Origin of the sequence: Streptomyces sp. NPDC050448 (assembly GCF_040655295.1) — a bacterium.
Classification (GTDB): Bacteria; Actinomycetota; Actinomycetes; order Streptomycetales; family Streptomycetaceae; genus Streptomyces.
In genome coordinates this window covers 57,672-106,221 of the sequence record NZ_JBFAJR010000027.1, presented here as the reverse complement: position 1 = coordinate 106,221, position 48,550 = coordinate 57,672, and the positions used below count along the sequence as shown (strand labels likewise).

Here is a 48,550-nt window from a genome sequence, read left to right as displayed (position 1 = left end):
GCGCGGGGCCCGGGGCGCAGCCCCAGGTCCGGGGTCCGGGGCGGAGCCCCAGGCCTTCCAGCCCCGCCGGCGTTTGAGGCGCGGGGCCCGGGGCGGAGCCCCTGACCGGGGTCCGGGGCGGAGCCCCGGGAAACGGAGAAAGGGCGGGGCGGGGAGAGAAGCCCGCGCAGCGACCCGGCAGGGCTACCGCAGGGCCAGCCAGGCCACCGCCCCGATCATCAGCAGCAGCCCGAATCCGAGCCCCAGCCACGCCCCGGTCTTCGACCCCGACCCCGAGTCCTGGGCCTGCCGCCGCCGAGACCCCGGCGCCGCAGGCCCCGGCCCGGCCGGCGCGGCCTCCTCGACGAACGCCCGGAACATCTGAGTGCTGCCCGCGGGGTCGTAGTTGCCCTCGGGGCCCTGTGAGTTGTGGTTCGCAGCCATGCCTCAGGACCCTAGCGGGTTTTCCGATTCCTTTACCGCCCCACCCCCCAATTCATTTGCCTGTAGCAACCAATCGATCCTATGGTTGCCCTAAGCAACAACATGAGGAGAGGGGGACCCCGATGACCACCCAGACACCGCACGCACCGCACGCACCGCACGCACCGCAAGTGCCACCCACACCGCACATGCCACCCGCACCGCAGCCGCCTCACCCCACCCGCTACGAGGAACTGGCCCGCCAGCTCACCGGCATCGGCGCGGTCAAGCGCGACCTCGCCCGCATGCTCCCCCCGGACTGCCCGCCCGGCTCCGCCGCCGTCCTCACCCTGCTCGACCGCCACGGCGAAATGCGGCTCAGCCGCCTCGCCGACCTCATGGCCATCGACATCTCGGTGACCAGCCGCCACGTCGCCCACGTCGCCGACCGCGGGTGGATCACCCGCGACATCGACCCCGGCGACGGCCGCTGCCGCATCCTGCGGCTCACCCCCGCCGGCCACGCGCTCCTCGCCGAGCTCGGCGCCCGCTACACCGGCGCGCTGGAAAAGGCCCTGGCCGACTGGTCCGCCCACGACATCGACGTACTCAACACCCTGCTGACCCGGCTCCGATCGAGCTTCTAGACAAAGGAACGACATGGCGACGACCGCACCCACCGGTGTGCAGGGAGGCAGCCGGCCGGAGACCACGTCCGACCACGCGTCCGCATCCGCACCCGCGCCCATGACCCACCCGCAGATCATGAAGGCGCTGTCCGGGCTGATGCTCGGCATGTTCGTGGCGATCCTGTCGTCCACGATCGTCTCAAACGCCCTGCCCCAGATCATCAGCGACCTCGGCGGCACCCAGTCCTCCTACACCTGGGTCGTCACCGCCGCCCTGCTGTCGATGACGGCGGCTACCCCGCTCTGGGGCAAGCTGTCCGACCTCTTCAGCAAGAAGCTGCTGGTCCAGATATCCCTGGTGATCTACGTCCTCGGCTCCGTGGTCGCGGGCTTGTCCCAGAACACCGGCATGCTCATCGCCTGCCGCGTGGTCCAGGGCATCGGCGTCGGCGGCCTGTCGGCCCTCGCCCAGATCGTGATGGCCGCGATGATCTCCCCGCGTGAGCGCGGCCGGTACAGCGGCTACCTCGGCGCGGTCTTCGCCGTCGCGACCGTCGGCGGCCCGCTGCTCGGCGGCGTCATCACCGATACCTCCTGGCTCGGCTGGCGCTGGTGCTTCTACGTCGGCGTGCCGTTCGCGGTCATCGCGCTGATCGTCCTCCAGCGGACCCTGCACCTCCCGGTCGTCCGGCGCGACGTCAAGGTCGACTGGCTCGGTGCGTTCCTGATCAGCGGCGCCGTCTCGCTGCTGCTGATCTGGGTCACGCAGGCCGGCGACTCGTACGGCTGGATCTCCTGGACGACCCTGGCGATGACCGGCGGCGCCGTCGTGCTCGGCCTGCTCTTCCTCCTCGTCGAGTCCAGGGCGAGCGACCCGATCATCCCGCTGCGCCTGTTCCGCAACAAGACCATCACCCTCGCCTCGGCCGCCTCGCTGTTCGTCGGCATCGCGATGTTCTCGGGCACCGTGTTTTTCAGCCAGTTCTTCCAGCTGGCCCGGAACGAGTCCCCCACGATGTCCGGAATCCTCACGATTCCGATGATCGGCGGTCTCTTCGTCTCGTCCACGGTTTCCGGTCAGGTGATCACCAAGACCGGTAAGTGGAAGGCCTGGCTCGTCTCCGGCGGCGTCCTCCTGACCGCCGGCCTCGGACTGCTGGGCACCCTGCGGTACGACACCCCGTACTGGCACATCGCGATCTACATGGCGCTGACCGGACTCGGTCTCGGCATGATGATGCAGAACCTCGTCCTCGCCACCCAGAACCAGGTGGCCCCCGAGGACCTGGGCGCGGCCAGCTCGGTCGTCACCTTCTTCCGCTCGCTCGGCGGCGCCATGGGCGTCTCGGCGCTCGGGGCGGTCATGGCCAACCGGGTCACCCACTACGTCAAGGACGGGCTGGCCGCACTCGGCCCCAAGGCGGCGGCGATGGGCCACGGCGGCACCGCCGGCGGCGGGATCCCCGACCTCGACAAGCTGCCCGCGCCGTTCCGCACGGTCATCGAGTCCGCGTACGGGCACGGCGTCGGCGACGTCTTCCTCTACGCCGCGCCCACCGCGCTGCTCGCGCTCGTCCTGGTGCTGTTCATCAAAGAGGTCGCGCTGAAGTCCAAGCCGGCGGCCCACGCCCCGACGGCGTCCGCGGCGACGGCCGGGGCCTCCTCGGCGCAATAGCCACACCGAGCGGCACCGAGCGGCACCGAGCGGCACCGAGCGACGCGAAGCGACTCCGAGCGGCACCGAGCGGTACCCATCGGCCCCCGTCGGGCCGCCTCCTGCCCTGCTCATCGGGGTGGGAGCACCCGGCGGGGGTTCGCTACGCGCCCGGCCGGACGGCGGCCTTCGCCTCGATGCCCGCGATCAGCACGTCGAGCGCGAGGACGAAGTCCCCGTCGGGCGCCCGCCGGGCGGCGCCCCCGCAGCCGTGCAGGAACTGCGAGACGGCCAGGTGCGCGCCGGTCCGGCAGGCGCCCGCCAGGCCGGTGGCGTCGAGCAGCCGTTGCAGGGCCGAGTCGAAGGCCCGGGCGTGCGGGCCGATGTTCGGGTACGCGGCGGTCAGCGGGGCCACCCAGGGGTGCTCCGCCAGCAGCCTCCGGTAGCCGCAGGCCAACGACCGCAGCCGGCCGGGCCAGCTCTCCTGGACGGGCTCGGCCGGTACGGTCCGGGGCAGCCGGAGCTCGCCCAGGGCGCGGTCCAGGGCGAGTTCGAGCAGATCGTGCTTGGTGTCGACGTACCAGTACAGGGACATCGCGGTGACCCCGAGCCCGGCCGCGAGCCGCCGCATCGAGAACCGGGCCAGCCCCTCGGCGTCGAGCAGCCGTACGGTGGCGCCGGTGATCCGCTCCCGGTCGAGGCCGGAGGGCGCCTCGCTGCGGCGTCTGGCGGGTGCGGTGTGCCCGGCGGCCAGCCACACGCTGGTCCGGCTCTTGCCGGAATCGGCTGCGGTCACCATGGAGGCACCCTGCTCACGACAGCTGGATCAGCCCGGAATGCCCGGTCCGCCCCCTCGATGCTAGAGGGTGCCTCTCGCGTTTCGGCAGGTTCAGGACGGGGCGGACGTGCCGTTCAAGGGGGCGGTCAGGTCGTAGAAGGTGGCTCCGCCGACCGTGGTGGGCTTGAAGTTGGCCTTGACCCAGGACGAGATGGCACTGCTGGTGCCGCCGCCCGGACCGCCGCCGCGCATGGCCGGCCCCTCGGCACCGACGCTGTCGTTCTCGCCGATGAAGTAGTGGACCTTCCCCGCGCGTACGTACTCCTGGAACGTGGCGAGCGTCGGGGAGGGGTCGCTGCCGTTGAACCCGCCGATCGGCATCACCGGCTCGCCGGAGGCCAGTTGGTAGCTCGCGGCGTTCTGCGCGCCGATGGCGGCTGCCGCCCAGGTGTACGCGGCCGCGTCCTTGCGCAGGGCCGCCGTGGCCTCCTTGCCGGCCTTGGTGCCGTTCAGCAGGCCGCCGGGGCCGCCGCCGGCGTTCTGCCGACCGCGCCCGTCGCGCCCGCCGGGGACCGCTTGGCCGCCCTGGCCTCCGGGGAACTGCCGGGGGCCGCCCTGGGGGCCGCCCTGAGGACCGCCGCCCGGGATCCCGCCCTGCTGTCCATGCCGGCCTTGCTGCCCCTGCGGGGCCGCGCCGGGCGGGAGTTCACCGGGGCCGAAGAACCGCATGCCGCCCCGGCCGCCCGAGACCGCGGGCCCGGCCGTCACGATCGACCCGCCGCGCGTGGAGTCCACCGTGGTCAGGCAGTACGCGAGGGGACCGGCCAGCGCCGCGCCCAGCCCCAGCGCCGCCGCGCCCAGCGCGAACCGGCGGCCGAGCCGGGCGCCGAGGAGCAGCCCGGCCGCCGCGGCCAGGCCGGCCGCGAGGACCGTCCAGCGCAGCCACGGCAGGTATCCGGTCGAACGGCCGAGCAGGACGTACGACCACCACGCGGTCAGGGCGAGGGTGCCGGACAGGGTGAGCGCGGCGGCCTTGCCGCCCCGCTCCTCCCACAGCATGGCCACGCCCATGCCGACCAGCGCGGCCACGAACGGCGCCAGCGCCACGGTGTAGTACTCGTGGAAGATGCCCTGCATGTAGCTGAAGACGAGCGCCGTGATCAGCAGGGCGCCGCCCCAGACCAGGAAGGCCGCCCGGGCCATGCTCTCCAGGGAGTCGGCGGCCCGCCGGGCCCGCCAGGTGATCACCAGACCGGTGACGAGCATGACGAGGGCCGCCGGGAGCAGCCAGGAGATCTGTCCTCCGATGTTGGCCGAGAAGAGCCGGCCGATGCCCGTCTCCCCCCAGCCCATGCCGCCGCCGGGGCGGGAGCCGCCGCCGACGCTGCCGGTCTCGTTGCCGTTGATCCGGCCGAGGCCGTTGTAGCCGAGGGTCAGCTCCAGGAAGGAGTTGGTCTGCGAACCGCCGATGTACGGGCGGGAGGATGCGGGCCAGAGCTCCACGATCGCCACCCACCAGCCGCCGGCCACCACCATGGCGGCCCCGGCGAGCAGCAGCTGGCCCAGCCGGCGGCGCAGCCGGGTCGGCGCGCAGACGGCGTACACGAGGGCGAGCGGCGGCAGGATGACGAAGGCCTGGAGGGTCTTGGTCAGGAAGGCGAAGCCGACCGCGACGCCCGCCCAGACCAGCCACTTGGTGTGGGCGCCGTCGAGGGCGCGCAGGACGCAGTAGACGGTGACGGTCAGCAGCAGGGTCAGCAGCGCGTCCGGGTTGTTGAAGCGGAACATCAGCGCGGCGACCGGGGTGAGCGCGAAGGCGGTGCCGCTGAGCAGAGCGGCCGCGGGCCCGAAGTGGCGGCGTACGGCGGCGTAGAGCACGGCCGTGGTGCCGACGCCCATCAGGGCCTGCGGGACGAGGATCTGCCAGCCGCCGAGCCCGAACAGCCGGACGGACAGCGCCATCGGCCACAGCGCGGCCGGCGGCTTGTCGACGGTGATGGAGTTCCCGGCGTCCGAGGAGCCGAAGAAGAAGGCCTTCCAGCTCTCGCTGCCCGCCTGGACGGCCGCGGAGTAGAAGGAGTTGGCGTAGCCGGAGGCGCCCAGGTTCCACAGCAGCAGGACGGCGGTGGCCAGCAGGAGCGCCGCGTACGCGGGGCGCTCCCAGCGGGGGCGCCCCGTGATCGCGGTACCTGCCCTGGCGCTCGGCTCGGTCGAGGAGGGCGGGGCGGTCGGGGCCCGTTCGGGGAACGGGGAGTCCATGGGTGGTACGGCCGTGGTCATCGGGTGTCGTCCTTCGCGGGAGTGGCGCGCCGCTCGGGGAAGACCCAGGCGCGGAAGAGCAGGAACCTCAGCACGGTTGCGGCGAGGTTGGCCGTGATCAGCACCGCCAGTTCGGTGCTGGGGGAGGGATCGGGCGTGGCGGCCGCGAGGGCGGCGAGCGACCCACTGGTCAGGGCCAGTCCGACGCCGAACACGACGAGGCCCTGGGCCTGGTGGCGGACGGCCCGGTCACGGCCGCGGACGCCGAAGGTGAGCCGGCGGTTCGCGGCGGTGTTGGCGACGGCGGAGACCAGGAGGGCGCCGGCGTTGGCGAGCTGCGGTCCGGCGCCGAGCCGGAAGAGGGAGTACAGGGCGAGGTAGGCGAGCGTGGACAGCACCCCGATGACGCAGAAGCCGAGGAGCTGGCGGGCCAGCCCGCGTGGTACCCCGGGCAGGGCGCTGCGGTCGCGCGGGTCGTCGCCGAAGGGGCGGGCGAGCCGGTCGAGCGGAAGCGCGCCGACGGCCAGGGCCCGGCCCACCCGCCACATGCCCTTGAGGTCCTCGGTGGCGGTGCTCACGATGCGCACGGTGGAATCCGGGTCGTCCACCCAGTCCACCGGCACCTCGTGGATCCGCAGCCCGGCCCGCTCGGCGAGCACCAGCATCTCGGTGTCGAAGAACCAGCCGGAGTCCTCGACCAGCGGCAGCAGCCGCTCCGCGACCTCCCGCCGGATGGCCTTGAACCCGCACTGGGCGTCGCTGAAGCGGGCGGCGAGGGAGGAGCGCAGGAGCAGGTTGTAGGCGCGGGAGACGAACTCCCGCTTGGCGCCGCGCACCACGCGCGAGGAGCGGGCGAGGCGGGTGCCGATGGCGAGGTCGGAGTGCCCGGAGATGAGCGGGGCGACCAGCGGCAGCAGCGCGTTGAGGTCGGTCGACAGGTCCACGTCCATGTACGCGAGGACCGGTGCCTCGGACTGGGACCAGACGGTGCGCAGAGCGCGGCCGCGGCCCTTCTCCTCCAGCCGGGTGCTGCGTACGCCGTCGACGGCGGCGGCGAGGCCGGCCGCGACCTCGGGGGTGCGGTCGGTGCTCGCGTTGTCGGCGATCGTGATGCGGAAGGGGTACGGGAACGTGCGGGTGAGGTGGTCGTGGAGCCGGCGCACACACGGGCCGAGGTCCTTCTCCTCGTTGAAGACCGGGATCACCACGTCGAGTACGGGCTCGCCGGGCACGGGCGCGAGGTGCACCCGGGCCGGAAGGGCGCCGGAGGAGGTGTCGGTTGGCATGCCCCGACTCTCTCCGGGCGGGCTGTCACCGCTGTGTGGTGAGCCTGTGCCCCGTCTGTGAGTCCGTCTGTGAGTCCGTCCGTGTGCCTGTCTTCGCGCCCGTATTCATGCCCGTCGTCGTCGGGTCCGGGGCAAGCGGGAGCAGGACCTCGAAGCGGGTGCGCCCCGGCTCGCTCCGTACGTCCACTTGTCCACCGTGCGCCGTCACGACGGCCTGGACGATGGCGAGCCCCAGGCCGGTGGAGCCCGCGGCCCGGGAGCGCGAGGCGTCGCCCCGCGCGAACCGTTCGAAGACGTGGGGGAGCAGGGCGGGCGGGATACCGGGCCCGTCGTCCTCGATCCGCAGCCGGACGGCCCATGTTTCACGTGAAACATGGGCGGTGACGGTGGTGCCGGGCGGGGTGTGCGTACGGGCGTTGGCGAGCAGGTTGACCAGGACCTGCTGGATCCGGGCCGGGTCGGCGCGGATCGGCGCGGGTTCGTCGGGGAGCTCGAGGCGCCAGTGGTGCTGGGGGCCGGCGGCCCGGGCGTCGCTGACGGCGTCGACGACGAGCGGCGCGAGATCGGTGTCGGTGTCGGCCGAGGAGAGCGGGCGGCCGGCGTCGAGCCGGGCGAGCAGCAGCAGGTCCTCGACGAGGCCGGTCATCCGAGTGGCCTCGGACTCGATGCGGCCCAGGGCGTGCCGGGTGTCGGGGCCGGGCTCCTCCCGCCCCCGGCGGGTGAGTTCGGCGTACCCGCGGATGGAGGCCAGGGGCGTCCGCAGTTCGTGGCTGGCGTCCGCGACGAACTGTCGGACCCGGGTCTCGCTCTGCTGGCGGGCCGTGAGCGCGGAGGAGACGTGCCCCAGCATCCGGTTGAGGGCGGCCCCGACCTGGCCCACCTCGGTACGGGGGTCGGCCTCGGCGTCCGGCACCCGTTCGTGGAGGGCGGGTTCGCCGCTGTGCAGGGGGAGTTCGGAGACGCGGGTGGCGGTGGCGGCCACCCGGCGCAGCGGGCGCAGGGCGACCCCGACCAGGGCCTGCCCGGCCAGGGAGGCCGCGATCAGTCCGGCGAGGGTGACGAAGACCTCCACGGCGATCAGCGTGCTCACGGTGGAGTCGACCTCGGCGAGCGGGAAGCCGAGGACCAGGCTCCCGTCGGGGGCGGTGAGCACGCGGTACGCGCCGAGGCCCGGCAGGTCCAGATTCCCGGGGCCGGGCCGGCCGTGTCCGGCGGCCCTGCGGGCGGCTCGGGCCAGGACATCGGTCTGGGCCGCGGTCAGGCGCCGGATGTTGTCGTACCCGGGTCCGCCGATGGCGGCGCTGCGTGCCGTGCTGGCGACCGTGCCGTCGGCAAGGAGACGGATCCCGGCGGCGCCGAGCGGAGAACCGGGGGTCAGGACGAACTCGTCCTTGTTCCTGAGCGCCTTCTCCACGACGGGCTTCCGGGTGCCCATCTCGACGGAGACCCGCAGCTGATCGTCGAGCTTGTCGACCAGGTACGAGCGCAGCGCGAGGGTGGTGACGGCCCCGATGGCCGCGCCCACCACGGCGATCAGCGCCACCGCCGAGACGACGAGCCGGGCCCGCAGGGACCAGCAGCGGACCGGGCGGGGCCACCGCCGCGTACGCCCGGCCCGGCCGACTGCGCGGGGGCGGACGGGGCCGGAGCGGAGGGTGCGAAACGGCCGCGGCAGGCGGAGTGCCACTACTCCGCCGGCTTGATCAGGTAGCCGGCGCCGCGCCGCGTGTGGATCATCGGCGGGTAGCCCGGGCCGCTCTCCAGCTTCCGCCGCAGGTAGGAGATGTACAGCTCGACCACGTTGGCCTGACCGCCGAAGTCGTACGACCACACCCGGTCCAGGATCTGCGCCTTGCTGAGCACCCGCCGAGGGTTGCGCATCAGGTAGCGCAGCAGCTCGAACTCCGTGGCGGTCAGGTGGATCTCCCGACCGCCTCGGGACACCTCGTGGCTGTCCTCGTCGAGCTGCAGATCACCGACGGCCAGGACGGAGCCCCCGCGCGCGGCCTGCGCCGCACCCGAGCGGCGGACCAGGCCGCGCAGCCGGGCCACGACCTCCTCCAGGCTGAAGGGCTTGGTGACGTAGTCGTCGCCGCCTGCCGTCAGGCCCGCGATCCGGTCCTCGACGGAGTCCTTGGCGGTCAGGAACAGCACCGGGAGCTGCGGGATCTCCCGGCGCAGCTGTCCGAGGACGGCGAGTCCGTCCATGTCGGGCAGCATGACGTCGAGGACCACGACGTCCGGGCGGAACTCCCGCGCGGCCCGCACCGCGCCGGCCCCGTCGCCCGCGCTGCGCACCTCGCAGCCCTCGTAGCGCAGGGCCATGGAGAGCAGCTCGGAGAGCGAGGCCTCGTCGTCGACGACCAGCACCCGGCAGGGGCCGCCGTCGGGCCGGACGAGGGCCGTGGGGTTGCTGGTGGACGTGGACGCGTGGGAGGTGGTCGTCGCAGTCATGCGACCACGCTGACCGCGGCCTCTGAGAGCGTTCTTGTCCCTACCTGTGAATTTCCTGAGAAACGCCGGGCGGGCCGCTCAGGCCAGGCGGAACAGCCTGGCCCCGTTGTCGTGGCAGACCGCGCGCAGCCAGTCGTCGCCGAGGCCGAGCCGTTCCAGGGCCTCGAGCTGGTGCTCGTACGGGTAGGGAATGTTCGGGAAATCGGTGCCGAGCAGGATCCGGTCGCCGAGGTCCGCGAGCCGCCCGAGCTCTCCGTGCGGGAACCCGCCCAACCGCTCGGAGAAGTCGGTGAAGGCCATGGTGGTGTCGAGGCGCACCGGGGCGTACCGGTCGGCGAGGTCCAGGAAGTCGGCGTACTCGGGCATGCCCATGTGCGCGATGATCAGCGGCAGCCGGGGGTGCCGGGCCAGCAGCCGGGCGATCGGCTCGGGGCCGGTGTGCTTGGCCGGGACGGGCCCCGACCCGCAGTGGATCACGGTCGGGACGGCCGCCTCGGCGAGCAGCCCCCAGACCGGGTCGAGCCGGTCGTCGTTCGGGTCGTACCCGCCGACCTGGAGGTGCGCCTTGAAGACCCGGGCCCCTGCCTCGACGGCCTGCCGGACGTACGCCTCGGCTCCCTCCTCCGGGAAGAAGGTCGCGGTGTGCAGGCAGTCGGGGGTCCGGGCGGCGAAGTCGGCGGACCAGGAGTTGAGCCACGCGGCCATCGCCGGCTTGTGCGGGTAGAGCATGGAGGTGAACGCCCTGACCCCGAACTCCCGCAGGAGCGCGACCCGCTGCTCCTCCTCGTGCCGGTAGGTGATGGGCCACTCGACGCCGGTCAGCGGTCCGACCGCGTCGAAGTAGTCCCACACCTTGGCCAGGACCCGCTCGGGCATGAAGTGCGTGTGGACGTCCACCAGTCCGGGCAGCCCGAGCCGCTCCCGGAACGCGCGGACCGCGTCAGCCGTTGCGGGCAAAGCCGTGGCTCCGCTCGACGGTCGCGACGTGCAGGGTGTAGCTCTCGTACCAGTCGCTGCGGCCCTGCTTCATGGCCGCCTGGTGCTCCAGGTCCTGTCGCCACAGGGCGAGGGACTCGTGGTCGCGGAAGTAGGCGACGGTGATGCCGAGGCCGCCGGGGGTGCGGGCCGACTCGTAGCCGAGGAAGCCCGGGTTCGCGGTCACGATCTCTTGCATCCGGTCGAGGGTTTCCGGGTAGCCGGTGTCGTCAGGGGTGCGGGTGTTGCTGAAAACCGCCATCACGTACGGCGGTTCGAAGGCAGGTACGGGCTGGATGCTCATGCCCACCACCCTCCGCGGCGGGCCCCTGGCATGTCCACCGGAAAGCGGCCCGAGAGCCCAAAGGGATCCAAGTTTTGACCTTGGACGCCACAGCGCGGCCCGGGACCGCCGCGGTGGTCAGAACAGTCCGTCCTGCCCGTCGGGGGCGGCGAGCGGCGGCAACTCGGTGACCGGCACCCCGGTCGTACCGTCCCCGGCGGGGGCGACGAGCTCCCAGCCGGCGAGCAGCCGGGTGTCCACCACGAGCCCGTCCGCGAGGTGCAGATCGGGACCGGCAGCGCCGACGAGCCGGCCCACGACGGCCCCGCCGGGGACCATCGCGGTGATCACCCGCGCGGGGGCGGGCAACCCGTCCAGCCCCTCCAGCCCGAACGGCCCGGCGTGATCGACGGTTTCGCATGCCAGCCGCTCCAGCGACTCCGGCCATCCCGGCAGGGCCGCGGCCCGGGCGTGCAGCTCGGCGACCTCCCTGGCCCGGTCGGCCGCCGCCGGCAAGTGCCCTCGTACGGCGCGCTTGCGGGCGTACGAGATCCGGTCCGGCACCCCCAGGGCGGCCCGCAGCAGCTCCTCGGTGCGGCGGGTGGCCATCAGCGGGCCCCGCCCCAGCCAGGTCCAGGTCACCGCCCCCTGCTCCAGCAGCCGGGCCGGGCCCCGCTCCTCGGCGGTGATGCCGACCTTGACCATGCCGGGCCCGAACCACGCCAGGTAGACGCGATAGGTGCGCGGATCGGCGGCGTTGGTGTCGGCGGCCACCGAGAACGACCGGTCCAGGCGGGCGCATTCGGGGCACTGGGCGTTCCCGGCCCGGCCGGGCACGGTGGCGGCCGTCGGGCACGGGGTCCGCTTCCCGGCCCGCCGCACACCGAGGCAGTGCCGCTCCCCCCGGGCCGCGAAGGCCATCCGCTGCCCGTACGCGAGCAGGCTGCTGCGCTCTCCGCGCCCCTCGGCGCACCACCCGATGGCGGGGCGGCCGTCGTTCCACCGGATGCCGGTGCACCGCCAGGTCACAGCGGGAGGGGCCGCTCGAAGAAGGTCTCCAGCACGACGGTGGCGTGCGTACCGCTGACGCCGTCGATGGCGTAGAGGCGGCGCAGGACGTCCTGTAGCTGCCCGGTCGTGGCCGTGCGCACCTTCACCAGGACCGAGGCGCTCCCGGCGATGATGTGCGCTTCCTGGATCTCGGCGATCGCCTCGAAGGCCGCCTTCGAATCACCCATCCAGGCGTTGGAGTCGACCATCACGTAGGCGAGCACCCCGCTCCCGACGGCTCCGGGGTCCACCTCGACCGTCGTGCGCCGGATGACCCCGCGCTCGCGCAGCTTGCGTACGCGCTCGTGGGTGGCTCCCGCCGACAGCCCGACGGCGGCGCCGAGGGCGGCGTACGACTGGCTCGCGTCCTGCTGCAAGCGCAGGACGAGCGCCCGGTCGATGTCGTCCACGCGATCTTCCTCCCACATCCCCTGGAATCCCTTGCGCTGACGGTACAGGATCCTGCAATGTCACCACGAGACCGAACTACATTCGACAATGACTCAGCAGGGGGAATAATGTCATCCATGGCCGACCTTGATCTGTACGAGATCCTGGACGAACGATTCCGCACCGGCCGCTGCGCCAACGGCGACATGCGGCTCGAACGGCTCTACGACGACTGCCGCTGGGCGGAGGGCCCGCTGTACCTGCCGGCCTGGCGGCAGCTCGTGTGGAGCGACATCCCCAACGACCGGATGCTGCGCTGGGACGAGGCCACCGGCGCGGTCTCCGTCTTCCGCTCCCCGGCCGGCCACTCCAACGGCAACACCCTGGACCGCGAAGGCCGTCTGATCACCTGCGAGCAGGGCAACCGGCGCGTCACCCGCACCGAACCGGACGGCACCCTCACGGTCATCGCCGACCGCTTCGACGGCAAGCGCCTCAACAGCCCGAACGACGCGGTGGTGCGCTCGGACGGCTCGATCTGGTTCTCCGACCCGGACTTCGGCATCACCAGCGACTACGAGGGCCGGCGCGCACCGGGCGAGATCGGTGCGTGCAACCTCTACCGCGCCGACCCGGCGACCGGTGAGGTGCGCCTCGCCGCGGACGGGTTCCTCGGCCCGAACGGCCTGGTCTTCTCGCCGGACGAGAGCGAGCTGTACGCGGCGGACACCCGGGCGGGCCACATCCGCGCGTTCACGGTCGGCGCGGACGGCACGCTGACGGACGACCGCGTCTTCGCCGAGTGCCGCCCGGTGGACAACATCCGCTTCGACGACGAGGGCCGGCTGTGGGCGGCGGCGATGGAGAACGGCGTCCACTGCTACGCGCCGGACGGCACCCTGATCGGCCGCATCCGCGTCCCCGAACCCGTCTCGAACATCGCCTTCGGCGGCCCGAAGAACAACCGCCTCTTCATCACCGCCACCACGTCGCTCTACTCCCTGGTCGTCTCGGTGACGGGCCTCCCCCGCGTCCTCTAGTACTGCGGCCGGACTAGTACTGCGGCCGGACGCCGCGGGCCGGTGAACCCTTCCGGTCACAGCGCTGGCGCCCGCCGCCCGGAGGGGCGGGACTACCGCGCGACGAACTGCGTCAGGATCGCCTGCACCTCGTAGATGTCCACACCCTTGGTGAACGTCTTCTCGATCGGTGCCGAGCTGCCGGAGAGCCAGATCTTGAGCTCGGCGTCGAGGTCGAAGTGGCCGGCGGTCTCCACGGAGAAGTGCGTGATGCTCCGGTACGGGATGGAGTGGTACTCCACCTTCTTTCCGGTGAGCCCCTGCTTGTCGACGAGCACGAGCCGCCGGTCGGTGAACAGGATCGTGTCCCGGATCAACAGGTACGCGGCGTGCACCTGCTCCCCCTGCCCGAGCAGCCGCGCGTAGTCCCGCTGCGCCGACATCGGATCGACCGTGTGCGCGTTCCCGAACAGCCCCATGGGAGTCCCCCTCTTCCTCTTCCGGTCCGAACCCTTCCGAACCGTCTCCGACGACCGTATCCAGGCCCCGGCCGCCGGTCGTCCTCCACCGGACCGATCCCCGACCCGGACGACCCCCGGGTCCCCCTCCCCACCAAGGAGGAGACCGCACTCCGCATCGGACACCGACACCGGACAACGCAAGAGGCCCCCCGGGGAACCGGGGGGCCTCTTCGGCTGTGCACTCGGCAGGATTCGAACCTGCAACCTTCTGATCCGTAGTCAGATGCTCTATCCGTTAAGCTACGAGTGCTTGGGCTTCTCGGGGTTTTGCGCCCCGTTGGCCTTGCGAGAACAACAATACATGGACCTCGGCGGGACGCGAAATCCGTTATCCAAACCAGCCCTGACCTGCGAAAACACCCCGGACGGAGATCATCCGGAAGGGTTCGCACGGATGTCGGGGCGGGGTTGGTGCGATGACTGCCGCGGCCGGAAGCCGCCGACGCAAGCCCCCGGAACGCACCGAAGCCCCGGTCCGTCAGGACCGGGGCTTCGGCAGGTGCGGAGGCGGAGGGATTTGAACCCTCGATGGGCTTTAAGACCCAAACCGCATTAGCAGTGCGGCGCCATAGACCGGACTAGGCGACGCCTCCAGCACACCCCCGCGTACGAGGGTGCGTGCAGATGATGACACAGCCACAGGGCCGCTCACCAATCCGCTCCCACGGTACAAGGACAGCCGCCACCAGAGCAAAGCCTTAAGCCCTTCGGCCCGGCGCGCCCGCACGCATGCACGCCTACGCAACGTCGGCGGGCCCACGTCGTTGGTCAGGCGTACGACGTACGGACGACCTGGAGTGCCCCATGCTGCGTCTCGCCGCCTTCGCCGTCACCTCCGCCCTGGCCGCCACGGCGGCCACGGCCACCGGGCCGCTGCCCCCGCTGCCGTCACTGGGGCACTTGCTGGCGGTGCCCGACCACCTCACCATCACCGTGTCCGCCACCGGCAACCCCCGGGCGGACGGCGAGTACGTGCTCGAGTGCGACCCCGTCGGCGGGAACCACCCCGAGGCCGAGCAGGCCTGCGCCCGCCTCGACCAGCTCGCGAAGCAGGGCAAGGACCCCTTCGCCCCCGAGACCAAGCGGCAGATCTGCACCATGCAGGACGGCGGTCCGGCCACCGCGCACGTCACCGGAACATGGCAAGGCCACAAGGTGGACGCCACGTACCGGCGGACCAACGGATGCGAGATCTCCCGGTGGAACGACCTGGAACCTGTGCTTCCGGGTGGGCGCTCCTGACCTGGGACGATGCGGCGAATGCGCGGTATCCGCGGAACATCCGCCACCTCATGCCGGGGCAGTGCCCTTAGACTCCTCCCGTGACATGCCGGTAGTTGTGGTCAGGGAGGAAGCTCGTCGTGAGCAGCAGGCCATCCCGAGGCGCTGCTCGCCTCGCAGCAATACTCGACGCTCTTCCGGACGCGCTGTTGCTCGTCAACGCCAACGGCACGGTCGTCAACGCGAATTCGATCGCCCTCGAGGTCATGGAGAGCCCCGGTACCGGGCTCGTCGGCCGCGGCGTGCTGGACCTCCTTCCCGAGTTCGACTCCAAGCTGATCCCCGGCTCCATGCGCCGGCCCGGCGAGGACGAGGGCGGCCGGGCCAGGCCCAAACGGATGGTCGCGCGCCGCACCGACGGCACCGAGTTCCCCGTCGAGGTCACCGCCGCCCACCTCGACGGCCGCGACGCCTACCGCGAGCCGCAGCCCTACACGGGTGACGAGCTGCTGATGCTCGTCGTACGCGACCTCTCCGAGACCGTGGACACCGAGGCCGAGCTGGCACGCTCGCAGCGGCAGACCGAGATGATCCTGCGGGCCGCCGCCGAGGGCGTCGTCGGCACGGACACCGACGGTCGGGTCGTCCTCGTCAACCCGGCCGCCGCCCAGATCCTCGGGTACCGCGCCACCGACCTCGGCAACCGCGAGCTGCACGGGCTGATCCAGCACTCGCGCGCCGACGGCTCGCCGTTCCCCTTCGAGGAGTCCCCGCTCGCCGACACGCTGCGCAGCGGCCGCAAGCACCGGGTGCGCGGCCAGGTGCTGTGGAACAAGGCCGGGCAGCCGGTCTCCGTCGACCTGACCACCTCGCCCGTACGGGACGGGGAGCTGCTCGTCGGCGCCGTCATGACGTTCACGGACCGGCGGCCCTACGACGCCCTCGCCGCGCGGCACGCACAGCTGCTGGCGGTCCTCGGCGAGTCCCTGCGCGGGCCGCTGGAGGAGCTGCGCGGGGAGCTGGCCACGCTGGCCGCCGACGACGCGGGGCAGCTGTGGCCCGAGGCCAACCAACTGCTGCACCACCTGGCCGCCGGGTACTCCCGGATGACCGCGCTGGTCGACAACGTACTCGGGTTCCAGCGCCTCGACTCGGGCACCGAGAAGCTCAAGAAGAAGAAGGTCCTGATCGACGGGGTCGTCGCGGCCGGCATCGACGGCGCGGTCGAGCTGATCGGCCCGGGCCGCGTGCAGTTCGCCGTGCACGCGCCGACCATCGAGGCCGAAGTGGACGCCGAGCGGATCGCCGACGCGCTCGCGCACCTGGTCGCGGACGTCGCCGGGGTGGACGCCACCGGCAAGACCCGCCAGGGCAGCGGGTACAGCGACTCGACGATCGTGGTCGCCGCCGCTCAGCGGGGCGAGGTCGTCCGGATCGAGGTGCGCGGGCCGTACGAGGGCGGGAACCCGGTGCACGAGCCGATCGTGCGGGGCATCGTGACCGCGCACGGGGGCGTGCTGCAGACGGTGGAGGTGCCGGGCGCGCCCGGCGGCGCGTACGTGCTGGAGCTGCCGCTGGGCGCGGGAGCCGGCACGGTGACGCTGCCGGATCCGGAGCCGGAGCCCGCGAAGGAGCCGTCGGCCGCCGAGGCCGCGGGGAAGGGCCCCGCGGGGCGGCGGGCCCGGCGCGGGGTGGACGCGTTCCTGGAGGACGCCGCCGACGAGGCGAAGGCGAACGGCGCCGCCGAGGGCGGGAGCGCGCTGGCGCTGCCGTCCGGGCGGCGGCGAGCGGGCGAGGCCGGTGCTCCGGACGCTCCCGCCACGGGCCCCGGGCTCGCGCAGTCCCCGGTGAACCCGGCGGGCCTGGGCACCGGACGCCGGCGCGGCCGCGACGGCGACGGAAGCGGAAACAGCGGCGGCGAGGGCGCCCAGGGCGGTCCCGGCCGGCCCGTGCGCCCGCAGGGCACCGCCATGCCCGCGCTGCCGCCGGTGCCGCAGGCGTCTCCCGCTCCCGGTGGGCCCCCGATGCCGCAGGGCTCGCCGGTGCCGCCGGGTCCGGGCTCGCCGGTGCCGCCCGTACCGCCGGGCTCGCCTTTGCCGCCCGTACCGCCGACGCCTGCCGTACCGCCGGTTCCGGTGACGGAGCATCCCGCAGGGCGCCGGCGGGCGCTGGGTCCCGCGGCCCCGCCGCAGCCCGGCGGTCCCGTACCCGCGACGGGGCTCGGGCCGGCTCCGGCCGCCCCGCAGGCCCCCGCGAGGCCCATTGCCCCGGAGGGCGGCTTCGCGCTGCCCGCCGGCCCGTCATCGGCTCCGGCACCGGCTCCCGCACCGGCTCAGGGCCCGGTCCCTGCTCCGGCCACAGCGCAGACCCCCGCCATGGCCGGTCCGGCCCCCGCTCCCGGCGAGGCCGAGGGCGACGCCCCTGCCGGGCGGCGCGGGCGCCGGGTGCTGGGCGCGCCCGGTGCCGAGCCCGCGGCCCCCGCCGCGCAGCCGGCCGCGGAGGAACCCGTACCCCCGACCGGCCGACGGCGTGCGCTGCCCGCCACTCCGGCCTGGCCGGTTCCGGCGGCCCGGACCACTCCCGAGGACGAGGAGGCAGCCAGCCAGGCTGCCGTACCCGGGGCCCGGCAGCCGCAGGACACCCCGGCGGAGGCCGCACAGCCGATCAGCGTGCGCGCCCTCGGCACCCTCGGCCAGGGCATCTCGGTCGACTCCGGAAGCACCAACGGCGCAGGCGGCACGGGCGGCTCCGGCCGTCGGCGCCGGCTCGCCGAGCCCGCGCCCCAGGGCCGGGCGTTCGCGATAGGAGCCCCCGAGGCGGGCGCCGACGAGGGCCCCGAGCCGCTGGACGGGCCCGGGGGCGCCGTCGAGGTGGTCAACCGGCCCGTGCCGCTGCCCGTGGACGACGAGCTGCCTCCGGAGCCCCTGGACAACCCGCGCCGCCTCCTGGTGTGGCCGGCGCCCGACGTGCAGACCCAGCAGGCGCTCAGCGACCGCGGCTACCGCCCGGTGATCGTGCACTCCCGCGAGGAGGTGGACGCGCAGATCGCCGCGTTCCCCGCCGCGCTGTTCGTGGACCCGCTGACCGGGCCGATCACCCGGACCGCCCTGCAGTCCCTGCGCCAGGCCGCGGTGGCCGCGGAGGTGCCCGTACTGGTCACGGCCGGGCTGGGGCACGCCACGCGTGAGGCGGCGTACGGGGCCGACCCGGCCGTCCTCCTCAAGGCGCTCGCGCCGCGCGACAGCGAGCAGCACCCTTCCCGGGTGCTGCTGATCGAGGAGCACGACGCGATCGCGATCGCGCTGACCGCCGCCCTGGAACGGCGCGGCCTCCAGGTCGCACGGGCGGGCGCGGACACCGACGCGGTGGAGCTGGCGACGCGGATGCGGCCCAACCTGGTGGTCATGGACCTGATGCAGGTCCGGCGCCGCCGGTCCGGGATCGTGGACTGGCTGCGCGCCAACGGGCAGCTCAACCGGACGCCGCTGGTCGTCTACACGACCGCGGGCATCGACCCGGCCGAACTGCCGCGGCTGGCCTCCGGGGAGAGCGTGCTCTTCCTCGCCGAGCGGTCCACCACGGCGGACGTCCAGGGCCGCATCGTGGATCTGCTCGCCAAGATCGGCACGAACTAGTCATCCTGGCCCGATGGCCCTCATCGACACGACCGAGCACACCGTCCCCGCCGACAACGGGGAGGTGAACCTGCTCATCGCCCGGCAGGTGGAGCCGGGCCACGAGGAGGCGTTCGAGGCCTGGGCCCACGGCATCCTGGAGACGGCTGCGACCTTCCCGGGGCACCTGGGGTACGGGCTGTTCCGTCCGGCGACGGACGGCGGACCCTGGTTCCTGGTCCACCGCTTCCAGGACCAGGCCGCGTTCCAGCGGTGGCAGGACTCCGCCGAGCGGGCCCAGTGGTTCTCCAACTGCCTGGGCCACCACCACACCGAGACAGCCCGGCGCGAACTGCACGGCATGGAGACCTGGTTCGCGAAGCCGGGTACGACCCGGCCCGCGCCGCCGCGGTGGAAGATGGCGATCAGCTCGGGGCTGGCCATCTTCCCGATCTCACTCGCCGGCAACGCGGTGCTCGGGCCGTACCTGGTGAACCTGCACTTCGTCCTGCGGACGGCCGCCTTCGCCGTCGTCTTCAGCACGCTGATGACCTACCTGGCGATGCCCGCCGTCAGCAGGCTGCTGCGGCCCTGGCTGACGAAGGCCGGCCGGGGCTAAGCAGGCGCCGCTCGCCGCTGGGTCGGGGCGGTCGGGTCGGTGGTGTCAGCGGGTCGGTGGTGTCAGTCGAGCTTGGTGACTTCCAGCTCGCCGTCCGCGTACCGCTTGCGGATCACCTTCTTGTCGAACTTGCCGACGCTGGTCTTCGGCACGGCCGCGACGATGGTCCAGCGCTCGGGCAGCTGCCACTTCGCGATGGACTGGCCGAGGAAGACGCGCAGCCCCGCGTAGTCCACGGTCGCGCCCTCCCTGAGGACGACGGTGGCCAGCGGGCGCTCGCCCCACTTGTCGTCCGGTACGGCGACGACGGCCGCCTCGGCGACTTCGGGGTGCGCCATCAGCGCGTTCTCGAGCTCCACGCTGGAGATCCACTCGCCGCCGGACTTGATGACGTCCTTGGCGCGGTCGGTCAGCGTGAGGTACCCGTCGGGGCTGATCACGCCGACGTCGCCGGTCTTGAGCCAGCCGTCCGCGCTGAACTTGTCCTCGGGGCACAGCGGTTCGCCGGAGGAACCGCCGTAGTAGGCGCCCGCGATCCAGGTGCCGCGCACCTCGAGCTCGCCCGCCGACTCGCCGTCCCAGGGCAGTATGTCGCCCCCGGGGCCCACCAGGCGCGGCTCGACGCCCGCCGGGAAGCGGCCCTGGGTGACCCGGTACGGCCACTCCTCCTCGGCGCTCAGGCCGGCCGGCGGGTGCGCCATGGTGCCCAGCGGGGAGGTCTCGGTCATGCCCCAGGCGTGGCAGAGGCGTACGCCGAGCTTGTCGTAGGCCTCCATCAGGGAGGGCGGACAGGCCGCACCGCCGATGGTGACCTGCTTCATGGAGGTGAGGTCGCGCGGGTGGGCGGTGACCTCGGCGAGCAGCCCCTGCCAGATGGTGGGGACGGCCGCGGCGTGCGAGGGCTTCTCCCGCTCGATCATCTCGGCGAGCGGGGCGGGCTGCAGGAACCGGTCCGGCATCAGCAGGTTGATGCCGGTCATGAAGGTGGCGTGGGGCAGGCCCCAGGCGTTCACGTGGAACTGCGGGACGACGACGAGGCTGGTGTCCTTGTCGGTCAGGCCCATCGACTCGGTCATGTTGACCTGCATGGAGTGCAGGTAGATCGAGCGGTGGGAGTAGATGACGCCCTTGGGGTCGCCGGTGGTGCCGGAGGTGTAGCACATGGCGGCGGCCTGGCGCTCGTCCAGCTCCGGCCAGTCGTAGCTGTCGGGGCGGCCCTCCAGGAGCTCCTCGTACTCGTGGACGCGTACGTTCAGCCCGTCGAGCGCGGAGCGGTCGCCGATGCCGGAGACCACCACGTGCTCGATGGTCGGCAGGTGCGGCAGCAGCGGCGCGAGCAGCGGCAGCAGGCTCCCGTTGACCAGGACGACCCGGTCGGCCGCGTGGTTGACGATGAAGACCAGCTGCTCGGGAGGCAGCCGCAGGTTGAGGGTGTGCAGGACGGCGCCCATGGAGGGGATCGCGAAGTACGCCTCGACGTGCTCCGCGTTGTTCCACATCAGGGTGGCCACCCGGTCGTCCTGCTGGACGCCCAGCCCGTCACGCAGGGCGTTGGCGAGGCGGGTGGCTCGGGTACCGATCTCGGCGAAGCTGCGGCGGTGCGGCTCGGCCTCCCCGGTCCAGGTCGTGACCTGGGATTTCCCGTGGATCGTCATCCCGTGCTGGAGGATGCGGGTGACGAGGAGCGGTACGTCCTGCATGGTGCTCAGCAAAGCGTCCTCCCGGTGGGCGCTGCGGCGCTGCGGCGGCTACGGATGCTGCCGATTCTGCGCACGTACCGGTCGGCATGTCACTACCCGGGGGTACAAAGGCGGCAAGTAATCGCTGTTCGGGTCCCTGGAGTGGCGTCGTGCACAGACCGGGGGCGGGCCCGCGGTGCATGGCGCACAGGGCGGGGGCACCGTGTTTCACGTGAAACATCGGCCGTTCAGCGGATCGGGGTGAGCTCCGGGTCGTCGCGGAGCTTGACCAGCGCGCGCGAGACGGCGCTCTTGACGGTGCCGATCGAGACCCCGAGCAGCTCGGCGGTCTGCGCCTCGCTCAGGTCCTCGTAGTAGCGCAGGACGACCATGGCGCGCTGCCGGTCGGGCAGCCGGGTCACCGCGCGCCACATCGCGTCGCGCAGCGCCTGCGCCTCGGCGGGGTCGGATGCCGGCGTGTCCTCGGCCTCCGGGAGCTCGTCGCAGGCGAACTCGTCGACCTTGCGTTTGCGCCACTGCGAGGTACGGGTGTTGACCAGGGCCCGCCGGACGTAACCGTCGAGGGCGCGGTGGTCCTCGATGCGGTCCCAGGCGACGTACGTCTTGGCGAGGGCCGTCTGCAGCAGGTCCTCGGCATCGCACGGGTTGGCGGTGAGCGAGCGTGCGGTGCGCATCAGGACCGTGCCGCGGGTCCGGACGTACGCCGAGAACGACGGGTACGGCGTCGGATTCGAGGCGAGCGTGCACACAGGCGTGGTCATGGCTCCACGCTAGAAGCGCGGTCCACGCCTGGGATCGGCCGCAAGTGCCGAAGCTGGATCCATCTCAGGTTGTAGGGGTGGGGTTCGCCCCACCTCCTGAAGGTGGAGGAGACGGGGCGAGCCGGGGCGGCCCGGGGGATGGACCGAGGACCCCGCCAAGGGCCCGCCCGGGGGCCGGCCCGGAGGCGGGCCTCAGTCGTCGGCGCCGAGGATCAGTCCGGACGTCGGCACCCCGGTACCGGCCGTGACCAGGGCACGGGCGGCTCCCGCCACCTGGTTGACGGAAGTGCCGCGCAGCTGGCGGACGGCCTCGGCGATGCCGTTCATGCCGTGCAGGTACGCCTCCCCGAGCTGGCCGCCGTGGGTGTTGAGCGGCAGCGCGTCCGCGGCCACGAAGTCGGCGGCCTCGCCGGGCTTGCAGAAGCCGAACTCCTCAAGCTGCATCAGGACGAAGGGGGTGAAGTGGTCGTAGAGGATGCCGACGCCGATGTCCGAGGGCCGCAGTCCGCTGGTCCGCCACAGCTGCCGGGCCACCACGTCCATCTCCGGCAGGCCGGTGAGGTCGTCGCGGTAGAAGGAGGTCATGCCCTCCTGGCGGCGGCCGGCGCCCTGCGCGGCCGCGGTGATCACGGCGGGCGCGTGGCGCAGGTCCCGGGCCCGCTCGGTGCTGGTGACGATCAGCGCCTGGCCGCCGTCCGTCTCCTGGCAGCAGTCCAGCAGCCGCAGCGGTTCGACGATCCAGCGCGAGGCGGCGTGGTCGGCGAGGGTGATGGGCTTGCCGTGGAAGTACGCGGCGGGGTTGTTCGCTGCGTGCCGGCGGTCGGTGACGGCGACATGGCCGAAGGCCTCGGGGGTCAAGTGGTAGGTGTGCAGGTAGCGCTGGGCGGTCATGGCCACCCAGGAGGCCGGGGTGAGCAGCCCCCAGGGCAGCGACCAGCCGAGCGCCGCGCCCTCCGCCGAGGGCTCGCGCTGCTGCACGCCGGAGCCGAAGCGCCGGCCGGAGCGCTCGTTGAAGGCGCGGTAGCAGACCACGACCTCCGCGACCCCGGTGGCGACGGCGAGGGCGGCCTGCTGGACGGTGGCGCAGGCCGCGCCGCCGCCGTAGTGGATGCGGGAGAAGAACGAGAGGTCCCCGATGCCCGCGGCCTGGGCCACGGTGATCTCGGGGTTGGTGTCCATGGTGAAGGTGACCATGCCGTCGACGTCGGCGGGGGTCAGCCCGGCGTCGTCGAGGGCGGCGTGCACGGCCTCGACGGCGAGCCGCAGTTCACTGCGGCCGGAGTCCTTGGAGAACTCGGTGGCGCCGATGCCGGCGATAGCGGCGCGCCCGCCGAGCGTGTCGCGGCGGCGGACGCTCATGCCGCCACCTGCGCGGTGACCGTGCCGGTGACGTGGTGGCCGATGCCGTTGGCGCCGACGACCCGGATCTCCACGGTGTCCCCGTCGACGGCGACCACCGTGCCGGTCAGGACCATGGTGTCGCCGGGGTGATTGGGTGCGCCGAGGCGGATGACCACCTTGCGCAGGACGGCGCCCGGCCCGAGGCGGTCCGTGATGTACCGGCCGACCAGGCCGTTGGTGGTCAGGATGTTCATGAAGATGTCCGGGGAGCCCTTCGCGCGCGCGAGCGAGGCGTCGTGGTGGACGTCCTGGTAGTCGCGGGAGGCGATCGCGCCCGCGACGATCAGCGTGCGGGTCACCGGGATCTCCAGCGGCGCCAGTGTGTCGCCGACGTTCATGCGTCGTCCCCCTCGGGTGCGGCGTGGTCGGACAGGAGCGCGCCCAGTTCGGCCAGCAGCTCGCTGCCGCAGCCCAGGTACGCGTCCAACTGGCGCCCCCAGAGGAAGTGCCGGTGGACGGGATGGTCCAGGTCGGCGCCCATTCCGCCGTGCAGGTGCTGGCCCGCGTGCACGACCCGCTTGCCCGCCTCCGAGGCCCACCAGGCCGCGGTCAGGGCGTGCTCGCGTGCCGGAAGCCCCTCGTCGATCCGCCAGGCCGCCTCGTAGGCGGTGACCCGGATCGCCTCCGTGTCCATGTGCGCGTCGGCCGCCCGCAGCATGACGCCCTGGTTCGTGGAGAGCGGCCGGCCGAACTGCTCGCGCGTGGAGGTGTACTCGACCGCACGGGCCAGGGAGCCGGCGCACACCCCCGCCTGCAGCCCGGCGAAGGCGGTGCGGGCCGTGGCCAGGACCTCGTCGTAGGCCCGGCCGTCCCCGAGCCGCTCCGCCTCGGCCCCGGCCAGGGTCAGCCGCCCCGCCGACCAGGGGGCGGTGGTCTCCACCCCCGGCGTCCCGACGCCGGGCGCGTCCGTCCGTACGAGCCACAGGGCCCGGTCGGCGTCCGGGACCAGCACATGCGTGGCATCGCGCAGCCAGGGCACGACGGGGGCGGTCCCGGTCAGCCGGCCGGCCGGCGAAGCGGTGATGCGGCCACCTCCCGGGAAGGCGCCGGTGGCCACCGCCTCGCCCGAGCCCAGGGCGGGCAGCAGCCGCGCGCGCTGCTCGGCGCTGCCGTGCGCGGCGACGGTCAGGATCCCGTACACGCAGGTGGCGGCGTACGGGACCTGTGCGGTGGTGCGGCCCTGCTCCTCCAGCAGCAGCACCAGGCCGAGCAGGCCGACGTCCTCCACGACGGCGGTCAGCCCGGCGCCGGTGAGGGCCTTCCACAGCTCGGCGTCGCTGCCGGTGCCTGCGGCGGCGAGGCGTTCGTGGGTGGCGAGGTCGCGGAAGATCCGGGCGGCGAGTCCGGCCGCCGCGGCCTGCTCCTCGGTGGGGTGGAAGTCCATCAGCCCTCGCTCCCTCGGAAGACCGGCAGCTCGAGGTCCTCGTCGACCCGCAGGAACTCCAGTTGCACGGGCAGACCGATGCGCACCTTGTCGTACGGGACGCCGGTGATGTTGCTGACCATCCGGACGCCCTCGGCGAGTTCGACGAGGGCGACCGCGTACGGACCCGCCGCGGCAGCGGCATCTTCATGCGCGGTGAATGCCGGGAAGGGCGGGTGGTGCATGACGACGTAACTGAACACCGTGCCGGCGCCGGAGGCCTCGACGGTGTCCCAGTCCAGGCTCGCGCAGGCGTTGCAGCCGGGCAGCCACGGGAAGCGGAGGGTCGCGCAGGCGGTACAGCGCTGGATCAGCAGCTTGTGGTCCGCGACCCCGTCCCAGAAACCCTGGTTGTCGCGGTTGACGACCGGGCGGGGGCGCCGGGCGGCGGGCTTGCTCGCGCGTGCGGCGGCGGGCGCGTACTTGAGGATCCGGAAGCGGTGGGTCCCGGCGAGTTCGCCGTCCGCGCGGACGTCCATGCGGGTGGTCACGAAGTGGCCGGTGCCCAGCTTGGTCGTCTTGCGCGGGGACACGGACTCGATGACGGCGTCGAAGGTGACCGTGTCGCCGGGGCGCAGCGGACGCAGGTACTCCTGCTCGCAGTCGGTGGCCACCACGGAGGTGCAGCCCGCGCCGTCGAGCAGCCCGAGCAGCTCGTCGTAGGCGGAGGAGCGGTCACCGTGGCCGGAGAGCCCGCCCATCGTCCAGGCCTGGAGCATCGTGGGCGGGGCGATGGCGTCCGGTCCGGTGTAGGCGGGGTCGGCATCGCCCATCGCCTCGCACCAGTGGCGGATCATGGGCTGGTTGACCGGGTCCTTGCCCTGGCCCGCGGTGGCTGCGGGCTGCCCCTCGAAGGCCTTGAGCAACGCGTGGAACCGGGCCGCCTCCTCGGCGCCCGGCGCCTGGTCCGCCGTGGTGGTCACCGCTTCCTCCCCTTCATGCCGAGCCGCATCATGGCGACGATCTCCCGCTGGACCTCGCTGACTCCGCCGCCGAAGGTGTTGATCTGGGCGGCCCGGTTCATCCGTTCCAGCTCGCCGCCGGCGAAGGCCGCGGGCCCCCGTACGAGGGCCTCCTCGCCCACCACCTCCTGGCACATCCGGTACACCTCGACGGTGGACTCGGTGCCGAGGAACTTGACGCCGCTCGCGTCGCCGGGGGCCAGGGTGCCGCCGCCCACGTCCTGGACGAGGCGCCAGTTGAGGAGGCGTACGGCGGCCAGCCGGGCGTGTGCCTCGGCGAGCCGGGACTGCACCCAGGGGCGGTCGGCGGGGCGGTCGCCGGTGACCGGATCGGGGGTGCGGGCGTGGCGGAGCGCGCACGTGTAGAAGTCCTCGGCCTGCATGCCGATGGCGGCGAGGGCCACGCGCTCGTGGTTGAGCTGGTTGGTGATCAGGCCCCAGCCGCCGTGCTCGGGGCCGACGAGGTTGCCGGCGGGCACGCGGAGGGAGTCGTAGTACGTCGACGTGGTCGTGAGGCCGCCGACCGTGTCGATCGGGGTCCACGCGAAGCCGGGGGCGTCGGTGGGCACCAGGATGATCGAGATGCCCTTGTGCTTGGGGGCGTCGGGATCGGTGCGGCAGGCGAGCCAGATCCAGTCCGCGTTCTGGGCGTTGGAGGTGAAGATCTTCTGCCCGTCGACGACCCAGTCGGCTCCGTCGCGTACGGCGCGGGTGCGCAGGGAGGCGAGGTCCGTGCCGGCCTCGGGCTCCGAGTAGCCGATGGCGAAGACGGTCTCGCCGCGCAGGATCCGGGGCAGGAAGTAGTCCTTCTGCTCCGGGGTCCCGTACTTCATCAGGGTCGGGCCGACGGTGTTCAGGGTGACCATGGAGACGGGTGCGCCGGCCCGGTAGGCCTCGTCGAAGAACACGAACTGCTCGTCGGGACCGCGGCCTTGGCCTCCGTACTCGGCGGGCCAGCCGAGGCCGAGCAGCCCGTCCGCGCCGATGCGGCGCAGCAGTGCACGCTGGGCGGCGGGGTCCTCGGGGGGCCCGTCCGGCAGCAGATCGTGGAAGTACTCCCGCAGTTCGGCGCGGAGCCGCAACTGGCCTTCGGTCGGGGCGAGGTGCACGGCGCTGGCCTCCCGGCATCACATCATCGAGTGAAGCTGACTGTCCGTCAGATTCCCTGTCGATGTCAAGGTCGGGAGAGTCCCGGGAGGGCTGCATCCGGATCCCGGGAGGGCCGCCGCCCAGGATCCCGGGAGGGCCCGGCCGGATCGGCGCGCGGACGCGCGAGGGCGCCTGTGCCACCGGACCCCAGCCGGTCCGGTGACCCAGGCGCCCTCAGCACTCAGAGGACCCGGGGAGCGCCTACGGCCAGGGGAAGAAGTCGACCGCGACGTTCGAGTCGGCCTGGTGGATCGCCGTGAAGGCCGAGCCGTTGACCTGCGCGGTGTTGTTCTGGTTGGACGCACCGGAGCCGGTGGCGACCTGCTGGGAGGTGGACGAGTTGCCGTGGTTGTTCCCGCCGACACCGCTGCCGGTGATGCCGGCCGCGCTCGCATTCGATCCGTCGTTCGCGAAGGAGCCGTCGTCGGCCGAGGCCACCCCGCCGAAGACGGCGACGGCGAGGGGGAGTGCGGCGACGGCGGCGATGACGCGGGCGGTACGGATGCTTGCCATGTCTGAATCCTCCAGAAAACCGAAGTGGGGGTTATTCCAAGGCAGTTGGCCGACCGCCCCGGTCTTTCCGCGTGATGACGACGTCGCGAGACCAGAGTTGCCCAGCGAATCCCCGGCGAACCACCCCGGAGTCCACGATTCCCCCGCAAGCATGAGCAACATCGGATAAACCTCATTCGCATCCCCAACGGCCCAGGTCAGCGCCTTGGAGGGGATTGAGACCGCCGCCACGCACGAGCTGAAACGTTCCCTCAAACTCATGTGCGCCGAACATGCCGAAAAGAGCCGCGCCGTCCGGGAACCCCACCGTCTCCCGGGCCTGCGGCCCTGCCATGCCAAGCTTCACGCCCCCTGCGCGCCCCCAGCGCACGCCGGGGTCATCCCGCCGCGCCCCACTCCGGGGGCACATCGCCGACGCGATCCTCGGTCGCGACCTGCCGACCGGGCTCCAGCGCCTGCTGGTGTTGGTGATACTGCCGTTGCCGCTCTGGATCTCGTACTGCGTCCTGCGTGCTGCGTCCTGCCGTGTACCGCCTGCCGGGTACTGCCTGTTGCGTTCGTGCGAGGTGTCGGGCGGGACTCCGTACGGGTGCTACGCGACCAGCTCGAGCCCTTCGCGGCCGGCTCCGGCGGTCCCCCCGGTCAGGGAGGCGGCGGTGGTCGAGCGGCGGACCGACGGGGCCTTGCCGTGCGCCTCGGCGCGGATCCGCTGCTTGATGGTCGGCGGGAGCGATCCGCCCCGCATCATCGCCCGCCACGTCCGGCGTCCCATCGGCCGGGCCGGCCCGCGTACGGCGGCGGCCGCGCGGCGGGAGGGGGCAGGGTCGGAGGCGGCGGCCGGGGCGGCCTTCGCACCGAACCCGAGGGAGGCGAGGAGCGCCACGAGCGCGGCGAGGACTGCGGTCCAGATCAACGTGACGGTGATGCGGTGAGCCATGACGGGTCCCTTGTTTCGCGATGTTCCGACGGGCGGATCTGCATACATTCGTCATGATGTGTTCGCAACCGCAGCGTCCCCACCATGCGCGCCGATCTTCCGACAAACACCACTCAAAGGGCGTAACACCACCTTCCGGGTGCCGCGAGCGGGCCGAGACGCCGAGGCGTTGACGACGTCCGGGGCGCCGCCCTCGGCGTGGCCCCGGCGTCGAGGTGGTCTTCGACGGCGGCGAGAGCCGCGCGGTCGGCCTGCTCCTCGGCGCCGACAGCCTGCACGCGAACACCCGCGCGCCGGCCTTCGGCCTCGTCGACCTCGACCGCCGGGAGCCGGCCTGCGTCTCGCCCCGCCGGACGGCGCTCACATACGGCACCGCCAAGGACACCGGGGCCAAGGCCGTGTTCTTGTGGACGCCTCAGGCGAGCTTGGCGGCCAGGATGTCGACCGGGAGGATCTCGGGGGCCTCGGCGAGCAGCTTCGGGGCGTTCTCCATGAGGGCCGCGGCGATCCTGCCCTGGAGGTGGGCGGTGCGGTCCGCGTCGCTGCCGAAGGCGTCGAAGATTCCGAACGTGGTCGGGCCGAGCCGCAGGGCAAACCAGACCGTGGTGCCGGTTTCTTCCTGGGCCAGGGCGAGGGCACCGGTGAGGAGGCCCTCCACGTCGGCGGCGTGCTCCGGCTTGGCCTCGATCCGGGCGAGCAGGCCGACGCGAGTGGTCTCGGGGACGGAAGCGCTGGTCATGGAAGTTCTCCTTCTGCCGTGTCGTACCGCGCCGCGGCACTGGGTGGCGTCGGCGGAGCGCGGCCCGGAACGCGAGGCCCTCCGGCAGGCCCGGGCCGAGGGCGTCCCCCTGGCCGCAGCCTGCACCAGCACGTTCCTCCTCGCCGAGGCGGGGGTGCTGGACGGGCTCTGCGCCACCACCAGTTGGTGGCTGGCTCCGGCCTTCCGGCAGGCCTACCCGCACGTGGCACTGGACGAGAGCAACATGCTGGCCCACGCCGACGGAGTGATCACCGCCGGCGCCGCCATGGCCCACCTCGACCTCGCGCTCGCGCTGGTCCGGCAGGCGAGCCCCGTACTGGCGGAGCTCACGGCCCGCTACCTGGTGGTCGACGACCGCCCCACGCAGGCCGGTTACGCGATCCCCAGCCACCTCGCCCGCACCGATCCCACGGTCAGCGCCTTCGAGCGCTGGGTGCGACAGCACATCGACGAACCCCTGCGGATGGCCGACGCGGCCCGGGCGGTCGGCGTCGGCGAACGGACCCTGCAGCGGGCCGTGGACCGGGTGCTGGGGGTATCGCCCCTGCGGTTCGCCCAGACCATCCGGCTCGAACAGGCCGCCCACCTGCTGCGCACCACCGACCTCCCCACCGAGGCCGTGGCCCGCCGCGTCGGCTACGAGAACGCCTCGACCCTCACCACCCTGCTGCGACAGCGCCTCGGCACGACCCCGGGCCGCCTCCGCACCCCGGACGCGCCCCGCCCATGACGACGGGGCGCCCTGACCCGGGACGCCCCTTCCGCCCGGCGCCGCGGCCGACCTGGTGCGGGGCGGCAATCCCGTGGCCGCCGGTCGGACCGGGCGCCTACCGTGGCGGCATGGATACCTCCCTACGGCTCGAGCCATGGGCCGAAGACGACTTCTGGCTCCTGCTCCGCAAGAACGAGCCCGCCATGACCGAGCACCTCGGCGGCCCGGAGACCGAAGCCAAACTCAACGACCGCCATCAGCGGTACCTGGCGATGAGCGCCGGCGAGCCGGCGGCCGGACGGATGTTCCGGATCGTCGCCGAGGACCAGAGCGTGGGCACCATCGGCTTCTGGGAGCGCGTCTGGAAGGGCGAGGAGGTTTACGAGACCGGTTGGGGCATCCTCCCCGAGTTCCAGGGCCGCGGCCTCGCCGCGAGGGCAGCCCGCACGGTGATCGCCCATGCGGGCGCGCACGGCACGCGCCGCCACCTCCACGCCTTCCCGTCCGTCGGACACGGGGCATCCAACGGCGTCTGCCGCACTGCAGGCTTCGTACTGCTCGGCGAGACCCGGTTCGAGTACCCGCCCGGCCAGTGGCACGCGAGCAACGACTGGCGGGCGGTTCTGGTCTAGGGGGTGTCCGGCGGATCAGGGCCGGATAGTCCGGGTCGTCTGGTGCCGTGGATTGCAAGGCGGAGGAGGGAGCCAATGCGGTGGGGGCACCTCCCAGCGGTAGCTGGGGGATATTGGCGACCGACGACAACGCGGCAAGGCGCGGTGCCTGGGGGTCCCCCCGGACGGAGTCTGGGGGAGGCCCGGGCCCGGCCATGATCCGCCGGACACCCCCTAGGTCTTCCTCGGCTCAGGCGGACCTGCCGGCCCCGGGCACGGCCCGCACAACGCCGAAGGGGTGCCCCTCCGTGAGGGACACCCCTTCTGATCAGCACGTTCGCCGACCTGGTGCGGTGGGTGTGGGATTTGAACCCACGGTGACATCGCTGCCACGACGGTTTTCAAGACCGTTCCCTTAGGCCGCTCGGGCAACCCACCTGGCCGGTACAGAGTACCGGCAGGCGGGGGGCGGCTGGGTCAGGAATTCTGGGCGTTGTCGTAGGCCGCCTTCGCCTCGTTGCCGAAGTACGGGCCGAACATCCGGTTGGGCAGGAAGTTGTAGCCGAAGCTGTTCACCGAGACCTGGGTACCCAGGCCCGTGGACTCGTTGAAGTCCTGGAACCAGGGGCCGCCGCTGGAGCCGCCGGTCATGTTGCAGCCCAGGCCGTGGTCCTTGGTCAGCAGGAAGTCCTTGCTGGTGTTCCCGCTGCAGTAGACCAGCTTGGTGCCGTCGTAGGGGGCGGCCGCCGGGAAGCCGAAGGAGTACATCTTCTTGTTGTAGCCGCCGTTGAACAGGATCCCCTGGGCGCCGACGACCTGGCTCAGCTTCTGGCCGTTCAGCGGGGCGACGACGGCGAGGCCGACGTCCATGTTCATGTCCTCGCTGGCGGCCCACTGGTCGGTCGCGAAGGTCTTGGTGGCAGACCACTGGCCGTAGGGCGCGTTCCCGTTGTCGTACGCGGGGACGAAGATCCAGTTGGTGTGCCAGGTGCCCTGGTATTTCACGCAGTGGCCGGCGGTGATGACCGTGCTGCCGTTGGCGCTGCTGATCGAGTCGCCGGAGCAGGACGCGGTGCGGTCGCCGAAGGTGAAGAAGACCCGGCCCGAGGTCTTCACCACCGCGCCGCCGCCCGTCCACGCGCCGCCCGCCTGCGGGAACGCCGTCGGGGAGGCGGTCGGGGAGGCCGCCGCAGAGGACGCCGCCGTCGGGGCGACCGCCGTGGGCCGGGCCGAGGTCGCTACCGGCGCACGCCCGGTCCCGGGCGCTGCCGCCACGTCCAGCGGGGTGGCGCTGCGCATCCGCTCGGCGGTCCAGAAGCCCCGGCTGTGCTGCTGCTTGAACGAGGCCGGGGCCTCGGCGGCGGCCGAGGGGGTGGCCGCCGTCAGCGCGCCCGCGATCAGGGCGCCCGCCGCCATGAGGACCGATGCTGCCGTGCGATGACGATTCACGCAGGACTCCTTCTGCCGTGCCCGGTCCCGTCGGAGCGGGCAGGGTGGGGGTGAAGAGCTGTCGGTGCGGATCGGGCGCAGGGTCCCACGCGCGGCACGAGAAGTCAGGAGACGGCGGAACGTTCGGTCGGTTCCGGCCAGGAATTGGCCAACTCCCAGCGTGGGAAACGTCCTGCGGGTCATACGGTCAGCAGCACTCCCGCGTACGAGACCCCGGCCACCACCATCCAGGCGACGAGCCCCAGTACCGCGGCCCGTCCGCCGGTCTTGGCCAGCCGGGGGAGGTCCACCGCGCTGCCCAGCCCGAACAGGGCCGCCGCCAGCAGCAGTTCCTGTGCGGTGTGCGCCCATTCCAGTGCCGCGTCGGGCAGCACTCCGGTGGCACGCAGCACGGCCGCGGCCAGGAACCCGGCCACGAACAGCGGCACCGGCGCGGGGCGGCGTCCCGAAGGCGTGCGCACACCCTGCCGCCGCGCCCGTACGGAGAAGGCCACGGCGGCCACCAGCGGGGCCAGCAGCGCCACCCGCATCAGCTTGACCAGGACGGCCTCGCCGAGCGCTCCCGGGCCCGCCGTCTGGGCGGTGGCGACCACCTGGCCGACGTCGTGGACGCTCGCGCCGACCCAGCGCCCGAAGGCCGGGTCCGAGAGACCCAACGGGCTCTGGAGGAGGGGAAGGACCGCGATGGCCAGCGTCCCGCACAGGGTCACCAACGCCACCGAGGCGGCCACGTCCTCCTCGTCGCTGCCCGACACCTGGCTCACCGCCCCGATCGCCGAGGCCCCGCAGATCGAGTAGCCGGTGGCGATCAGCAGCGGCTGGTCGCCGGGGAGCCCGAGCCTGCGGCCCAGCCAGAGCGTGCCGAAGAAGGTGGCGGCGACCACCGCGGCCACCATCGCCACCGTGGCCCAGCCCAACCGGAGCACCTGATCCAGGCCCAGGCCGAGACCCAGCAGGACGATGCCGATCCGCATCAGCCGCCGTCCGGCCAGCGAGAGGCCCGGGCGGGCGGCTCCGCGTACGACCTCACGTATGCCCGGGAGATGGGCCACCGCGATGCCGAGCACCACCGACGCGGTCAGCATGGGCACGTCGGGCACCAGCCGGTGCACGCACCAGGCCACCAGCACCCCGACGGCAGCCAGCCCCAACCCCGGCCAGGACGAGGTTGTTTCACGTGAAACATGCCCGGCACGCTTGGACTCCGCCCCGCGTACGGGGCGGTTCAGCAGCGCCATCAGTCGGTGGGGAGCGTGTAGACGCGGCGGACGCTGCTGCCCAGGCGGATGACATCGGCGCCGTAGACGTGCAGGGATATCGCCGTGGTGCCACAGGAGTTGCGGACCTTGTGGATATCACCGGGCGGGGCGAATCCGCAGACGTCACCGGGGCCGTTGACCACGTGCTCCGTCGCCACGAGCCGGGCGCAGGCCTCTCCCGTGGCGGGGGCCAGCCGGTAGCGGAGCTCGCTCTCCTCACCCTCGTGCACCCCGGCCACGCACCAGGAGACGTGGTCGTGGATGGCGGTCTCCTGACCGGGCAGCCACACCAGCGCGACCACCGAGTAGCTGCCGTCCGGCTCCGCGTGCAGGACGTGCTGCCGGTACCGGTCGGGGTGTCCCTCGCGCTGCTCGGGGGTGAGCAGGTCGGGCGTGCCCAGGTGCGGGGCGACGCGCTCGCCGACGAGGTAGGCGGTCAGGTCCGGGGCCAGCCCCCGGTCCACGACCGTACGGATCTCACTGACGAGGGCGGCCATCCTCGCGGTCGTACGGGCCGGCGTAGTGGTGGTCATACGGGCAGGGTCGAGCAGCCGACCCATCACGTCCAACGACAGTTCTCACCTGAAATCCCAAGCACTGCTTATGGGTTCGGGGAAGGAGCCCCAGGCGGTCAGCAGCCGACGCGGTTCGAGGCCACCTGCTTGAGCGCGTTGAGGACCACGGACGTCGCCGGGATCCGCAGATGGTCGCGGTAGACGTAGGCGGCGATGTGCCGGCGCGCGGCGGGCTGGAGCGGACGCCCGCACACCTTGCTCAGGGAGAGGGAGGGCAGCACCAGCGCGGGCATCATCGCCACGCCGAGCCCCTGGCCGACCATGCTCTGCACGACCAGATTGTCGTCGGTCGCGAACCGGATGTCGGGAACGAAGCCCAGCTCGGCGCACTCGTGCAGCAGGTTCGCCCGGCAGCGCGGACAGCCGGCGATCCACCGCTCCTCGGCGAGGTCGGCCAGGTGCACGGCCCGTCGCCGGGCCAGCGGGTGCCCGGTCGGGAGCAGCACCGTCAGCTGGTCCTCCAGGAGCCTGACCTCGGCGACCTCTTCCGGGATCTCCTCGTGGAGGCCGGGATAGGTGAAGGCGAGGGTGATGTCGCACTCCCCGCGCTCCAGTCGGCGCAGCGACTCCGGGGGCTCCCCTTCCAGCAGCTCGACCTGGATGCCCGGATGCTCCTTGGCCAGGCTGCTCAGGGCCTCCGGGACCAGGGTGACGTTGGCGCTGGGGAAGCCGCACAGCCGTACGCGCCCGGTGCGCAGGCGCGCGTACGCCTTGAGCTGGGCCTCTGCGGCGGAGAGACTGCCGAGGATGGACTCGGCGTGCCGGGCCATGGACTCCCCGGCCTCGGTGAGCTGCATCTTGCGGCCGACCCGGGTGAACAGCGGGGTGCCGACGGCGCGTTCGAGCGCCTTCATCTGCTGGGTGATCGCAGGTTGCGTATACCCGAGGACGCGAGCGGCCGCCGAGTACGACCCGGTGGCGACCACTTCATGGAAAGTACGTATGTGCCGCGAATCGAACACAGGGGAAGCATAAGCGGACATTGGGAGGGGCCGTAGGCGCATTCGCGCCCACAGCCCCTCGCCATCAAGCCAGCTGTCCCGGCCCGTCCTCGCGCGCGGGGGTTCAGCTGTTCTTACTTGTCGCCGACCCGCGAGCCGAGGGTGATGTCGACGGTGTTCGGCTTGCCGCCGCGCAGGTAGGTCAGCTTCACCACGTCGCCGGGCTTGTGCGTCCAGATCTCACTGATGAGGGTCGGGCCGCTGTCGATCGGCTTGTCGCCGAACTGGGTGATGATGTCGCCGGGCTTGAGGCCCGCCTTGCCGGCCGGACCGTTGGGGTCGACCAGCTCGTTGGCGGGCGCGCCCTGCTCGGAGATCTTGGCGCCATCCGTCTTGGACTGGAGGTCCACGGAGACCGAGATGATCGGGTAGACCGGCTTGCCCGTCTTGATCAACGACTCGGCGACGTTCTTCGCCTGGTTGATCGGGATGGCGAAGCCGAGGCCGATCGAACCGGCCTGGCCACCGCCGAAGCCGCCGTTGCCGGCCGACTGGATGGCGGAGTTGATGCCGATGACCGCGCCCCGCCCGTCGAGCAGCGGACCGCCGGAGTTGCCGGGGTTGATCGAGGCGTCCGTTTGCAGCGCGCTCATGTACGAGTTCTTGCCGCCGGAGCCGTCGCCGGAGGCCACCGGCCGGTTCTTGGCGCTGACGATGCCGGTGGTGACCGTGTTGGACAGGCCGAAGGGGGCGCCGATCGCGATCGTCGAGTCGCCGACCGCGGCCTTGTCGGAGTCGCCGAGCGGCAGCGGCTTGAGCCCGGACGGCGGGTTCTTCAGCTTGAGCACGGCCACGTCGTAACCCTGGGCCCTGCCGACGACCTCGGCCTCGTACTTCCTGCCGTCAGAGAAGGTCGCGGAGAGCTTGCCGCCGTTCGCGGCGGAGGCCACCACGTGGTTGTTGGTGAGGATGCGGCCTTCCTGGTCGTAGACGAAGCCGGTGCCGGTGCCGCCCTCGCCGTCGCCGGCCGAGGCCTCGATGGTGACGACGCTGGGCAGCGCGCCCGCGGCCAGGCCCGCGATCGATCCGGCCTCCCGCTTGAGGTCCTTGGGGGTGTTGCCCGCGGCGATCGTGGTCGAGCCGGAGCCGTGGTCGCTGCGCTCGGCGGCCCAGTAGCCGATGCCGCCGCCGACGCCGCCCGCGAGGAGGGCCGCCACGAGCACGGCGGCGATCAGGCCGCCCTTGCCCTTCGGCTTGGCGGGCGGGAGGCCGTCGGCGGTCAGGGGCACGCCCCAGGCACCGCCGCCGTGGCCGCCGCCCGAGCCGTACGCAGGGACCGAGGGCGGCGGAGGCGGCCAGCCTTCGGCACCGTGTGCGGCCGGGGCCGGAGCCTGCGACGCGGGCGCCTGGGCGTAGGCCGGGGCCGGGGCGGCCGGGATCTGCTGGGTCGGCTCCGCGCCGGGCGCGGGCGTCGGCGGGAGCTGCTGGGTGGCCGGCTCGGCGGCGGGCACGGCCGGCTCGGCCGTCGGGGCGGGTGCCGTCGGGGCGGGCGCCGTCGGGGCGGGCGCCGTCGGGGCGGGCGCGGACATCTCGGGGGCTGGAGCGGCCACCGGGGATGCCGACGGGGCCGCGGGGGGCGTCGGGGCCGCGGTGCCCTCGTTCTCGGTGCTCACAGCGCTCTTCTCCTCGTCACACACGGCTTCAGACAAACTGGCGATTCGGCTCGACTGAACGTTCGACGTGCCGCACAAGTTCCTGGGAAAAGCCTTCCCCATGACCCGTCAGAGCACTGTAAGCCGGACCTGTGTATCTCCCCCATCCTTTATCTCCGGCATTTCGGTCGCATCCGCACCGCGGAGCCCGACACCGGGCGCCCCCTCGGTGGCACCATGACCCGGTGACCCACGCAATGCCGCCCATCCAGGTCGTCGCCCACCGCGGCGCCTCGGAGGATGCCCCCGAGCACACCCTGGCCGCCTACCGCAAAGCCATCGCGGACGGCGCCGACGCCCTCGAATGCGATGTCCGGCTCACCGCCGACGGCCATCTGGTCCTGGTCCACGACCGCCGGGTCAACCGCACCTCCAACGGCCGCGGCGCCGTCTCCGCCCTCGAGCTGGCCGACCTGGCCGCCCTCGACTTCGGCTCCTGGAAGGACCTCGAGGAGTCCCCCGACTGGGACGCCGACCCCGAGCGCACCTCCGTGCTCACCCTGGAGCGGCTGCTGGAGCTGGTCTCCGACGCCGGCCGGCCGGTGCAGCTCGCCATCGAGACGAAGCACCCGACCCGCTGGGCCGGACAGGTGGAGGAGCGCCTCCTCTTCCTCCTCAAGCGGTTCGGGCTGGACGCACCGCCCGCCGAGGGCCCGCACCCGGTCCGCGTCATGAGCTTCTCCGCGCGCTCCCTGCACCGGGTGCGGGCCGCCGCGCCGACGATCCCGACCGTGTACCTGATGCAGTTCATCTCGCCCCGGATGCGCGACGGGCGGCTGCCGGCCGGGGTGCGGATCGCCGGTCCGGGGATGCGGATCGTGCGCAGCCACCCCGGGTTCATCCGCAAGCTCCAGAGCGCGGGCCACTCCGTACACGTATGGACCGTAAACGAACCAGAAGATGTTCAGCTCTGCGCTGATCTGGGTGTGGAAGCGATCATCACGAACAGGCCGCGACAAGTTCTGTCACAGCTCGGGCGCTGACGTCCCCTTTTGCCCACCCGTCCCGCGCGTCGCGCGCGTGACAGGGTGTGCCCCGGCGCATCCGCTCCGCAATCGCTGGTCATGAATGCGTCAGAGGGCTCCGCTCGGCCGGTTTCCGGTCCAGGCCATTGGGGCATCCAGACCATGGCGTGGGGCTAAGGAGGTTCCGGGGGTGGCGTTGGTGGTGGCACAGGAAGTGCCCACGTCTTCGTGCATGGACGTATGCCATGGTCCTGCGGGCGTGGGCGAGGCGAGACGCCGCATGCGTGAGCAATTGCGTATGAGCGGGGTGTCCGAATCGGTCGTTGACGACGCCGTACTGATCCTTTCCGAACTGCTCAGCAACGCCTGCCGGCACGGCAGACCGCTGGGCGCCGGGGAGATCGGGGACGGGGAGATACGCGCCGCATGGCGCATCGACAAGGCGGGGCGGCTGACGGTCGAGGTCACGGACGGGGGCGGTCCCACCCGCCCGGTTCCGGCCACGCCCTCGGTCACCGCGCGCGGCGGCCGGGGGCTGAACATCATCAGCACCCTTGCCCAGGACTGGGGTGTCCGGGACGGAGCGGCAGGCGAGGTCACCGTATGGGTGATCGTTGCATGCGGGGCCCGGCACGAGGATTTCGCTACGCGCGTTGCGCCCCCGGCGATCGACTTCAGTACGGCCTTCGACGATCTGAATCCCTGACCGATCACCAGACACGGGTCTCCGACCCGGATCCCCGACCTGGATCCCTGACCTGGATCCCTGACCCGGATCCCTGACCCGGATCCCTGACCCGGATCCCTGACCCGGATCCCCGACCCGGATCCCCGACCCGGATCCCCGACCCGGATCCCTGACCTGGATCCCCGACAGCAACACCCGCACCACCGGCCATCCGAACGAGCGGCCGCCGGGAGCGCACGCCGACCGTGCTCCCGGCCGCACCCTCCCGGTTGCGGCGGCATGAACGGCTAGGCTCGCGCCCAGACACAACGCCGTACCGCCGCAACCGGGAGACACCCACGATGGCCAAGAAGCGCCCCGCAGCCAAGACTGCAAAGCCGCAGCTCAAGAACGGGGAAATCCCGGTGGTGGGCGCACGCGAGCCCTGCCCGTGCGGATCCGGGCGCCGCTACAAGGCCTGCCACGGCGCAGCCGCCGCGCACGCCGTCACCGAGCACGTGGCGCGCCCCTTCGAGGGCCTGCCCGGCGAGTGCGACTGGGTCGCGCTGCGCGAGCTCGTGCCCGCGGCCACCATCCCGCTGACGCTCAAGGGCGGCCTGCCCGAGGGCGTCCCCTCCGTCACGCTGGTGACCGTACTGCCCATGGCCTGGCCGGCGCTGCGCCGCGAGGACGGGGCCGTCCTGCTCGGCCTGCAGAACGACTCGACCACCGGGGACCTCGCCCGGGACATGGCCGACACGCTGGAGCGTGCGCTCGTCGCGGAACCGGGTACTCCGATTCCGGCCCGCCGCGTTCCCGCCGAGGGTCCGCGACTTCAGGATCTCCTGGACACGGACGGCGTTTTCGAGCCGGTTGTGCACAGCGGCTTCGAATTCTGGATTCCGGATGCGGAGAGCGCCCAGAGCGCCTCCCCGGAGATCGCCGCCTCCCTCGAGCGCGCCAACGCCGCCGCCATCCCCACGGTCAAGCTGGCCGACGTGGACGCGGCCTACTGGTGCGAGACCCCGGACAAGAACCACCTGCGCTGGGTCATGCCGCACCCCGAGGAGAAGCTGCTCGACGCCCTCGCGCGGCTGCACGCCGCGGGCACCTCCTCGCTCGGCGAAGGCACCCGGCTGGTCGGTTCCTTCCGGGCGCACGGGCTGATGGTCCCCGTATGGGACCTGCCCACCGGGGTGACCGCCGACGACGTGGAGAAGCCTGCGGCGGAGTTCGCGGAGCGGCTGGCCACGGCCCTGTCCGCGGACACCCCGCTGACCGCGGAGGAGCGCCGGGCGCGCGGCGGACTCACCAACCGCCAGGTCACCCTCAGCTGACCGCCGAGCCCCCGCAGGACCGGTGACTGGGGTCACAACTCCCGCTAATCGCCTGCAAATCGGTGTCTGAATATCAGAGATCGAATTTGCGAACAGGCGATCTCTTGTTACCGTTCTTGTAGCCCGGTCGCTGGTGCATCCCCCGTCGCCAGCGACCGGGCCCTTCCATTTACGCCGTCGCTCAACCGTCGGCCGGTGCCGGTGAGTTGCTCCCGGACCTCAGCAGGAGCTTCCCTTCGTCATCCGGAACTGCAAACTCCGCAACGGCGGAGTAGCCATCCGGCGCCCCCGCCGATTCCTCCCTCGGCGTCTCACACAGCCCCGGCTCGTCCCCGGCCCCGACCGCGCACCGGATCTGCACCGTGCGCCCCGCGGGCCCCATCACCGTCAGGACGGCGTCCAACGCGCGCCCACCGGTGTTGCGGTAGTAGCTCCGGCCCCAGGTCTGACCCTCACCCGCCAGGACGCAGGTCTGCGCCTCCACGCCCTGCGGAGAGGAGAGTTCGGGGCCGCACCGGGAATCCGTACGGGGCTGCTCGGACGGGCGCGGCTGCGGCGGCTTGGCCTGCCGCGCGGACGGAGCGGCATGCTTCGCGGGCGGAGCGGCGTGCTCCGCGGGCGGGGCGGCAGACGCCGCCGTACGGGATCCGTCCGCCCGGTCGGCAAACCCGAGCGAGGAGAGCAACCCGCCGCCTTTTCCGTCATCCTGACCGGCGAAATCCGGTCCGGCGATCGCCCCTGCCAGCGGGAGCGACAAGATGACCAGCACACCGGCGCTGATACCGATCAAGCGGAGATTCATTCGGCGAAGATAGCGATGCGGGAAAGGGGCGCGGAGACCCCCGCGCCCAATTCCCTTGGAAACGCGTCGCACTGGCACCCGTACGAGTGACCTGCGAGTACCCGGCACGTCGGTACGGCCGCTCGCGCGCGGCCGTACCCCCCACCGTGCGTGATCAGTACGCGAGCCGGCTGCCGCCGCCGGAGGCCCCGCTGCTCGCCTCGACCAGTGCGTCCACGACGGCCTCGACCTCCGGCAGCCACAGGTCCCCGGCGTCGGCGGGCCCGCGCTCCCACCGCACCTGCCCACCGCCGGACGCGGGGGAGGGCGGGAGCAGCAGATAGCCGCCCTCGCCGTGGAAGCGCAGCGCGGAGGGCACGTGGTCCTTCGCGTAGAGGAGTTCGCCGAGCCGCTCCAGCGAGTACGGCGCGACCAGCAGCGACCAGCGGGTTGGCGTGGCCACGATCGGGCCGAGCCGCATGCCCTGCGCGTCCAGCCGTACGACGGCCCGCGCGGCCGCGGCGGCCGGCAGGCTCACGGCGCAGGGCGCGGACCCGCCGGTGGCCAGCAGCACGGGAGCGGTGGGCCGGTTGGCCCACCACCAGGCCACCATCCGGGGGTCGGTGGTGGCCGCGAGCAGCCCGGGGTCGAAGGGATGGGCGCCGGGAACGACACAGTCGGGGTCGGGGCAGGCGCACCGGGTGCTGTCGGCGCCGGAGCGGCCGACGCCGGGCAGCACCGGCCACTGCCAGACGGTGGCGCAGGTGAGCGCCTCGTCGAAGAGGGCCTGGTCACCGCTCTGCCCGGGGGCGGGGCGGAGGGATTTCAAGCGATTGCGGAGCCGCTGGAGACGCCTTCCGAGGATCTCGCGCATGAGCGCTCGTTCCTTTCCGTTGAACGCCGAGGGCCACATCACACCATGTAACCGGTGTCTCACCACACGCACACGTTTCGCGTCACTGTCCGCCAGAGCAGGTTCACACGGTTCGTGCAGTTTTCTTACGGGTCCATGAAACGTCCGGCGGGGCGGAACGCGACCCGCGCCAGTGCCGAAACCGGCTGCCGCCGCTAAGGACGACGGCCCGTGCCGGGCGGTTCCCGGCGGCTGCCGGGTTGCGCCAACTCTCCCCGGACACCACCGATTAGGTACCCGGAGCCACTCCGGCGCCCGACCAGTCGATCGCAAAAACCGTCTGCATCCAGCTTTTTCCGGCCAAGTTCTAGCCTTGGCTGGACAGTGAGTTGCGGTCCCACGGACACCAGGATTCCCACCTGGGCAATGCTGGACATCGATCCTCGTGTGCGTGTAGATGTGGATTCATTGATGGCGGCGCAGCACGGTCTGGGGGTTTGCGATGCTATATGGCGAATCGCACCAGGTGGAAAGGCGGACGCCATGAGCGCCCCGCATCTGCCGAAAGTGGCTGGAATCGATCCAGCAGTTACCGCGGTCCCGCACACTGCGGCGCCGACGCCCGCCCGAACCGCCCCCGCACCGGCCCCGGCACCGCTCCCCGGACCGAGCACTCTGATCCAGGACCGCCTGGCGGGGATGGTCTCCGATCTGACCACCCTCCACGAGCTCACCGAACGCCTCGCCCGCGCCCGTGACCTCGACTCCTCCCTCCAGGAGTTCCTGCGCGCCGGAGCCGCGCTCGTCGGCGCCCGCCGCGGCCTGGTCGTCCTGGAGCCCTCCGACGGGCTCGGCCCGACGACCACGATCGGCCTCGGCCTCGGCCGTGCGGACCTCGGGCACATCGAGACCGTCCCGCGCTCCGCGACCTCGTACGGCCGGATCCTCGACGGGCTCCCCGGTGCCCAGGGCGGCTCCGATGTACTTCCCGAACCCGACGCCGTCCCCGGCACGGGCGGGTACGGCACCCCGGTCGACCCCCGCCACCGCGAGGTCGCGGCCCGGCTCGGCTACGCCGCGAGCTACGCACTGCCGCTCACCGCCGAGGCCACCGGCCGGCTCGGTGCGGCCGTCTGGCTGTACGACGAGCAGGCCGAGCCGGGCGACCGCCAGCGCGATCTCGCCGGGCTCTACGTCCGGCACGCCGCCGAACACCTGGCCCGGATGCTCGAGGTGGAACGATCCCGCAGTCGGCTGGCCACGATCGCCGAGGAGCTGCTGCCCAGCCGTCTCCCCCGGATCCCCGGCGTGCAGCTCGCCGCCCGCCACCACACCGGGCCGCGCGGAGGCGGTGACTGGTACGACGCGCTGCCGCTGCCCGAGGGCGCCCTGGGGCTGGCCGTCGGCTCCGTCACCGGAGCGGGTCCCAGTGCGGTCGCCGCGATGGGGCGACTGCGGGCGTCGCTGCGCGCGTATGCCGTCATGGAGGGGGAGGACCCCGTCGCGGTCCTGTCCGATCTGGAGCTGCTGCTGCGCCTGACCGAGCCCGCGCGCTGCGCGACCGCGCTCTTCGCGTACTGCGAACCGGCCCAGCGCAAGATCATCCTGGCCGGGGCGGGGCACACCCCGCCGCTGCTCATCGGCGAGCACCGCACGGAGTACGTGGAGACCTCGCTCTCCGCGCCGCTCGGGATGCTGTCGTGCTGGGAAGCACCGAGCGTGGAGATCGAACCTGCTCCGGGAGAAACGGTGCTGCTGTACACCGACGGGTTGCTGCGGCGGACCGGCGACCCGATGGACCGGGCCTACGCGCGGCTGCACGCCGCGGCCGCGGGGGTGCCCCGCAGCATCCGGGACGACCCGGCGGCCGTGTGCGACCACGTCCTGCGGGCGCTGCTGCCCGAGGACGACCCGGCGCTCGCCCCCGCCGGCTCTCGCGCTGCCGCGGCCGCCTCAGGCGCCACCGCCGCCATGGCCGCCACGGGGGACGGGGTGGAGGACATCGCCCTGCTCGCCGCCCGTTTTGACTGATTTATCACACTCGCCGCCAGGCGTCTTCCCCTCGCACATACGATGGATGCGGCCCATACCCGGTCCTGTCGTAGCTGAGGAGAAGACGTGGCTGACGAGCTCACCCCGGAGACCCCGGAAGAAGAGCAGCCCCAGAAGAAGCACAAGCAGCGCAAGAACGGGCTGTACCCGGGCGTCAGCGACGAACTCGCGGAGAGCATGCGCACGGGCTGGGCCGACACCGAGCTGCACGGGCTGGAGCCGATCGCGCAAGCCCCGCACACCGCCGCCCGCCGGGCCGCGCTGTCCGCACGCTTCCCCGGCGAGCGCCTGGTCGTGCCCGCGGGCCGCCTCAAGACCCGCTCGAACGACACCGAGTACCCCTTCCGGGCCTCGACCGAGTACGCGTACCTGACCGGCGACCAGACCGAGAACGGCGTCCTGGTCCTCGAGCCCGCGGGCGAGACCGGCCACACCGCCACCGTCTACCTGCTGCCCCGCTCGGACCGTGAGAACGGCGAGTTCTGGCTCTCCGGCCAAGGCGAGCTGTGGGTCGGCCGCCGCCACTCCCTGGCCGAGGCCGAGCAGCTGCTGGGCATTCCGGCCAAGGACGTCCGCAAGCTCGCCGACGAGCTGGCCGAGGCCGAGGGTCCGGTCCGCAGCGTCCGCGGCCACGACGCGGTCATCGAGGGCGCCCTGACCGACAAGGTCACCAAGGAGCGCGACGAGGAACTGCGCGTCTACCTCTCCGAGGCCCGCGCCGTGAAGGACGACTTCGAGATCGGCGAGCTGCAGAAGGCCGTCGACTCCACCGTCCGCGGCTTCGAGGACGTCGTGAAGGTCCTGGACAAGGCCGAGGCCACGTCCGAGCGCTACATCGAGGGCACGTTCTTCCTGCGCGCCCGCGTCGAGGGCAACGACGTCGGCTACGGCTCCATCTGCGCCGCCGGCCCGCACGCCTGCACCCTGCACTGGGTCCGCAACGACGGCGACGTCCGCTCCGGCGACCTGCTGCTGCTCGACGCCGGTGTGGAGACCCACTCCCTCTACACGGCCGACGTCACCCGCACGCTGCCGATCAACGGCACGTACACCGACATACAGCGCAAGATCTACGACGCGGTCCACGCGTCCCAGGAAGCCGGCATCGCCGCCGTCAAGCCGGGTGCGAAGTTCCGCGACTTCCACGACGCCTCGCAGCACGTCCTGGCCGAGAAGCTCGTCGAGTGGGGCCTGCTGGAGGGCCCGGTCGAGCGTGTCCTGGAGCTCGGCCTGCAGCGCCGCTGGACCCTGCACGGCACGGGCCACATGCTCGGCATGGACGTCCACGACTGCGCCGCCGCGCGCACCGAGGCGTACGTCGACGGCACCCTGGAGCCGGGCATGTGCCTCACCGTCGAGCCCGGTCTGTACTTCCAGGCCGACGACCTGACCGTGCCCGAGGAGTACCGGGGCATCGGTGTCCGGATCGAGGACGACATCCTGGTCACCGAGGACGGCAACCGGAACCTGTCGGCCGGGCTGCCCCGCGCCTCGGCCGATGTCGAGGCCTGGATGGCGCGCCTCAAGGGCTGACGCCTGCGCCGGCTGACCTCCGGTGGCTGACCTCCGGTGGGCGGGATCTCGTACGCGAGTCCCGTCCATCGGCGTATCCGGGAGGCCTTCCGCCGCTACGACGCCTTCAGCAGCGCTCCCTCACGCCATTTCAGGATCTTGTCGAAGCTGACCACCGCGCCCCGGCCCGGCCGGTTGCGGAGCCTGACGTGGTCGGCGAGCTCCGCGATCAGCCACAGGCCCCGGCCGTGCTCGCTCTCCGATGGCTCGGAGGGGCCGGCCGGCGGGGGTCTGCGCCGCGCGACCGTCGCCGCCGGGAATCCCGGGCCCGAATCGGTCACCTCGATGCGACAGCAGTCGCCGTCCAGGTAGGCCGTGACGCGGTACGCCGCGCACGCCTCCGGGACCGGTTCCGCGCCGGCACCGGCCTCGGCCGCCGGGCCGCCGTGCTCCACCGCGTTCGCGCACGCCTCGCTCAGTGCCACCGACAGATCGAAGGAGATGTCCGGGTCCACCCCCGCGGTCTCCATCGTCCCCAGCAGCAACCGCCTGGCGAGCGGCACGCTCGCGGCTTCGCGCCTCAAGTGGAGAGACCACCAGATGCTCATACGGATACCTATTGCCGCCCGCGGCGGGGCGTAAGCCCCCGGCGGCCGCCACAGCCCTCATTCGGCCGATGCGGCACTCCCGGGGAGCGGTGTATGCGGCGGCGCACGGGTCCCGGCCATGGCGGGGACACCCGAGGTGAAGCCCTCGTACAGGGGCACTCACGACCTTCCGGACCTGCCGCATGGACGGCGTGAGCTCAGTGCGATGATGGCCCGGCCATGACTGTCCCCCACGCGACGCCCGCCGGAGCCGGCCTCCGGCTGACCCGGGCCGCGGTGTTCACCGCGGTCTGCGTCGTGCTGTCCGCGGTCGGGCACGCGCTGGCGTCCTGCGCCACCGTGCCCTGGTGGGCCCTCGTCATCGCCTTCCTCGCCGTGTTCGCGATCGCCGCCCCGCTCGCGGGACGCCGGCGCTCGCTGCCCGGCATCGCCGCCGGGCTCGCCTTCGGACAGCTCGGGCTGCACGCGGTGTTCGGCCTCGGCCAGCACAGCGCCGCCGCGGCCCAGGCGCCCGCCGGCACCGACACCTCGCTCGCGGCGCTCGCCGCCCGGCTGGTCTGCGGAGGCAACTCCGTTCCGCTCAGCCCGGCCGACGCCCGGCAGATCCTGGAGACCGCCGGACTGGATCCGGCCGCCATGGCGGCCCAGGCCGCAGCGCAAGCCGCGTCGCAGGCACATGCCGGCCACGCGCACATGGCGCAGGCCGCCGCGGCGCCCGCCACCGGCCTGTTCAGCACCGGCATGCTCGTCGGCCACCTGCTGGCCGCGGTGGCCGCGGGCTGGCTGCTGGGGCGCGGCGACGCCGCACTGTTCCGGCTCCTCGAGCTCTCCCGCACCTCCGCCGAAGCCGATCCGGTACGCCCGCTGCGCGCCGCGCTGGCCTTCGTACGCGCCCTCTGCGCCGGGCTCCCGGGCACGCCTGCCGGCACCCCGCGGGCCACCCGGACCGTCGCCGAACCCACCGCCCACACCGGCCGGGAGGCGCTCCATCACACGGTGATCAGGCGCGGGCCGCCCTGCACGGCGCTCGCCCTCGCAGCCTGACGCGGCACCCCCTCCCCGGAGCACCCGGCGGAAGCACCGGTGCCGCGACCTCCGCGCGCGCCCGTGCGCGGAACCACCGTCACCACCGCCTCTGTGGAGTGTTTCTGCCATGAAGACCTCTCGCGTCTCCTTCGCCGCCGCCCTTGCCGCCGGCGCCGTCCTCGTCCTGTCCGGCACCGCCTTCGCGCACGTCGGCGTGCAGCCCGTCGGCGAAGCCGCCAAGGGCGGTTACGCGACGCTCAACTTCAAGGTTCCGAACGAGCGGGACAACGCGTCGACCACGCAGCTGGAAGTCAACTTCCCCATCGACCAGCCGCTGACGTCCGTCATGCCGCAGGAGATCCCCGGCTGGACGTCCAACGTCGAGAAGACCAAGCTCGACAAGCCGCTGACCGTGCACGGCAAGCAGGTCAACGAGGTCGTCACCAAGGTGACCTGGAGCGGCGGCAAGATCGAGCCCGGCAAGTTCCAGCAGTTCCCGGTCTCCGTCGGCAAGCTGCCCGAGAACGCCGACCAGATGGTCTTCAAGGCGATCCAGACGTACGACAACAACGAGGTCGTCCGCTGGATCGAGGAGACGAAGGAAGGCGCGGCGGAGCCGCAGAACCCGGCTCCCGTCCTGAAGCTGACCGCGGCCACGGCCGGCGCCACCGACGACGACGACCACCACGACGACAAGAGCGCCGCCGCCAAGGGCGACAAGGGCCACGACGAGGCCGCGGCGAACGCCTCCGACACGACCGCGCGCGTCCTCGGCGTCGCAGGCATCGTCATCGGCCTCGGCGGTGTCGCCTTCGGCGTCACCGCGCGTCGCCGCGCCTCCTGACCCGCCGCGGCCGCAGGCCGTATCCCGATATCCAGAACGTGCGCGCAGCCGGCCCGTCCTCGTGGCCGACCCCCCGCGCACATCCCCGATCCCAGGGACATCTCTCCATGCGCACCACACGTGTGACGGTCGCCGCCCTCGCGGCAGCGGCCGCGCTCACCCTCACCGCCTGCGGCGGTGAGCCCGCCAAGACCAACGCGGTCACGCAGATCACCGGACAGTCCAAGGCCGGTAGCGCCACCGTCCTCGACCGCCCCTTCGACAAGCCGGAGCTGGTCCTGACGGACACCACCGGCAAGCCGTGGAACCTGCGCGAGCAAACCAAGGGCAAGCCGACGCTCATCTACTTCGGCTATACCAACTGCCCCGACGTGTGCCCTCTGACGATGAGCAACATCGCCGTCGCCAAGAAGGCCCTGCCCAAGGCCGACCAGGACAAGCTCCAGGTCGTGTTCGTCACCACCGACCCCGAACGGGACACTCCCGACTCCCTCGGCGCGTGGCTCAGGGCCCAGGACCCGTCCTTCACCGGACTGACCGGGGACTTCGCCACCATCCAGGCCGCCGCGCGCAAGCTCGGCATCGGCATCGACCCTCCGAAGAAGGAGGCCGACGGCAGCGTCGTCTCCATGCACGGTGCCCAGGTCATCGCGTTCTCGCCCAAGACCGACGAGGGATACCTCCTCTACGGCGAAGGCAGCACGGTCGACGACTACACCAAGGACCTGCCGAAGATCATCAAGGGAGAGAACCCGTGACCGCCCGCACCACCCGCACCCTCGCCGCCGCACTCTCCCTGACGGCAGCGCTCGCCATATCCGGCTGTTCCTCGGACACCGGTTCCGGCTCCGGCTCCAAGGCCGACGCGGACAAGCCGAAGATGACCGTCACCGGCGCCTTCATGCCGGAGCCCGTGAACGACAAGATGGCCGGCGCGTTCATGGTCATCAAGAACGACTCCAAGACGGCCGACAAGCTCACGGCCGTCACCAGCCCGCTCTCCGACGATCTGCAGATCCACGAGACCAAGGACCAGAAGATGCAGCAGGTCGCGGCCATGGATGTGCCTGCCAACGGCGAGCTCAAGCTGGAGCGCGGCGGCAGCCACGTCATGTTCATGGGACTGAAGAGCAAGCCGAAGGTCGGCGACAAGGTCACCGTCGAGCTGCGCTTCGAGAAGGCCGACCCGGTCAAGGTCGACCTGGACGTCAAGGAACGGACGTACAACGCCCAGAACACCAGCGCCCACTGACGGACCGAGGTACTGACACGCCATGACGGCCATCGCCCCCTCCCCGGCCCGCGTCCGGACCGCGGCACTCCTGCCGCGGCTCGCGCTGGTCCTCGCAGCCCTGCTGGCAGCACTGTTCACCGCGGCCGGCCCGGCCACGGCACACGCCGCACTCACCGCGAGCGACCCCAAGGACGGGGCGGTGGTCGCCACGGCTCCCGCCCAGGTCACCCTCTCCTTCTCGGAGCAGGTCGCCATGGGCGACGACTCCATCCGCGTCATGGATCCGCAGGGCAGGCGGGTGGACACCGGCGAACTGCGCGACATGTGCAGCGGATCCACCATCCGCTACGGCACCGCACTGCACTCCGGGCTGCCGGACGGCACGTACACCGTCGCCTGGCAGGCCGTGTCCGCCGACAGCCACCCCGTATCCGGCGCCTTCACCTTCTCCATCGGCGCCCCCTCGGCGACCAACGTCGCCCTGCCCACCCGGCAGGCGGGCGGCGGACCGGTCGGCATCGCGTACGGCATCGCCCGCTACGCCGCCTACGCCGGTTTCACCGTCCTCGTCGGCGGTGCCGCCTTCATCCTGCTGTGCTGGCGCCGCGGAGCCGCGCAGCGCCCGCTGCAGAAGCTCGTCGTGCGCGCCTGG

General features: G+C 72.4%; 47 protein-coding genes and 3 tRNA genes (1 of these 50 running past the window's edge). 18 read left to right on the top strand and 32 right to left on the bottom strand.

Annotated features, from left to right (window positions below):
* Window positions 1-183 precede the first annotated feature (183 nt).
* Window positions 184-423: a hypothetical protein gene (locus AB0I68_RS27545; RefSeq protein WP_363180064.1), complete on the bottom strand. Its 240-nt coding sequence runs from the start codon at window positions 421-423 to the stop codon at window positions 184-186.
* A 188-nt stretch (window positions 424-611) separates the two neighbouring features.
* Between AB0I68_RS27545 and AB0I68_RS27540 the strand changes: the two genes are divergently transcribed.
* Together AB0I68_RS27540 and AB0I68_RS27535 are read left to right on the top strand one after the other, a co-directional pair.
* Window positions 612-1,049, top strand: coding sequence for a MarR family transcriptional regulator (locus tag AB0I68_RS27540; protein WP_363180063.1), 438 nt, complete (start codon window positions 612-614; stop codon window positions 1,047-1,049).
* Window positions 1,050-1,062: 13 nt separating this feature from the next.
* Complete coding sequence (locus AB0I68_RS27535) at window positions 1,063-2,706, top strand: MDR family MFS transporter (protein WP_363180062.1); 1,644 nt, start codon at window positions 1,063-1,065, stop codon at window positions 2,704-2,706.
* Window positions 2,707-2,848: 142 nt separating this feature from the next.
* On the opposite strand, the gene AB0I68_RS27530 is transcribed toward AB0I68_RS27535, so the two are convergent.
* The 9 genes from AB0I68_RS27530 to AB0I68_RS27490 all read right to left on the bottom strand — a co-directional run bounded on the left by AB0I68_RS27530 (window position 2,849) and on the right by AB0I68_RS27490 (window position 12,180).
* On the bottom strand, window positions 2,849-3,484 hold the full coding sequence (locus tag AB0I68_RS27530) for a TetR/AcrR family transcriptional regulator C-terminal domain-containing protein (RefSeq protein ID WP_363180061.1): 636 nt from the start codon (window positions 3,482-3,484) through the stop codon (window positions 2,849-2,851).
* A gap of 90 nt (window positions 3,485-3,574) precedes the next feature.
* Window positions 3,575-5,743 carry a glycosyltransferase family 39 protein gene (locus AB0I68_RS27525; protein WP_363180060.1) on the bottom strand — a complete coding sequence of 723 codons (2,169 nt, stop codon included), beginning with the start codon at window positions 5,741-5,743 and terminating at the stop codon, window positions 3,575-3,577.
* The gene (locus tag AB0I68_RS27520; RefSeq protein WP_363180059.1) at window positions 5,740-7,008 is read right to left on the bottom strand and encodes a bifunctional glycosyltransferase family 2/GtrA family protein; all 1,269 of its coding nucleotides are present in this window, start codon (window positions 7,006-7,008) and stop codon (window positions 5,740-5,742) included. The genes AB0I68_RS27525 and AB0I68_RS27520 overlap by 4 nt, the downstream gene beginning before the upstream one ends.
* A 25-nt stretch (window positions 7,009-7,033) precedes the next feature.
* Window positions 7,034-8,578 carry a HAMP domain-containing sensor histidine kinase gene (locus AB0I68_RS27515; RefSeq protein WP_363180071.1) on the bottom strand — a complete coding sequence of 515 codons (1,545 nt, stop codon included), beginning with the start codon at window positions 8,576-8,578 and terminating at the stop codon, window positions 7,034-7,036.
* A 116-nt stretch (window positions 8,579-8,694) separates the two neighbouring features.
* Window positions 8,695-9,462: a response regulator transcription factor gene (locus tag AB0I68_RS27510; RefSeq protein WP_363180058.1), complete on the bottom strand. Its 768-nt coding sequence runs from the start codon at window positions 9,460-9,462 to the stop codon at window positions 8,695-8,697.
* Between the two features lie 78 nt (window positions 9,463-9,540).
* On the bottom strand, window positions 9,541-10,419 hold the full coding sequence (locus tag AB0I68_RS27505) for an amidohydrolase family protein (protein WP_363180057.1): 879 nt from the start codon (window positions 10,417-10,419) through the stop codon (window positions 9,541-9,543).
* Window positions 10,403-10,741: an antibiotic biosynthesis monooxygenase gene (locus AB0I68_RS27500; RefSeq protein ID WP_363180056.1), complete on the bottom strand. Its 339-nt coding sequence runs from the start codon at window positions 10,739-10,741 to the stop codon at window positions 10,403-10,405. The genes AB0I68_RS27505 and AB0I68_RS27500 overlap by 17 nt, the downstream gene beginning before the upstream one ends.
* A gap of 117 nt (window positions 10,742-10,858) precedes the next feature.
* The gene (locus AB0I68_RS27495) at window positions 10,859-11,749 is read right to left on the bottom strand and encodes a DUF2797 domain-containing protein (protein ID WP_363180055.1); all 891 of its coding nucleotides are present in this window, start codon (window positions 11,747-11,749) and stop codon (window positions 10,859-10,861) included.
* Window positions 11,746-12,180, bottom strand: coding sequence for an Lrp/AsnC family transcriptional regulator (locus AB0I68_RS27490; RefSeq protein WP_363180054.1), 435 nt, complete (start codon window positions 12,178-12,180; stop codon window positions 11,746-11,748). Before AB0I68_RS27490 ends, AB0I68_RS27495 begins: the two co-directional genes overlap by 4 nt.
* 108 nt (window positions 12,181-12,288) lie before the next feature.
* Here AB0I68_RS27490 and AB0I68_RS27485 point away from each other — a divergent pair, with 108 nt between their 5' ends.
* Window positions 12,289-13,200, top strand: coding sequence for an SMP-30/gluconolactonase/LRE family protein (locus AB0I68_RS27485; RefSeq protein WP_363180053.1), 912 nt, complete (start codon window positions 12,289-12,291; stop codon window positions 13,198-13,200).
* A 92-nt stretch (window positions 13,201-13,292) separates the two neighbouring features.
* On the opposite strand, the gene AB0I68_RS27480 is transcribed toward AB0I68_RS27485, so the two are convergent.
* The 3 genes from AB0I68_RS27480 to AB0I68_RS27470 all read right to left on the bottom strand — a co-directional run bounded on the left by AB0I68_RS27480 (window position 13,293) and on the right by AB0I68_RS27470 (window position 14,293).
* On the bottom strand, window positions 13,293-13,658 hold the full coding sequence (locus AB0I68_RS27480) for a PH domain-containing protein (protein WP_363180052.1): 366 nt from the start codon (window positions 13,656-13,658) through the stop codon (window positions 13,293-13,295).
* A 219-nt stretch (window positions 13,659-13,877) separates the two neighbouring features.
* Window positions 13,878-13,950: transfer RNA gene (locus tag AB0I68_RS27475), tRNA-Arg, on the bottom strand.
* Window positions 13,951-14,202: 252 nt separating this feature from the next.
* A tRNA-Ser gene (locus AB0I68_RS27470) sits at window positions 14,203-14,293 on the bottom strand.
* Window positions 14,294-14,504: 211 nt separating this feature from the next.
* Between AB0I68_RS27470 and AB0I68_RS27465 the strand changes: the two genes are divergently transcribed.
* The 3 genes from AB0I68_RS27465 (at window position 14,505) to AB0I68_RS27455 (ending at window position 19,154) form a co-directional block, all read left to right on the top strand.
* Entirely contained in the window at window positions 14,505-14,942 is a 438-nt protein-coding gene (locus tag AB0I68_RS27465) for an SSI family serine proteinase inhibitor (protein WP_363180051.1), read from the top strand.
* A gap of 119 nt (window positions 14,943-15,061) precedes the next feature.
* Window positions 15,062-18,556, top strand: coding sequence for a PAS domain-containing protein (locus tag AB0I68_RS27460; protein ID WP_363180050.1), 3,495 nt, complete (start codon window positions 15,062-15,064; stop codon window positions 18,554-18,556).
* Between the two features lie 13 nt (window positions 18,557-18,569).
* Window positions 18,570-19,154: an antibiotic biosynthesis monooxygenase gene (locus tag AB0I68_RS27455; RefSeq protein WP_363180049.1), complete on the top strand. Its 585-nt coding sequence runs from the start codon at window positions 18,570-18,572 to the stop codon at window positions 19,152-19,154.
* Window positions 19,155-19,216: 62 nt separating this feature from the next.
* Here AB0I68_RS27455 and AB0I68_RS27450 read toward each other — a convergent pair whose 3' ends face one another.
* The 10 genes from AB0I68_RS27450 to AB0I68_RS27405 form a co-directional block, all read right to left on the bottom strand.
* The gene (locus AB0I68_RS27450) at window positions 19,217-20,866 is read right to left on the bottom strand and encodes a long-chain fatty acid--CoA ligase (protein ID WP_363180048.1); all 1,650 of its coding nucleotides are present in this window, start codon (window positions 20,864-20,866) and stop codon (window positions 19,217-19,219) included.
* 215 nt (window positions 20,867-21,081) lie between these two features.
* Window positions 21,082-21,615 carry a SigE family RNA polymerase sigma factor gene (locus AB0I68_RS27445; protein ID WP_363180047.1) on the bottom strand — a complete coding sequence of 178 codons (534 nt, stop codon included), beginning with the start codon at window positions 21,613-21,615 and terminating at the stop codon, window positions 21,082-21,084.
* Window positions 21,616-21,807: 192 nt separating this feature from the next.
* Entirely contained in the window at window positions 21,808-22,974 is a 1,167-nt protein-coding gene (locus AB0I68_RS27440; RefSeq protein ID WP_363180046.1) for a lipid-transfer protein, read from the bottom strand.
* Window positions 22,971-23,354: an acyl dehydratase gene (locus tag AB0I68_RS27435; protein ID WP_363180045.1), complete on the bottom strand. Its 384-nt coding sequence runs from the start codon at window positions 23,352-23,354 to the stop codon at window positions 22,971-22,973. The genes AB0I68_RS27440 and AB0I68_RS27435 overlap by 4 nt, the downstream gene beginning before the upstream one ends.
* A complete protein-coding gene (locus tag AB0I68_RS27430; RefSeq protein WP_363180044.1) occupies window positions 23,351-24,400 on the bottom strand; it encodes an acyl-CoA dehydrogenase family protein in 1,050 nt (349 codons plus the stop codon). Before AB0I68_RS27430 ends, AB0I68_RS27435 begins: the two co-directional genes overlap by 4 nt.
* On the bottom strand, window positions 24,400-25,362 hold the full coding sequence (locus AB0I68_RS27425) for an OB-fold domain-containing protein (RefSeq protein WP_363180043.1): 963 nt from the start codon (window positions 25,360-25,362) through the stop codon (window positions 24,400-24,402). The genes AB0I68_RS27430 and AB0I68_RS27425 overlap by 1 nt, the downstream gene beginning before the upstream one ends.
* Window positions 25,359-26,510, bottom strand: coding sequence for an acyl-CoA dehydrogenase family protein (locus AB0I68_RS27420; protein ID WP_363180042.1), 1,152 nt, complete (start codon window positions 26,508-26,510; stop codon window positions 25,359-25,361). Before AB0I68_RS27420 ends, AB0I68_RS27425 begins: the two co-directional genes overlap by 4 nt.
* A gap of 241 nt (window positions 26,511-26,751) precedes the next feature.
* Window positions 26,752-27,063, bottom strand: coding sequence for a hypothetical protein (locus tag AB0I68_RS27415; protein WP_363180041.1), 312 nt, complete (start codon window positions 27,061-27,063; stop codon window positions 26,752-26,754).
* 592 nt (window positions 27,064-27,655) lie between these two features.
* Window positions 27,656-28,000, bottom strand: coding sequence for a DUF6344 domain-containing protein (locus tag AB0I68_RS27410; protein WP_363180040.1), 345 nt, complete (start codon window positions 27,998-28,000; stop codon window positions 27,656-27,658).
* Window positions 28,001-28,415: 415 nt separating this feature from the next.
* Window positions 28,416-28,739: an antibiotic biosynthesis monooxygenase gene (locus tag AB0I68_RS27405; RefSeq protein ID WP_363180039.1), complete on the bottom strand. Its 324-nt coding sequence runs from the start codon at window positions 28,737-28,739 to the stop codon at window positions 28,416-28,418.
* Between AB0I68_RS27405 and AB0I68_RS27400 the strand changes: the two genes are divergently transcribed.
* Together AB0I68_RS27400 and AB0I68_RS27395 are read left to right on the top strand one after the other, a co-directional pair.
* Window positions 28,738-29,490 carry a helix-turn-helix domain-containing protein gene (locus tag AB0I68_RS27400; RefSeq protein WP_363180038.1) on the top strand — a complete coding sequence of 251 codons (753 nt, stop codon included), beginning with the start codon at window positions 28,738-28,740 and terminating at the stop codon, window positions 29,488-29,490. The genes AB0I68_RS27405 and AB0I68_RS27400 overlap by 2 nt on opposite strands.
* Before the next feature lie 110 nt (window positions 29,491-29,600).
* On the top strand, window positions 29,601-30,104 hold the full coding sequence (locus AB0I68_RS27395; protein WP_363180037.1) for a GNAT family N-acetyltransferase: 504 nt from the start codon (window positions 29,601-29,603) through the stop codon (window positions 30,102-30,104).
* Between the two features lie 330 nt (window positions 30,105-30,434).
* Here AB0I68_RS27395 and AB0I68_RS27390 read toward each other — a convergent pair.
* The 6 genes from AB0I68_RS27390 to AB0I68_RS27365 all read right to left on the bottom strand — a co-directional run bounded on the left by AB0I68_RS27390 (window position 30,435) and on the right by AB0I68_RS27365 (window position 35,980).
* Window positions 30,435-30,521 (bottom strand) — tRNA-Ser (locus AB0I68_RS27390).
* 39 nt (window positions 30,522-30,560) lie between these two features.
* Window positions 30,561-31,532, bottom strand: coding sequence for a peptidase (locus AB0I68_RS27385; RefSeq protein WP_363180036.1), 972 nt, complete (start codon window positions 31,530-31,532; stop codon window positions 30,561-30,563).
* 179 nt (window positions 31,533-31,711) lie between these two features.
* On the bottom strand, window positions 31,712-32,770 hold the full coding sequence (locus AB0I68_RS27380; RefSeq protein ID WP_363180035.1) for a putative sulfate exporter family transporter: 1,059 nt from the start codon (window positions 32,768-32,770) through the stop codon (window positions 31,712-31,714).
* Window positions 32,770-33,324: a cysteine dioxygenase family protein gene (locus tag AB0I68_RS27375; protein ID WP_363180034.1), complete on the bottom strand. Its 555-nt coding sequence runs from the start codon at window positions 33,322-33,324 to the stop codon at window positions 32,770-32,772. Before AB0I68_RS27375 ends, AB0I68_RS27380 begins: the two co-directional genes overlap by 1 nt.
* A gap of 98 nt (window positions 33,325-33,422) precedes the next feature.
* Complete coding sequence (locus tag AB0I68_RS27370; RefSeq protein ID WP_363180033.1) at window positions 33,423-34,328, bottom strand: LysR family transcriptional regulator; 906 nt, start codon at window positions 34,326-34,328, stop codon at window positions 33,423-33,425.
* A gap of 113 nt (window positions 34,329-34,441) precedes the next feature.
* Complete coding sequence (locus AB0I68_RS27365) at window positions 34,442-35,980, bottom strand: trypsin-like peptidase domain-containing protein (RefSeq protein ID WP_363180032.1); 1,539 nt, start codon at window positions 35,978-35,980, stop codon at window positions 34,442-34,444.
* A gap of 236 nt (window positions 35,981-36,216) precedes the next feature.
* On the opposite strand from AB0I68_RS27365, the gene AB0I68_RS27360 reads away from it, so the two are divergent.
* The 3 genes from AB0I68_RS27360 (at window position 36,217) to AB0I68_RS27350 (ending at window position 38,988) form a co-directional block, all read left to right on the top strand.
* Entirely contained in the window at window positions 36,217-37,002 is a 786-nt protein-coding gene (locus AB0I68_RS27360; RefSeq protein ID WP_363180070.1) for a glycerophosphodiester phosphodiesterase, read from the top strand.
* An 85-nt stretch (window positions 37,003-37,087) separates the two neighbouring features.
* Window positions 37,088-37,690, top strand: coding sequence for an ATP-binding protein (locus AB0I68_RS27355; protein WP_363180031.1), 603 nt, complete (start codon window positions 37,088-37,090; stop codon window positions 37,688-37,690).
* Window positions 37,691-38,013: 323 nt separating this feature from the next.
* A complete protein-coding gene (locus tag AB0I68_RS27350) occupies window positions 38,014-38,988 on the top strand; it encodes a DUF5926 family protein (protein ID WP_363180030.1) in 975 nt (324 codons plus the stop codon).
* A 181-nt stretch (window positions 38,989-39,169) separates the two neighbouring features.
* Here AB0I68_RS27350 and AB0I68_RS27345 read toward each other — a convergent pair whose 3' ends face one another.
* The gene (locus AB0I68_RS27345) at window positions 39,170-39,790 is read right to left on the bottom strand and encodes a hypothetical protein (RefSeq protein ID WP_363180029.1); all 621 of its coding nucleotides are present in this window, start codon (window positions 39,788-39,790) and stop codon (window positions 39,170-39,172) included.
* Window positions 39,791-39,944: 154 nt separating this feature from the next.
* Window positions 39,945-40,643: a bifunctional DNA primase/polymerase gene (locus AB0I68_RS27340; RefSeq protein ID WP_363180028.1), complete on the bottom strand. Its 699-nt coding sequence runs from the start codon at window positions 40,641-40,643 to the stop codon at window positions 39,945-39,947.
* A 405-nt stretch (window positions 40,644-41,048) separates the two neighbouring features.
* Between AB0I68_RS27340 and AB0I68_RS27335 the strand changes: the two genes are divergently transcribed.
* Together AB0I68_RS27335 and AB0I68_RS27330 are read left to right on the top strand one after the other, a co-directional pair.
* Entirely contained in the window at window positions 41,049-42,653 is a 1,605-nt protein-coding gene (locus AB0I68_RS27335; protein WP_363180027.1) for a PP2C family protein-serine/threonine phosphatase, read from the top strand.
* An 87-nt stretch (window positions 42,654-42,740) separates the two neighbouring features.
* Window positions 42,741-44,207 (top strand): aminopeptidase P family protein, encoded by a 1,467-nt coding sequence (locus AB0I68_RS27330; protein WP_363180026.1) that lies wholly within the window; start codon window positions 42,741-42,743, stop codon window positions 44,205-44,207.
* A gap of 95 nt (window positions 44,208-44,302) precedes the next feature.
* On the opposite strand, the gene AB0I68_RS27325 is transcribed toward AB0I68_RS27330, so the two are convergent.
* Complete coding sequence (locus AB0I68_RS27325; RefSeq protein WP_363180024.1) at window positions 44,303-44,794, bottom strand: ATP-binding protein; 492 nt, start codon at window positions 44,792-44,794, stop codon at window positions 44,303-44,305.
* A 219-nt stretch (window positions 44,795-45,013) separates the two neighbouring features.
* Between AB0I68_RS27325 and AB0I68_RS27320 the strand changes: the two genes are divergently transcribed.
* From AB0I68_RS27320 to AB0I68_RS27300, 5 genes are all read left to right on the top strand, one after another.
* A complete protein-coding gene (locus AB0I68_RS27320; RefSeq protein WP_363180023.1) occupies window positions 45,014-45,838 on the top strand; it encodes a hypothetical protein in 825 nt (274 codons plus the stop codon).
* A gap of 109 nt (window positions 45,839-45,947) precedes the next feature.
* A complete protein-coding gene (locus tag AB0I68_RS27315) occupies window positions 45,948-46,664 on the top strand; it encodes a YcnI family protein (protein WP_363180022.1) in 717 nt (238 codons plus the stop codon).
* Window positions 46,665-46,771: 107 nt separating this feature from the next.
* Window positions 46,772-47,422, top strand: a complete 651-nt coding sequence (locus AB0I68_RS27310; RefSeq protein WP_363180021.1) for an SCO family protein — start codon at window positions 46,772-46,774, stop codon at window positions 47,420-47,422.
* Window positions 47,419-47,916 (top strand): copper chaperone PCu(A)C, encoded by a 498-nt coding sequence (locus tag AB0I68_RS27305; protein ID WP_363180020.1) that lies wholly within the window; start codon window positions 47,419-47,421, stop codon window positions 47,914-47,916. Before AB0I68_RS27310 ends, AB0I68_RS27305 begins: the two co-directional genes overlap by 4 nt.
* Window positions 47,917-47,938: 22 nt before the next feature.
* Window positions 47,939-48,550: the 5' portion of a copper resistance protein CopC gene (locus AB0I68_RS27300; RefSeq protein WP_363180019.1), read on the top strand. 1,353 nt of this gene lie beyond the right edge of the window; the window shows 612 of its 1,965 coding nt (coding positions 1-612); the start codon lies at window positions 47,939-47,941; its stop codon lies off the right edge, out of view.

Excerpts from the sequence above, each read along its gene's own strand:
- AB0I68_RS27545 (WP_363180064.1), bottom strand. The coding sequence starts at position 423 with ATGGCTGCGAACCACAACTCACAGGGCCCCGAGGGCAACTACGACCCC.
- AB0I68_RS27540 (WP_363180063.1), top strand. The coding sequence starts at position 612 with ATGCCACCCGCACCGCAGCCGCCTCACCCCACCCGCTACGAGGAACTG.
- AB0I68_RS27535 (WP_363180062.1), top strand. The coding sequence starts at position 1,063 with ATGGCGACGACCGCACCCACCGGTGTGCAGGGAGGCAGCCGGCCGGAG.
- AB0I68_RS27530 (WP_363180061.1), bottom strand. The coding sequence starts at position 3,484 with ATGGTGACCGCAGCCGATTCCGGCAAGAGCCGGACCAGCGTGTGGCTG.
- AB0I68_RS27525 (WP_363180060.1), bottom strand. The coding sequence starts at position 5,743 with ATGACCACGGCCGTACCACCCATGGACTCCCCGTTCCCCGAACGGGCC.
- AB0I68_RS27520 (WP_363180059.1), bottom strand. The coding sequence starts at position 7,008 with ATGCCAACCGACACCTCCTCCGGCGCCCTTCCGGCCCGGGTGCACCTC.
- AB0I68_RS27510 (WP_363180058.1), bottom strand. The coding sequence starts at position 9,462 with ATGACTGCGACGACCACCTCCCACGCGTCCACGTCCACCAGCAACCCC.
- AB0I68_RS27500 (WP_363180056.1), bottom strand. The coding sequence starts at position 10,741 with ATGAGCATCCAGCCCGTACCTGCCTTCGAACCGCCGTACGTGATGGCG.
- AB0I68_RS27485 (WP_363180053.1), top strand. The coding sequence starts at position 12,289 with ATGTCATCCATGGCCGACCTTGATCTGTACGAGATCCTGGACGAACGA.
- AB0I68_RS27480 (WP_363180052.1), bottom strand. The coding sequence starts at position 13,658 with ATGGGGCTGTTCGGGAACGCGCACACGGTCGATCCGATGTCGGCGCAG.
- AB0I68_RS27465 (WP_363180051.1), top strand. The coding sequence starts at position 14,505 with ATGCTGCGTCTCGCCGCCTTCGCCGTCACCTCCGCCCTGGCCGCCACG.
- AB0I68_RS27455 (WP_363180049.1), top strand. The coding sequence starts at position 18,570 with ATGGCCCTCATCGACACGACCGAGCACACCGTCCCCGCCGACAACGGG.
- AB0I68_RS27445 (WP_363180047.1), bottom strand. The coding sequence starts at position 21,615 with ATGACCACGCCTGTGTGCACGCTCGCCTCGAATCCGACGCCGTACCCG.
- AB0I68_RS27440 (WP_363180046.1), bottom strand. The coding sequence starts at position 22,974 with ATGAGCGTCCGCCGCCGCGACACGCTCGGCGGGCGCGCCGCTATCGCC.
- AB0I68_RS27435 (WP_363180045.1), bottom strand. The coding sequence starts at position 23,354 with ATGAACGTCGGCGACACACTGGCGCCGCTGGAGATCCCGGTGACCCGC.
- AB0I68_RS27430 (WP_363180044.1), bottom strand. The coding sequence starts at position 24,400 with ATGGACTTCCACCCCACCGAGGAGCAGGCCGCGGCGGCCGGACTCGCC.
- AB0I68_RS27415 (WP_363180041.1), bottom strand. The coding sequence starts at position 27,063 with ATGGCAAGCATCCGTACCGCCCGCGTCATCGCCGCCGTCGCCGCACTC.
- AB0I68_RS27410 (WP_363180040.1), bottom strand. The coding sequence starts at position 28,000 with ATGGCTCACCGCATCACCGTCACGTTGATCTGGACCGCAGTCCTCGCC.
- AB0I68_RS27400 (WP_363180038.1), top strand. The coding sequence starts at position 28,738 with ATGGAAGTTCTCCTTCTGCCGTGTCGTACCGCGCCGCGGCACTGGGTG.
- AB0I68_RS27405 (WP_363180039.1), bottom strand. The coding sequence starts at position 28,739 with ATGACCAGCGCTTCCGTCCCCGAGACCACTCGCGTCGGCCTGCTCGCC.
- AB0I68_RS27395 (WP_363180037.1), top strand. The coding sequence starts at position 29,601 with ATGGATACCTCCCTACGGCTCGAGCCATGGGCCGAAGACGACTTCTGG.
- AB0I68_RS27380 (WP_363180035.1), bottom strand. The coding sequence starts at position 32,770 with ATGGCGCTGCTGAACCGCCCCGTACGCGGGGCGGAGTCCAAGCGTGCC.
- AB0I68_RS27375 (WP_363180034.1), bottom strand. The coding sequence starts at position 33,324 with ATGACCACCACTACGCCGGCCCGTACGACCGCGAGGATGGCCGCCCTC.
- AB0I68_RS27360 (WP_363180070.1), top strand. The coding sequence starts at position 36,217 with ATGCCGCCCATCCAGGTCGTCGCCCACCGCGGCGCCTCGGAGGATGCC.
- AB0I68_RS27355 (WP_363180031.1), top strand. The coding sequence starts at position 37,088 with ATGCGTCAGAGGGCTCCGCTCGGCCGGTTTCCGGTCCAGGCCATTGGG.
- AB0I68_RS27350 (WP_363180030.1), top strand. The coding sequence starts at position 38,014 with ATGGCCAAGAAGCGCCCCGCAGCCAAGACTGCAAAGCCGCAGCTCAAG.
- AB0I68_RS27345 (WP_363180029.1), bottom strand. The coding sequence starts at position 39,790 with ATGAATCTCCGCTTGATCGGTATCAGCGCCGGTGTGCTGGTCATCTTG.
- AB0I68_RS27340 (WP_363180028.1), bottom strand. The coding sequence starts at position 40,643 with ATGCGCGAGATCCTCGGAAGGCGTCTCCAGCGGCTCCGCAATCGCTTG.
- AB0I68_RS27335 (WP_363180027.1), top strand. The coding sequence starts at position 41,049 with ATGCTGGACATCGATCCTCGTGTGCGTGTAGATGTGGATTCATTGATG.
- AB0I68_RS27325 (WP_363180024.1), bottom strand. The coding sequence starts at position 44,794 with ATGAGCATCTGGTGGTCTCTCCACTTGAGGCGCGAAGCCGCGAGCGTG.
- AB0I68_RS27320 (WP_363180023.1), top strand. The coding sequence starts at position 45,014 with ATGACTGTCCCCCACGCGACGCCCGCCGGAGCCGGCCTCCGGCTGACC.
- AB0I68_RS27315 (WP_363180022.1), top strand. The coding sequence starts at position 45,948 with ATGAAGACCTCTCGCGTCTCCTTCGCCGCCGCCCTTGCCGCCGGCGCC.
- AB0I68_RS27310 (WP_363180021.1), top strand. The coding sequence starts at position 46,772 with ATGCGCACCACACGTGTGACGGTCGCCGCCCTCGCGGCAGCGGCCGCG.